Annotated in this window: 50 protein-coding genes, 1 pseudogene and 1 riboswitch (1 of these 52 only partly in view); of the genes and pseudogenes, 35 read left to right on the top strand and 16 right to left on the bottom strand. The window is 70.4% G+C overall.

Annotated elements, in window-relative coordinates; translation table 11 throughout:
- Nucleotides 1–282 precede the first annotated feature (282 nt).
- The 8 genes from ABD269_RS32605 (at nt 283) to ABD269_RS32570 (ending at nt 11,225) form a co-directional block, all read left to right on the top strand.
- On the top strand, nt 283–1,065 hold the full coding sequence (locus tag ABD269_RS32605) for an MIP/aquaporin family protein (RefSeq protein WP_301888632.1): 783 nt from the start codon (nt 283–285) through the stop codon (nt 1,063–1,065).
- A 41-nt stretch (nt 1,066–1,106) separates the two neighbouring features.
- Complete coding sequence (gene glpK, locus ABD269_RS32600; RefSeq protein WP_344123812.1) at nt 1,107–2,639, top strand: glycerol kinase GlpK; 1,533 nt, start codon at nt 1,107–1,109, stop codon at nt 2,637–2,639.
- 2 nt (nt 2,640–2,641) lie between these two features.
- Nucleotides 2,642–4,249 (top strand): glycerol-3-phosphate dehydrogenase/oxidase, encoded by a 1,608-nt coding sequence (locus ABD269_RS32595; RefSeq protein ID WP_116210892.1) that lies wholly within the window; start codon nt 2,642–2,644, stop codon nt 4,247–4,249.
- A gap of 133 nt (nt 4,250–4,382) precedes the next feature.
- Nucleotides 4,383–5,447: a glycoside hydrolase family 18 protein gene (locus ABD269_RS32590; protein WP_344123810.1), complete on the top strand. Its 1,065-nt coding sequence runs from the start codon at nt 4,383–4,385 to the stop codon at nt 5,445–5,447.
- A 210-nt stretch (nt 5,448–5,657) separates the two neighbouring features.
- On the top strand, nt 5,658–6,668 hold the full coding sequence (locus ABD269_RS32585; RefSeq protein ID WP_301888635.1) for a PAC2 family protein: 1,011 nt from the start codon (nt 5,658–5,660) through the stop codon (nt 6,666–6,668).
- Between the two features lie 163 nt (nt 6,669–6,831).
- On the top strand, nt 6,832–7,533 hold the full coding sequence (locus tag ABD269_RS32580) for an HAD family hydrolase (RefSeq protein WP_344123807.1): 702 nt from the start codon (nt 6,832–6,834) through the stop codon (nt 7,531–7,533).
- Between the two features lie 424 nt (nt 7,534–7,957).
- The gene (locus tag ABD269_RS32575) at nt 7,958–9,556 is read left to right on the top strand and encodes an ABC transporter substrate-binding protein (protein ID WP_344123805.1); all 1,599 of its coding nucleotides are present in this window, start codon (nt 7,958–7,960) and stop codon (nt 9,554–9,556) included.
- 73 nt (nt 9,557–9,629) lie between these two features.
- Nucleotides 9,630–11,225, top strand: a complete 1,596-nt coding sequence (locus tag ABD269_RS32570) for an ABC transporter substrate-binding protein (protein ID WP_301888637.1) — start codon at nt 9,630–9,632, stop codon at nt 11,223–11,225.
- Between the two features lie 71 nt (nt 11,226–11,296).
- On the opposite strand, the gene ABD269_RS32565 is transcribed toward ABD269_RS32570, so the two are convergent.
- Both ABD269_RS32565 and ABD269_RS32560 read right to left on the bottom strand, forming a co-directional pair.
- Entirely contained in the window at nt 11,297–11,968 is a 672-nt protein-coding gene (locus ABD269_RS32565) for a response regulator (RefSeq protein WP_301888638.1), read from the bottom strand.
- A 13-nt stretch (nt 11,969–11,981) separates the two neighbouring features.
- The gene (locus tag ABD269_RS32560; RefSeq protein WP_344123801.1) at nt 11,982–12,962 is read right to left on the bottom strand and encodes a RecB family exonuclease; all 981 of its coding nucleotides are present in this window, start codon (nt 12,960–12,962) and stop codon (nt 11,982–11,984) included.
- Nucleotides 12,963–13,085: 123 nt separating this feature from the next.
- On the opposite strand from ABD269_RS32560, the gene ABD269_RS32555 reads away from it, so the two are divergent.
- From ABD269_RS32555 to ABD269_RS32545, 3 genes are all read left to right on the top strand, one after another.
- Nucleotides 13,086–14,324, top strand: a complete 1,239-nt coding sequence (locus ABD269_RS32555) for a site-2 protease family protein (RefSeq protein ID WP_301888640.1) — start codon at nt 13,086–13,088, stop codon at nt 14,322–14,324.
- A gap of 56 nt (nt 14,325–14,380) precedes the next feature.
- Nucleotides 14,381–15,286, top strand: coding sequence for a tRNA (adenine-N1)-methyltransferase (locus tag ABD269_RS32550; RefSeq protein ID WP_116210884.1), 906 nt, complete (start codon nt 14,381–14,383; stop codon nt 15,284–15,286).
- Nucleotides 15,287–15,469: 183 nt separating this feature from the next.
- The gene (locus ABD269_RS32545) at nt 15,470–16,048 is read left to right on the top strand and encodes a hypothetical protein (protein WP_344123798.1); all 579 of its coding nucleotides are present in this window, start codon (nt 15,470–15,472) and stop codon (nt 16,046–16,048) included.
- Nucleotides 16,049–16,052: 4 nt separating this feature from the next.
- Here ABD269_RS32545 and ABD269_RS32540 read toward each other — a convergent pair whose 3' ends face one another.
- Nucleotides 16,053–16,355, bottom strand: a complete 303-nt coding sequence (locus tag ABD269_RS32540) for a ferredoxin (RefSeq protein ID WP_344124070.1) — start codon at nt 16,353–16,355, stop codon at nt 16,053–16,055.
- A gap of 321 nt (nt 16,356–16,676) precedes the next feature.
- Here ABD269_RS32540 and arc point away from each other — a divergent pair, with 321 nt between their 5' ends.
- The 5 genes from arc to prcA all read left to right on the top strand — a co-directional run bounded on the left by arc (nt 16,677) and on the right by prcA (nt 22,551).
- A complete protein-coding gene (gene arc, locus ABD269_RS32535; RefSeq protein ID WP_116215547.1) occupies nt 16,677–18,443 on the top strand; it encodes a proteasome ATPase in 1,767 nt (588 codons plus the stop codon).
- 339 nt (nt 18,444–18,782) lie between these two features.
- Nucleotides 18,783–20,294 carry a depupylase/deamidase Dop gene (gene dop / locus ABD269_RS32530; RefSeq protein ID WP_301888643.1) on the top strand — a complete coding sequence of 504 codons (1,512 nt, stop codon included), beginning with the start codon at nt 18,783–18,785 and terminating at the stop codon, nt 20,292–20,294.
- Between the two features lie 143 nt (nt 20,295–20,437).
- Complete coding sequence (locus tag ABD269_RS32525) at nt 20,438–20,656, top strand: ubiquitin-like protein Pup (RefSeq protein WP_058045164.1); 219 nt, start codon at nt 20,438–20,440, stop codon at nt 20,654–20,656.
- A 231-nt stretch (nt 20,657–20,887) separates the two neighbouring features.
- Nucleotides 20,888–21,730 (top strand): proteasome subunit beta, encoded by an 843-nt coding sequence (gene prcB, locus ABD269_RS32520; RefSeq protein WP_344123792.1) that lies wholly within the window; start codon nt 20,888–20,890, stop codon nt 21,728–21,730.
- Between the two features lie 47 nt (nt 21,731–21,777).
- Nucleotides 21,778–22,551: a proteasome subunit alpha gene (gene prcA, locus ABD269_RS32515; protein ID WP_344123790.1), complete on the top strand. Its 774-nt coding sequence runs from the start codon at nt 21,778–21,780 to the stop codon at nt 22,549–22,551.
- Nucleotides 22,552–22,579: 28 nt separating this feature from the next.
- Here prcA and ABD269_RS32510 read toward each other — a convergent pair whose 3' ends face one another.
- A complete protein-coding gene (locus tag ABD269_RS32510; RefSeq protein WP_344124068.1) occupies nt 22,580–23,557 on the bottom strand; it encodes a LacI family DNA-binding transcriptional regulator in 978 nt (325 codons plus the stop codon).
- A 435-nt stretch (nt 23,558–23,992) separates the two neighbouring features.
- Between ABD269_RS32510 and ABD269_RS32505 the strand changes: the two genes are divergently transcribed.
- From ABD269_RS32505 to ABD269_RS32450, 12 genes are all read left to right on the top strand, one after another.
- Nucleotides 23,993–25,252 (top strand): MFS transporter, encoded by a 1,260-nt coding sequence (locus ABD269_RS32505; protein ID WP_301888650.1) that lies wholly within the window; start codon nt 23,993–23,995, stop codon nt 25,250–25,252.
- 9 nt (nt 25,253–25,261) lie between these two features.
- On the top strand, nt 25,262–26,623 hold the full coding sequence (pafA, locus tag ABD269_RS32500) for a Pup--protein ligase (RefSeq protein ID WP_116210878.1): 1,362 nt from the start codon (nt 25,262–25,264) through the stop codon (nt 26,621–26,623).
- A 135-nt stretch (nt 26,624–26,758) separates the two neighbouring features.
- The gene (locus ABD269_RS32495; RefSeq protein ID WP_344123787.1) at nt 26,759–27,742 is read left to right on the top strand and encodes an FKBP-type peptidyl-prolyl cis-trans isomerase; all 984 of its coding nucleotides are present in this window, start codon (nt 26,759–26,761) and stop codon (nt 27,740–27,742) included.
- A 64-nt stretch (nt 27,743–27,806) separates the two neighbouring features.
- Nucleotides 27,807–28,181, top strand: a complete 375-nt coding sequence (locus tag ABD269_RS32490; RefSeq protein WP_344123785.1) for an FKBP-type peptidyl-prolyl cis-trans isomerase — start codon at nt 27,807–27,809, stop codon at nt 28,179–28,181.
- Nucleotides 28,182–28,300: 119 nt separating this feature from the next.
- Nucleotides 28,301–29,326, top strand: coding sequence for a helix-turn-helix transcriptional regulator (locus tag ABD269_RS32485; protein ID WP_344123783.1), 1,026 nt, complete (start codon nt 28,301–28,303; stop codon nt 29,324–29,326).
- A gap of 29 nt (nt 29,327–29,355) precedes the next feature.
- Nucleotides 29,356–30,318, top strand: coding sequence for a helix-turn-helix transcriptional regulator (locus ABD269_RS32480; RefSeq protein ID WP_301888654.1), 963 nt, complete (start codon nt 29,356–29,358; stop codon nt 30,316–30,318).
- 32 nt (nt 30,319–30,350) lie between these two features.
- Nucleotides 30,351–30,605 (top strand): hypothetical protein, encoded by a 255-nt coding sequence (locus ABD269_RS32475; RefSeq protein WP_344123781.1) that lies wholly within the window; start codon nt 30,351–30,353, stop codon nt 30,603–30,605.
- 68 nt (nt 30,606–30,673) lie between these two features.
- Nucleotides 30,674–30,880, top strand: a complete 207-nt coding sequence (locus tag ABD269_RS32470; protein WP_116210872.1) for a hypothetical protein — start codon at nt 30,674–30,676, stop codon at nt 30,878–30,880.
- A 258-nt stretch (nt 30,881–31,138) separates the two neighbouring features.
- Nucleotides 31,139–31,420: a Sec-independent protein translocase subunit TatA gene (gene tatA, locus ABD269_RS32465; protein WP_301888657.1), complete on the top strand. Its 282-nt coding sequence runs from the start codon at nt 31,139–31,141 to the stop codon at nt 31,418–31,420.
- 62 nt (nt 31,421–31,482) lie between these two features.
- Nucleotides 31,483–32,406, top strand: a complete 924-nt coding sequence (tatC, locus tag ABD269_RS32460) for a twin-arginine translocase subunit TatC (protein ID WP_344123777.1) — start codon at nt 31,483–31,485, stop codon at nt 32,404–32,406.
- A 97-nt stretch (nt 32,407–32,503) separates the two neighbouring features.
- Complete coding sequence (locus ABD269_RS32455) at nt 32,504–33,412, top strand: diacylglycerol kinase (protein ID WP_344123775.1); 909 nt, start codon at nt 32,504–32,506, stop codon at nt 33,410–33,412.
- A 44-nt stretch (nt 33,413–33,456) separates the two neighbouring features.
- Nucleotides 33,457–36,282 (top strand): DEAD/DEAH box helicase, encoded by a 2,826-nt coding sequence (locus ABD269_RS32450; RefSeq protein ID WP_344123773.1) that lies wholly within the window; start codon nt 33,457–33,459, stop codon nt 36,280–36,282.
- A 144-nt stretch (nt 36,283–36,426) separates the two neighbouring features.
- On the opposite strand, the gene ABD269_RS32445 is transcribed toward ABD269_RS32450, so the two are convergent.
- The 3 genes from ABD269_RS32445 to ABD269_RS32435 all read right to left on the bottom strand — a co-directional run bounded on the left by ABD269_RS32445 (nt 36,427) and on the right by ABD269_RS32435 (nt 38,934).
- Entirely contained in the window at nt 36,427–37,062 is a 636-nt protein-coding gene (locus tag ABD269_RS32445; protein ID WP_344123771.1) for a hypothetical protein, read from the bottom strand.
- 37 nt (nt 37,063–37,099) lie between these two features.
- Nucleotides 37,100–37,948, bottom strand: coding sequence for a siderophore-interacting protein (locus tag ABD269_RS32440; RefSeq protein ID WP_344123769.1), 849 nt, complete (start codon nt 37,946–37,948; stop codon nt 37,100–37,102).
- A gap of 80 nt (nt 37,949–38,028) precedes the next feature.
- On the bottom strand, nt 38,029–38,934 hold the full coding sequence (locus ABD269_RS32435; protein WP_344124066.1) for a 5'-3' exonuclease: 906 nt from the start codon (nt 38,932–38,934) through the stop codon (nt 38,029–38,031).
- Between the two features lie 237 nt (nt 38,935–39,171).
- Between ABD269_RS32435 and ABD269_RS32430 the strand changes: the two genes are divergently transcribed.
- Together ABD269_RS32430 and ABD269_RS32425 are read left to right on the top strand one after the other, a co-directional pair.
- Nucleotides 39,172–40,254 (top strand): quaternary amine ABC transporter ATP-binding protein, encoded by a 1,083-nt coding sequence (locus tag ABD269_RS32430; RefSeq protein ID WP_344123767.1) that lies wholly within the window; start codon nt 39,172–39,174, stop codon nt 40,252–40,254.
- A complete protein-coding gene (locus ABD269_RS32425) occupies nt 40,247–42,058 on the top strand; it encodes an ABC transporter permease/substrate binding protein (protein WP_301888665.1) in 1,812 nt (603 codons plus the stop codon). The genes ABD269_RS32430 and ABD269_RS32425 overlap by 8 nt, the downstream gene beginning before the upstream one ends.
- A gap of 228 nt (nt 42,059–42,286) precedes the next feature.
- Here ABD269_RS32425 and ABD269_RS32420 read toward each other — a convergent pair whose 3' ends face one another.
- Nucleotides 42,287–43,216 (bottom strand): LysR family transcriptional regulator, encoded by a 930-nt coding sequence (locus tag ABD269_RS32420; RefSeq protein WP_344123764.1) that lies wholly within the window; start codon nt 43,214–43,216, stop codon nt 42,287–42,289.
- 70 nt (nt 43,217–43,286) lie between these two features.
- Here ABD269_RS32420 and ABD269_RS32415 point away from each other — a divergent pair, with 70 nt between their 5' ends.
- On the top strand, nt 43,287–44,444 hold the full coding sequence (locus ABD269_RS32415; protein ID WP_344123762.1) for a TDT family transporter: 1,158 nt from the start codon (nt 43,287–43,289) through the stop codon (nt 44,442–44,444).
- On the opposite strand, the gene ABD269_RS32410 is transcribed toward ABD269_RS32415, so the two are convergent.
- Nucleotides 44,371–45,111, bottom strand: coding sequence for a helical backbone metal receptor (locus ABD269_RS32410; RefSeq protein WP_344123760.1), 741 nt, complete (start codon nt 45,109–45,111; stop codon nt 44,371–44,373). The two genes, ABD269_RS32415 and ABD269_RS32410, sit on opposite strands and share 74 nt — an antisense overlap.
- A 36-nt stretch (nt 45,112–45,147) precedes the next feature.
- A riboswitch (cobalamin riboswitch) is annotated at nt 45,148–45,371 on the top strand.
- Between the two features lie 38 nt (nt 45,372–45,409).
- Here ABD269_RS32410 and metE point away from each other — a divergent pair.
- The 3 genes from metE to ABD269_RS32395 all read left to right on the top strand — a co-directional run bounded on the left by metE (nt 45,410) and on the right by ABD269_RS32395 (nt 48,849).
- On the top strand, nt 45,410–47,725 hold the full coding sequence (gene metE, locus ABD269_RS32405; protein ID WP_344123758.1) for a 5-methyltetrahydropteroyltriglutamate--homocysteine S-methyltransferase: 2,316 nt from the start codon (nt 45,410–45,412) through the stop codon (nt 47,723–47,725).
- A gap of 9 nt (nt 47,726–47,734) precedes the next feature.
- Nucleotides 47,735–48,199 (top strand): acyl-CoA thioesterase, encoded by a 465-nt coding sequence (locus tag ABD269_RS32400; RefSeq protein ID WP_425573029.1) that lies wholly within the window; start codon nt 47,735–47,737, stop codon nt 48,197–48,199.
- 287 nt (nt 48,200–48,486) lie between these two features.
- A complete protein-coding gene (locus ABD269_RS32395; protein ID WP_301888674.1) occupies nt 48,487–48,849 on the top strand; it encodes a hypothetical protein in 363 nt (120 codons plus the stop codon).
- A gap of 50 nt (nt 48,850–48,899) precedes the next feature.
- On the opposite strand, the gene ABD269_RS32390 is transcribed toward ABD269_RS32395, so the two are convergent.
- The 3 genes from ABD269_RS32390 to ABD269_RS32380 form a co-directional block, all read right to left on the bottom strand.
- Nucleotides 48,900–49,649 carry a dienelactone hydrolase family protein gene (locus ABD269_RS32390; RefSeq protein WP_344123755.1) on the bottom strand — a complete coding sequence of 250 codons (750 nt, stop codon included), beginning with the start codon at nt 49,647–49,649 and terminating at the stop codon, nt 48,900–48,902.
- 70 nt (nt 49,650–49,719) lie between these two features.
- Nucleotides 49,720–51,096, bottom strand: a complete 1,377-nt coding sequence (locus ABD269_RS32385; protein ID WP_344123752.1) for an MDR family MFS transporter — start codon at nt 51,094–51,096, stop codon at nt 49,720–49,722.
- A 9-nt stretch (nt 51,097–51,105) separates the two neighbouring features.
- A complete protein-coding gene (locus ABD269_RS32380) occupies nt 51,106–52,125 on the bottom strand; it encodes a Rieske 2Fe-2S domain-containing protein (RefSeq protein ID WP_344123750.1) in 1,020 nt (339 codons plus the stop codon).
- Nucleotides 52,126–52,184: 59 nt separating this feature from the next.
- Here ABD269_RS32380 and ABD269_RS32375 point away from each other — a divergent pair.
- Nucleotides 52,185–52,412, top strand: a pseudogene (locus ABD269_RS32375) (NAD(P)-binding protein); the annotation flags it as partial.
- A gap of 125 nt (nt 52,413–52,537) precedes the next feature.
- On the opposite strand, the gene ABD269_RS32370 reads toward ABD269_RS32375, so the two are convergent.
- The 4 genes from ABD269_RS32370 to ABD269_RS32355 form a co-directional block, all read right to left on the bottom strand.
- Entirely contained in the window at nt 52,538–53,749 is a 1,212-nt protein-coding gene (locus ABD269_RS32370) for a hypothetical protein (protein WP_344123748.1), read from the bottom strand.
- Between the two features lie 632 nt (nt 53,750–54,381).
- Nucleotides 54,382–55,125: a hypothetical protein gene (locus tag ABD269_RS32365; RefSeq protein WP_344123746.1), complete on the bottom strand. Its 744-nt coding sequence runs from the start codon at nt 55,123–55,125 to the stop codon at nt 54,382–54,384.
- Nucleotides 55,122–55,574 (bottom strand): hypothetical protein, encoded by a 453-nt coding sequence (locus ABD269_RS32360; RefSeq protein WP_344123744.1) that lies wholly within the window; start codon nt 55,572–55,574, stop codon nt 55,122–55,124. Before ABD269_RS32360 ends, ABD269_RS32365 begins: the two co-directional genes overlap by 4 nt.
- Nucleotides 55,575–55,587: 13 nt before the next feature.
- Nucleotides 55,588–57,671 carry the 3' portion of a glycoside hydrolase domain-containing protein gene (locus ABD269_RS32355; protein ID WP_344123742.1) on the bottom strand. Its footprint extends 139 nt past the window's final position, so only the last 2,084 of its 2,223 coding nucleotides appear in the window; the start codon falls outside the window, past its right edge; the stop codon is at nt 55,588–55,590.

The raw sequence follows: 57,671 nt of genomic DNA, 5'->3' as shown, positions 1-57,671 counted from the left end.
ACGGGGGTGGATCACGGCCTTAGGTCGCGGTTCGGTTACCGGCGGGTATCGATCGAATGTTTTCGGCCTGTTGGCCGGGACTTTTCGGTCACGAAACCCTTGACGCGCCCTTGACCGTGCAGAAAACTGCCGTTCATCGGTCGGCATTGTCGAACACCTAACGACAATATTCGCTATGGTGGGCTCTGCCGCGGGACCGATCACCGCCCTCTCGGAGGGCGCGGACCACCGGAGGGACCCGGGGTTCGCCTTTCCCCTGGACCAAGGACAAAGGAGTCGCGGGTGTCCAGCTCCGACATCTTCGCCGGCGAGACCATCGGTACCGCCGTGCTCATCCTGCTGGGCGGTGGCGTCTGCGCCGCCGTCACTCTGAAGCGCTCCAAGGCGCTCGACGCGGGCTGGCTCGCCATCACGTTCGGCTGGGGCTTCGCGGTCCTGACGGGTGCGTACATCGCCCACCCGTCCGGCGCGCACCTCAACCCCGCCGTGACGATCGGCCTCGCCATGGACGGCGTGACCAAGTGGAGCGACGTGCCGCTCTACATCGGCTCCCAGATGCTCGGCGCGGTGATCGGCGCCACGCTGGTGTGGGTCGCGTACTACGGTCAGTTCCGGGCCCACCTCACGGACCCGGAGATCGTCGCCGAGACCACGGGCCACGAGGGGATAGTGGACAAGTCCGCCTCGCCCCAGGCCGGTCCGGTGCTCGGTGTCTTCTCGACGGGCCCCGAGGTCCGCAACGTCGTGCAGAACCTCGCCACCGAGATCATCGCCACCGCGGTGCTCGTGCTCGCGATCCTCACCCAGGGCCTCACCAAGGGTCTGGCCGTCAGCGGCACCGGCGTGCTGATGACCGCCTTCGTCGTCGTGGGTATCGGCCTCTCGCTCGGCGGCCCGACGGGTTACGCGATCAACCCGGCCCGTGACCTCGGTCCGCGTATCGTGCACGCGCTGCTGCCGCTGCCGAACAAGGGCGGCTCCGACTGGGGCTACGCCTGGATCCCGGTGGTCGGCCCGCTCGTCGGTGCCGCGCTCGCCGCAGGCATCCACAAGCTCGCGTTCTGAGCACCCGCCGAGACCTTCAGACTTCCAGGAGCACACCAGACATGACCACCACCGGCACCCACGGCCAGGGCCCGTTCATCGCGGCGATCGACCAGGGCACCACCTCCTCCCGCTGCATCGTCTTCGACCGCGACGGACGCATCGTCTCCGTCGACCAGAAGGAGCACGAGCAGATCTTCCCGAAGCCGGGCTGGGTCGAGCACGACGCCACCGAGATCTGGACCAACGTCCAGCAGGTCGTGGCCGGCGCCGTCGAGAAGGCGGGCATCACCGCCGCCGACGTCAAGGCGATCGGCATCACCAACCAGCGTGAGACCACGCTGATGTGGGACAAGAACACCGGCGAGCCCGTCCACAACGCCATCGTCTGGCAGGACACCCGCACCGACGCCCTCTGCAAGGAGCTCGGCCGCAACGTCGGCCAGGACCGCTTCCGCCGCGAGACGGGCCTCCCGCTGGCCTCCTACTTCTCCGGCCCCAAGGTCCGCTGGCTGCTGGACAACGTCGAGGGCCTGCGCGAGCGCGCCGAGCGCGGCGACATCCTCTTCGGCACCATGGACTCCTGGGTCATCTGGAACCTCACCGGCGGTGTCGACGGCGGTGTCCACGTCACGGACGTCACCAACGCCTCCCGCACGATGCTGATGAACCTGCGCACCCTGGCCTGGGACGAGCGCATCCTCTCCTCCATCGAGATCCCGGCCGCCGTGCTGCCGGAGATCCGCTCCTCCGCCGAGGTCTACGGCCACGCCAAGGGCGGCGCCCTCGCCGGCGTCCCCGTCGCCTCCGCACTCGGCGACCAGCAGGCGGCCCTCTTCGGCCAGACCTGCTTCGAGCAGGGCGAGGCCAAGTCCACCTACGGCACCGGCACCTTCATGCTGATGAACACCGGTGACGAGCCCGTCCAGTCGTACAACGGCCTGCTGACCACCGTCGGCTACCGCATCGGCGAGCAGAAGCCCGTCTACGCCCTCGAGGGCTCCATCGCCGTCACCGGCTCCCTCGTGCAGTGGATGCGCGACCAGATGGGCCTGATCAAGAGCGCGGCCGAGATCGAGACGCTCGCCAGCTCCGTCGAGGACAACGGCGGCGCCTACTTCGTGCCGGCCTTCTCCGGCCTGTTCGCCCCCTACTGGCGCTCCGACGCGCGCGGTGTCATCGCGGGCCTGACCCGCTACGTCACCAAGGCGCACATCGCCCGCGCCGTGCTCGAGGCCACCGCCTGGCAGACCCGCGAGATCACCGACGCCATGACGAAGGACTCCGGCGTCGAGCTCACCGCGCTCAAGGTCGACGGCGGCATGACCTCCAACAACTTGCTGATGCAGACGCTCTCGGACTTCCTGGACGCCCCTGTGGTGCGCCCGATGGTCGCCGAGACCACCTGCCTCGGCGCCGCCTACGCCGCCGGCCTGGCCGTCGGCTTCTGGCCGGACACCGACGCCCTGCGCGCCAACTGGCGCCGGGCCGCCGAGTGGACCCCCCGCATGGACGCGGACACGCGTGACCGCGAGTACAAGAACTGGCTCAAGGCCGTCGAGCGGACCATGGGCTGGATCGAGGACGAGGAGTAATCATGACAACCCCGCAGAGCGTTCCGACCCTGGGAACGCACCCGGCCTCCGGTGCCAACCCGGGCCGCGCAGAGACCCGGGAACGGCTGTCCAACGCGACGTACGACCTCCTGGTGATCGGCGGCGGCATCCTGGGCACCTCGGTGGCCTGGCACGCAGCGCAGGCCGGACTGCGGGTCGCCATGGTGGACGCCGGCGACTTCGCCGGCGCCACCTCCTCCGCTTCCTCCAAGCTCGTCCACGGCGGTCTGCGCTACCTGCAGACCGGCGCGGTCAAGCTGGTCGCGGAGAACCACCACGAGCGCCGGGTGCTGGCCAAGGACGTGGCCCCGCACCTGGTCAACCCGCTGACCTTCTACCTGCCGGTCTACAAGGGCGGCCCGGTCGGCGCCGCCAAGCTCGGCGCCGGTGTCTTCGCCTACTCCGCGCTGTCCGCCTTCGGCGACGGCGTCGGCAAGGTGATCTCCCCGGCCAAGGCCAAGGCCGACAACCCCGGTCTGCGCACGGACAACCTCAAGGCCGTGGCGGTCTACTACGACCACCAGATGAACGACTCGCGCGTCGCCGTCATGACGGTCCGCGCGGCGGTCGAGTCCGGTGCCGTGGTCCTCAACCACGCCGAGGTCACCGGCCTGCGCTTCACCCACGGCAAGGTCACGGGCGCCGAGCTCAAGGACCGCCAGGACGGCACCGAGTTCGGTGTCGACGCGCGCGTCGTGCTCAACGCCACCGGCCCCTGGGTCGACCACCTCCGCAAGATGGAGGACAAGGGCGCGGACCCGTCGATCCGCCTCTCCAAGGGCGCGCACATCGTGATGAAGCGCAAGTCGCCCTGGAAGGCCGCCATGGCCACCCCGATCGACAAGTACCGCATCACCTTCGCCCTGCCGTGGGAGGACCAGCTCCTCCTCGGCACCACCGACACCCAGTACGAGGGCGACCCGGCGGACGTGCGCGCCACCGAGGCCGACATCCAGCAGATCCTGGACGAGGCGGCGTTCTCCATCCAGGACGCGGACCTCGACCGCGACCTGATGACGTACGCCTTCGCGGGCCTGCGCGTGCTGCCCGGCGGCCCCGGTGACGTCTCCCAGGCCAAGCGCGAGACCGTCGTCAGCGAGGGCAAGGGCGGCATGCTCTCCGTCGCCGGCGGCAAGTGGACCACCTACCGCCACATCGGCCGTACGGTCATGGCCAAGCTCGCCAAGCTGCCCGGCAGCCCGCTGACCGAGGACATGGAGCCCATCTCCAACCTCGTCCGCCGGACCCCGCTGCCCGGTGTCGCCAACCCCAACGCGGTCGCCCACCGACTGCTGGTGGACCGCGACCCCGGCGCCCGCATGGACCCGCTGACCGCCCGCCACCTGGCCTCGCACTACGGCTCGCTGTCCTTCGACATCGCGCGCCTGGTCAACGAGAACCCGGAGCTCGGCGAGCGCATCCACCCCGACGGCCCGGAGATCTGGGCCCAGGTCGTCTACGCCCGCGACCACGAGTGGGCCGAGACGGTGGACGACGTCCTGCGCCGCCGTACGACGCTGACGATCCGCGGCCTCGACACCGAGGACGTCCGGGCGCGCGTCAAGGGCATGCTGAACGACAAGGGCTGACGCCCACTGCCCGGTGAGGCCCGCTGAGGGGAGAGACGCCATCGGCCGTCTCTCCCCTCAGCGCTGCCCCGGCGGTGCAACTGACCCGGCGGGGACCGCGTCACTGTAGGAAAAAGGGGGGGCGATCTTCTCCATGCACCGGCCGGATGCCCGTGAACCGCTCACCGCGCTGCGCCGCCTGCGTCCCCGCAGGCGGCTGGTCGCGCGCCTGGCCGTCGTCCTGGCCCTGGTGCTCCTGGTGCCGCTCGTCCTGGCGGGGAGCGCGCTGCGGGCGGCCTATGCCGGGGCGCCCGCGGGGGACGCGGTCACCCGCGGCCGCGACGCGGTCTGGCTGGGCCACGCCTGGGTCGACGGCCGCAAGGGCGACGCGGACCTGGCCGCGCTGAAGCGCCGGATCGCGGGGACGGGCCTGCGCGACCTCTATGTGCACGCCGGGCCGCTGGAGCACGACGGCACGCTGCCCGCCTCGGCGTACCCCCGCGCCCGGTGGCTGGCCGACTCCGTGCACCGCGAGCTGCCGGGGGTGCGCGTACAGGCGTGGCTCGGCGACAAGCTGGTGCGCGCGGGCGAGGGCGGCGACGGGCTCCGGCTGGACTCGGCGCCCGCGCGCGACGCCGTGGTGGAGAGCTCCCGGCAGGTGATGCGGGCCGGATTCGACGGCGTCCACCTGGACGTCGAGCCCGTGCGCTCCGGCGACGGGTCCTTCCTCGCCCTGCTGGACGCCCTCCACCCCGCCGTCACCTCCGCGGGCGGCGTGCTCTCGGTCGCCGCGCAGCAGATCGACCCGCTGCCCTCGATGCACCGGGCCGCCCGCCTGATGGGCAGCCCCAAGTGGTGGACCCAGAAGTACTTCGGGCAGGTCGCGCGCCGCACCGACCAGATCGCGGTCATGTCGTACGACACCGCCCTGCCGGTCGAGAGCCTCTACGGCGGCTATGTGGCCCGGCAGACGGCGCTCGCCCTCCAGGCCACCCCCGCCGGGGTCGACCTGCTGATGGGCCTGCCCTTCTTCCACACCGACGAGATGGGCCACCACGGCCACGCGGAGACGGCAGCGGCCGCCGTGCGCGGCGCCCGGCTGGGCCTGACCCGCGAGGGCGGGGACCGGCAGCGGTTCGGGCTGGCGCTGTACGTGGACTTCGCGGCCACCGAGGGGGACTGGCGTGCCTACCGGCGCGACTGGGGTACGAGGGGGTGAGGAAGTGCCCGCACAGGGGCTGCGAACGGGGGGCGCGGAAGTCGTAGTCTTAGGGGTCGCACGACAGGGAAAACGCTGCGGGGGGCCGCTCCGGACGACACGGCACGCCCCTGCACGACACCGCGCGACACTGAACAACCCTGAACAACACTGCACGGAACTGCAACCGGTGGTACGGACCCGTCCGCCCCGGTCGGAAGGAGGCGCTGGGTGATCGAGCTTGAGGGGGTTCCCGAGCTGATCGACCCGGTCATGATCTGTGCCTTCGAGGGCTGGAACGACGCCGGTGACGCCGCTTCCAGCGCGGTCGCGCACCTGGACCGCGAGTGGAAGGGCGAGGTCTTCGGCGCGCTCGACGCCGAGGACTACTACGACTTCCAGGTCAACCGGCCCACGATCTGGCTGGACGGAGGGGTCCGCAAGGTCACCTGGCCGACCACCCGGCTGTCCGTGGTGCGCACGGGCGGGGCCGGCGGCAAGGGCGCCCCGCGCGACCTCGTCCTGGTGCGGGGCATCGAGCCGAGCATGCGCTGGCGCTCGTTCTGCAACGAGATCCTGGGCTTCGCCCACGAGCTGGGCGTGGAGCTCGTCGTGGTGCTGGGCTCGCTGCTCGGCGACACCCCGCACACCCGGCCGGTGCCGGTCAGCGGGGTCACCTCGGACCCGGACCTGGCGCGGACCATGGATCTGGAGGAGTCCCGCTACGAGGGCCCGACCGGGATCGTCGGCATTCTCCAGGAGGCCTGCGCGCACGCGGGCGTCCCGGCGGTGAGCCTGTGGGCGGCCGTGCCGCACTACGTCTCCCAGCCGCCGAACCCGAAGGCCACCCTGGCGCTCCTGAACCGCCTGGAGGACCTGATCGACCTGCGGATCCCGCTGGGCGACCTCCCGGAGGACGCTCGCGCCTGGCAGCTGGGCGTGGACCAGCTGGCGGCCGAGGACAGCGAGGTCGCGGAGTACGTCCAGTCGCTGGAGGAGGCGCGGGACACGGCCGACCTCCCGGAGGCGTCGGGCGAGGCGATCGCTCGTGAGTTCGAACGCTATCTGCGCCGCCGGGACGGCCAGCCGGGCGGCCTCGCGGCCGAGCCCGGGCTCGCGGACGGCTCCTACCTCCGTGACACCTCCAGCGGCCGTACGCGCCCGCCGCGGCCCCCGGCCAAGGACGGCGAGAACTCCGCCGCGGCGGAGGAGGAGCCGGAGGGGCCCGAGGGCGAGGGCTGAGGCCCGGCGCCGCGACGGCCGGTATCGGGCGGGCTCCCGGATATCGAAGCGACGCGGGAGACGGTCCGCCGTACACTTGTCGGTCCGGTGAAGGCCGGTCTCATCGCGTCCCTCACGGGTGCGGCGGGGCCGGCCTTCTCGTCCCCTCAGGAGGTGTGCCCGGATGACCAGCAGCATCCCCGCAGTCGAGACCCGTCCGGCCGCCGGATCGGCCCTGCAGGCCGTCCTCCTCGACATGGACGGCACCCTGGTCGACACCGAGGGCTTCTGGTGGGACGTCGAGGTCGCCGTCTTCGCCGAGCTCGGGCACCAGCTCCTGGAGGAGTACCGCGCGGTCGTCGTCGGCGGCCCCATGGCGCGCAGCGCCTCCTTCCTCATCCAGGCCACCGGCGCCAAGATCGCCCTGGCCGAGCTGACGGCCCTGCTCAACTCGCGCTTCTCCGAGATGATCGGGCACGGGGTGCCGCTGATGCCGGGCGCCCGCAGACTGCTCGCCGAGCTCGCCGCCCACTCCGTGCCGACCGCGCTGGTCTCCGCCTCGCACCGGCAGATCATCGACCGGGTGCTGCACACGCTGGGCGCGGAGAACTTCACGCTGACCGTCGCCGGTGACGAGATGGAGCGGACGAAGCCGCACCCCGACCCCTATCTGCTGGCGGCCGCCCGGCTCGGCGCGGACCCCGCGCGGTGCGCCGTCGTCGAGGACACCATGACGGGCGTGACGGCCGCGGAGGCGGCCGGCTGCCGGGTGGTGGCGGTGCCGTCGGTGGCCCCGATCCCGCCCGCCGCCGGGCGCATGGTCGTGGGCTCCCTGGAGGAAGTCGATCTCCGTTTTCTGCGCGGGCTGATGACAGGAAAGCACTGACGCGTGCACTGAGCGTGCCCCGGGGAATGCCGGCGGAACTCAGGGCGCCGGGGCGAATGTTTTCCGTGACGAATGCCGTGGCCGAATTCCCCTGGCCGCCGCGGAGTTCGCCGGAGTGAGTTTCGTCACCGGGTCAAGGGCCGTTGTGTGGGGTGTCGATCACTCTCCCGCACTCCGAACCGGGTTGAAGCGCACCGTTGTGTCCCGATTCATTGTCCGGTGTGCGAATCGTTCCGGCGTCCGGATATCGGTGAACTGCCGGTCGTTATCCCGGCGTGATATCGCGTCAACTTCCCCGCGTTCCGCCCGCCGGGGCCCCGCGCACTAATCTCTTCGCGAGAACTTCACGGCTGCCCATGGGCCGACGCAACCGCCGTCGGTATCGTCCCGGGAACCGATCGCATCACAGGGAGAACCCCGCACAATGAATCGCAAGACGTTGGTGCTGCCGACCGTGGCAGGCCTGCTGGCCCCCGTGCTCGTCGCCTGTGGCGGGAGTGCCGGAGCCGGAAAGGGCAACGGCGCCATCGTCATCGGCACGACCGACCGTTTCGAGGAGACGACGGACGCCCCGGCGCCCTTCGACCCGGCCGCCGCGTACGACATCAGCGCGTGGAACGTCCTGCACAGCACCTTCCAGACCCTGCTGCGCCTGCCCCGCTCCGGCGCCACCCCGGTCGGCGACGCGGCGGAGCGGTGCTCCTTCGGGGACCGCAAGAACGAGCAGTTCCGCTGCACGCTGCGCAGCGGGCTGAAATTCTCCAACGGGCACGCGCTCACCGCCGAGGACGTCAAGTTCTCCATCGAGCGCGCCCGCACCATCAACTTCGACAACGGCCCGGTGGGGCTGCTCAGCAACATCGACAAGGTCGAGACGCCGAGCGAGCTGGAGATCGTCTTCTCGCTGAAGACGCCCGACGCGACCTTCCCGCAGAAGCTCGCCACCCCGGCCGCGGCCATCGTCGACAGCGAGTCCTACTCCAAGAACGAGCTCAACAACGGCTTCAAGGTGGTCGGCTCCGGCCCGTACACCGTGAAGACCGACGAGAAGGACGGCCGGGTCGTCAAGGCCGTCTTCACCAAGAACTCCAACTACCAGGGTTCGGTGGAGCTCCAGAACGACAAGTTCGAGATGCGGTTCTACGACGACTCGAAGTCGATGGAGAAGGCGCTCAAGAGCGGCGACATCGACATCATGAACCGCACCCTCTCGCCCGAGCAGCTCGCCCGGATGGCAGGCGCCTCGGGCAACGGCGTCAAGCTGCTGGAGGCGCCCGGCCAGGAGATCAGCTTCCTCGCCTTCAACACCGAGGACCCGACGGTCAAGAACAAGGCCGTGCGCCAGGCCATGGCCCAGCTGATCGACCGCCAGGCGCTGGCCCGCGACGACTACCAGCGGACCAACGACCCGCTGTACTCGCTCGTCCCCAGCGGCATCACCGGCCATCAGAACTCCTTCTCCAACAAGTACGGGGACCCGAGCGTCGACAAGGCCCGCTCGATCCTGCGGGCCGCGAACATCACCACCCCGGTGCCGCTGACCCTCACCTACACCGAGGACCACTACGGTGAGGCCACGGGCAAGGCGTTCAAGACGCTCCAGAAGCAGCTCAACGACAGCCAGCTGTTCAGCGCCAAGATCCAGGGCGTGAAGTGGGCGGACTTCCGCCCGGAGGCCGCGAAGGGCAAGTACGCCGTCTACGGCATGGGCTGGTTCCCCGACTTCCCGGACCCGGACAACTTCGTCGCGCCGTTCTTCGGCAAGGACAACTTCCTCCGCTCCCCGTACCAGAACACCAAGATCACCAGCCAGCTGATCCCGGACTCCCGCGAGACCTCGCAGCGCGAGTCCGCGGCCAAGTTCTTCCAGCAGGCCCAGGACATCGTCGCCGACGATGTGCCGGTGCTGCCGCTGTGGCAGGGGAAGCAGTACGTGGCCGCCCGTGAGAGCGTCACGGGTGCCGAGTGGGCGCTCAACTCCGCCTCCGAGATGCAGCCCTGGGAGTTGGCCCGCGGCGTGTGAGGCAACAGGCTCGTCAGACCGGTTCTGCCGAAGATCTCTTCAGACGATCAAGGAAACTGTGAGGAACGTGCACGTGAGGAAACGTGACCAGTGGCTTGCCGCCCCGCTCGGCGCGGGGCTCGCCGCCGCCCTGCTCACCGGGTGCGGTTCGGAAGACGGCAAGGCGGGCGGCACCGGTGAGTCGGTGGTCATGGGGATGTCCGACGAAGTCGTGACCACCGACCCGGCATCCGGCTACGACCCGGGTTCCTGGCTGCTGTTCAACAACGTCTTCCAGTCGCTGCTGAGCTTCCCCAAGGGGAGCACCACCCCGCAGCCGGAAGCCGCCGACAGCTGCAAGTTCCAGGACGACACGAGCAAGACCTTCCAGTGCAAGCTGAAGGACGGTCTGAAGTTCAGCAACGGCCACGACCTCACCTCCGAGGACGTCGCCTTCTCCTTCCGCCGCACCCTGAAGATCCACGACAAGAAGGGTCCGGCGGACTCGCTGCTGTCCTCGATCCAGGACATCAAGACCCCGGACAAGTCCACGGTCGTCTTCAACCTGAACCGGTCCGACGCCACCTTCCCGCAGAAGATCGCCTCCGGTGCCGGCTCCATCGTCGACCACCAGGAATACCCGGCGGACCGGCTGCGGACCGACGGCAAGGCCGTCGGCTCGGGCGTCTACAAGCTCGACTCCTTCGACAAGAAGCAGGCCGTCTTCTCGGTCAACTCCTCGTACAAGGGCTCGGCCGGCACCGTGCAGAACCGCGGCGTCACGATGAAGTTCTTCCACGGCGACCAGGCGGAGCTGAAGACCGCCGTCCAGAAGGGCAGCATCGACCTCGCCTACCGAGGTCTGGCCATGAAGGACATCGCCGACCTGGACGCCGACGGCGGCGGCAAGCAGAAGCTCAAGGTCGTCGAGGGCACCAGTGCCGAGGTCCAGCACCTGGTCTTCAACACCAAGGACCCGGTGGTCGGCAAGCCCGGCGTCCGCAAGGCCATCGCCTACCTGATCGACCGCAGCGCGCTCGTGCGCGACGTCTACAAGCGCACGGCCGAGCCGCTGTACTCGATCGTTCCCACCGGCATCACCGGCCACAAGACCCCGTTCTTCGACACCTACGGCGACCGGCCGCAGCCCGACAAGGCCGCCGCCGCCCTCAGCGCCGCCGACATCAAGGGCAAGGTCAAGCTCACCCTCTGGGCCACGCCGATCCGCTACGGACCGGGCACCGTGCCGGAGTTCGAGGAGATCGCCAAGCAGCTCAACAAGAGCGGCCTCTTCGAGGCGGACGTGAAGAGCGTCCCGCAGGAGGAGTACGACAAGGGCATCGAGGCCGGCCAGTACGGCGTCTACGTCAAGGGCTGGGTCCCCGACTACCCGGACCCCGACAACTTCACCGCGCCGTTCTTCGGCGAGAACAACGTCCTGTCCAACAACTACGACTCCAAGGACATCAACAGCCGCATCCTGGCCACCGCCGCCGAGGGCAGCCGCACGGCGACCGTCGGGGACTTCGCCAAGGTGCAGACCGCCGTGGCCCAGGACCTGCCGATCCTGCCGCTGTGGCAGGGCAAGCAGTACGCGGTCGCGAGCGACCGGATCTCCGGCCTCCAGTGGACCCTCGACGCCTCCACCGTCTTCCGCTTCTGGGAGATCGCCAAGGCCGCCAAGGAATAACCGCCAAGGAGTAATCCGGGAGCGTCAACGAAACGCCGGACGGGCCGAACCCAGCCCGTCCGGCGTTCTGCCTACTGCGCTCCGGGGCGCACCAGACCGCTCTCGTACGCGTAGACCGCCGCCTGCACCCGGTCGCGCAGGCCCAGCTTCGTCAGCACGTGCCCCACATGCGTCTTGACCGTCGTCTCGCTGACGAACAGATCCGCCGCGATCTCCGCGTTCGACAGCCCCCGCGCCACCAGCTTGAGCACCTCGACCTCACGGTCGGTCAGCGTGTGCAGGGTGTCCGGCAGCGGCTCCTCGCCCGACGGCAGATGGCCCGCGTACTTGTCGAGCAGCCGCCGGGTGATGCTCGGCGCGAGCATCGCCTCGCCGCCCGCCACCACCCGGATCGCCTGCACCAGCTCATTGGCGGGCGCGTCCTTCAGCAGGAACCCGCTGGCCCCCGCCCGCAGCGCCTCCACCACATACTCGTCGAGGTCGAAGGTCGTCAGCACCAGCACCTTCGCCGGGCCGTTCCGCTCCGGGCCCGTGATCTGCCGGGTCGCCTCGACACCGTCCATCCGCGGCATCCGGATGTCCATCAGCACCACGTCGGGCTGCAGCGCCCGCACCTGGTCGAGAGCCTGAAGACCGTCCCCGGCCTCGCCGACGACCGCGAGGTCCGCCTCCGCCTCGAGGATCATCCGGAAGCCGGTGCGCAGCAGCGGCTGGTCATCGACCAGCAGGACGCGGATCGCCACGTGAACTCCTTCGTTAGACCGCGTCCATTCTGCCCTGAGCCGCCCCGGCGGGGGTCACCTGCCCGGCGCGCTGCGCCACGACCGGCAGCGGATACGGCGGGGGAGTGCCCCCGAACTCGGGGCAGACGGCCTGGTGATCGCACCAGCCGCACAGCTTGGTGGGCCGCGGCCGCCAGTCCCCGGTGTCCGTCGCCAGCTCGATGGCCTCCCACAGGGCGCGCAGCTTGCGCTCCACGGCCAGCAGCTCCGCCTCGGCCGGGTCGTACGTCAGGACGTCACCGCTGCCGAGGTAGACCAGCTGGAGCCGGCGCGGCATCCGGCCCCGCAGCCGCCACATCACCAGGGCGTAGAACGTCATCTGGAACAGGGCGCCGTCGCGGTACTGCGGGGCCGGGGCCTTGCCCGTCTTGTAGTCCACGATGCGGATGTCGCCGGTGGGCGCCACGTCGACCCGGTCGATGAAGCCCCGCAGCGTCAGCCCCGCGCCGTCGCCGCCCGCGCCCTCGATCACCGTCTCCACATAGAGCTCGCGGTCCGCGGGCTCCAGCCGCGTCGGGTCCTCCAGCGTGAACCAGCGCTCCACCAGCCGCTCGGCATCGGCCAGCCAGGTCGCCAGGCGGTCGCCGTCGTGCGAGCCGTCCTCCCGGCGGAACAGCTCCGCCAGCTGCGGCCGGGCCGCCAGCAGCTTCTCCCACTCGCCCGGCACCAGGCCCTTGGCCCGCGGCGCGGTGCGCTCGGCGGCCGGGGCGTCGAAGAGCCGCTCCAGCACGGAGTGCACCACCGTGCCGCGCGTCGCCGCGGCGCTCGGCTTCTCCGGCAGTTTGTCGATCACGCGGAAGCGGTAGAGCAGCGGACACTGCATGAAGTCGCCCGCGCGCGACGGCGACAGCGCGGCCGGACGCACGGCGCCGGACGGCCGCTCCGCGGCACCTTCCGGCGCCCGCGCGACCGGCCCGTCCGCACCGGCGGCGTTTTCCTCAGAGGCGATTCCCATGACAGGAACCCTACGGCCCGTGACTGACAGTCGGCCGCATACCATCGACTCAGAAGCCCTCGTACATGCATGATCGTGAGAACGCACCGCGGGTGCGGGGGCCGCATCCGACGAGGGGACACCGTGGACAACAGCGGGCAGGGCCGGTCCGGCAGCGGGGGCGCCGGGGCCGAGGGCGAGCCCGGGGACCGCACTCCCAAGCGCCCCCGCGAGAGCGGCGGCGGCATCCTCATGGGCCGCCCCTTCGGCGTGCCCGTCTACGTCGCCCCCAGCTGGTTCCTCGTCGCCGCCCTCATCACCTGGGTCTTCGGCGGCCAGCTCGACCGCGTCCTGCCCGAGCTCGGCCGGATCCGCTACCTCGTCTCGCTGTTCTTCGCCGTCGCCTTCTACGCCTCCGTGCTGGTGCACGAACTGGCGCACACGGTCGCGGCCCTGCGCTTCAAGCTCCCCGTGCGCCGGATCCAGCTCCAGTTCTTCGGCGGCGTCTCCGAGATCGAGAAGGAGACCGAGACCCCTGGCCGCGAATTCGTCCTCGCCTTCGTCGGGCCGCTGCTGTCCCTGGTCCTGGCCGGGCTGTTCTACCTCGGCATGCTGGCCGTCGAACCGGGCACCGTGCCCGGCGTCCTGCTGGCCGGCCTGATGATCTCCAACCTCCTGGTGGCGATCTTCAACCTGCTGCCCGGCCTCCCCCTCGACGGCGGGCGCATGCTCCGCGCCGTCGTCTGGAAGATCAGCGGCAAGCCCATGACCGGCACCATCGCCGCCGCGTGGATCGGCCGCGCCCTCGCCGTCGCCGTCCTCATCGGCCTCCCGCTGCTCACCCAGGCCGGACTCGGCGACGGGGCGACCGGCTTCGGCGGCGTCGACTCCCTCACCGACGCCCTGCTCGCCGCAATCCTCGCCGCCATCATCTGGACCGGCGCCGGGAACAGCCTGCGCATGGCCCGCCTCCGCGAGCGCCTCCCCGGCCTGCGGGCCCGCACCCTCACCCGCCGCGCCGTCCCCGTCGAGGCCGCCACCCCGCTCTCCGAGGCCCTCCGCCGCGCCAACGAGGCGGGTGCCCGCGCCCTCGTCGTCGTGGACGGCCAGGGCACCCCCACCGCCCTCGTCCGCGAGGCGGCCATCGTCTCCGTCCCCGAGCACCGCCGTCCCTGGGTCGCCGTCAGCACCCTCGCCCAGGACCTCAAGGACGGCATGCGCGTCGCCGCCGACCTCTCGGGCGAGGACCTCCTCGACATCCTGCGCGCCACCCCCGCCACCGAGTACCTGGTGGTCGAGGAGACCGGCGAGGTCTACGGCGTCCTCGCGACCTCCGACGTCGAACGCGCCTTCGTCGCCGCGATGGCCCGCACGCCCTCCTGACCCCTCCCGAGGCGGCCGTGTCCGTACCGCCGCCCGATCACGGGTAGGCTGGTCACATGTCCGAACCGACCGGTGCCGCCCGCCGTCGCGGGCCCTTCCAGGTCGGGGACCAGGTCCAGCTCACCGACCCCAAGGGACGCCACTACACCTTCACGCTCGAAGCCGGGAAGCAGTTCCACACCCACAAGGGTGCCTTCCCGCACGACGAGCTGATCGGTGCTCCCGAGGGCAGTGTTGTCCGTACCACGGGAAACGTCGCCTACCTCGCGCTGCGCCCCCTGCTCCCCGACTACGTCCTGTCCATGCCGCGCGGAGCCGCCGTGGTCTACCCGAAGGACGCGGGGCAGATCCTGGCCATGGCCGACATCTTCCCCGGCGCCCGCGTCGTGGAGGCCGGTGTCGGCTCCGGCTCCCTGAGCAGCTTCCTGCTGCGCGCCATCGGCGACCAGGGCATGCTGCACTCCTACGAGCGCCGCGCCGACTTCGCCGAGATCGCCACGCAGAACGTGGAGCGCTACTTCGGCGGTCCGCACCCCGCGTGGCAGCTGACCGTCGGCGACCTCCAGGACAACCTGTCCGACACGGACGTCGACCGCGTCATCCTCGACATGCTCGCCCCCTGGGAGTGCCTGGAGGCCGTGCGCAAGGCGCTCGTCCCCGGCGGCATCCTGTGCTGCTACGTGGCGACCACCACCCAGCTCGCGCGGACCGTCGAGTCCATCCGCGAGATCGGCTGCTTCGCCGAGCCGTCCGCCTGGGAGACCATGGTCCGCACCTGGCACGTGGAGGGTCTGGCCGTGCGCCCCGACCACCGCATGATCGGGCACACCGGATTCCTGCTCACCGCCCGCCGCCTCGCGGACGGCGTCGAGCCGCCGCTGCGCCGCCGTCGCCCCGCCAAGGGCGCGTACGGCGAGGACTACGCGGGCCCGGGCAGCCAGAGCGGCTCCGCCGAGCGCTGACCCGCGACTTCAACCACCACGGCGCCGCCGCCGGGAACCGCCTCACGCGGAACTCGGCGGCGGCGTCCGTTCGTTGGGCCCCCGCGAGCGCGGCACGGGCCCGAACCCCCTGTTCCCCGGCGCCCGGCGGTATGGCACGATGCGGATCATCCCCCGCAGCCCAGCTCACAGGAGTCGTCGCGCGTGCAGCCACCGGCAGGGCCCACCCCGTCCACGGCCTTCGAACCGCTCCCGCACCGCCGGTCGCGCCCCGCGCACTGGATGATCACCGCGGCGGCGCTGGCCGCCGTGGTCGCCTGCGCCTCCCTCGTGGGCCCGCGTGACGAGACCGCCGCCGCCTCCGTGCCGCGCACCACCGTCCCGGACGCCCGCGCCGCGCACTTCCCGCTCGACTGCGGCGGCCGGCCCGTCGACATCGTGCGCCAGGCCACCGCCGACCTCGACCACGACGGACGGCCCGAGACCGCCGTCGTCGTGCGCTGCGACTCCGGCGGCGGCACCCCGCCCAACGGGGTCTACGTCCTCGCCCCGCCGCCCGCCGAGGGCCGGCCGCCGCGCGTCCTGGCCACCTTGGTCGACCCCGCGGAGAAGATGAGCGTCGCGGGCCTGCGCGTGACGGGGGAGACCGTTTCGGCCACTCTGCTCGGCTACTCCACCGCGAGAGTGCCGCGTTGCTGCCCCGATCTGAGCCGCAATGTCGAATGGCGGTGGCGGGACGGCAAGTTCGCGCTCACCGCCCTGCCGGTCGCGGGGAGTGTCTGAGCCGTCACTCCGCGTCGGGGCCGTAGACCTCGACCTTGTCGGAGACGCGGCGGACGTGGATGCAGTCGCCCGGGCAGTCCTTCGCGGAGTCCCGCACGTCGGTCAGCAGCGGCAGCGGCACCGGCGTCGCCGCCCCCGGGTCCTGCAGCAGTCCGTCGTCGGCGCTCTTCACATACGCCAGGCCGTCGATGTCGAGCTCGAAGACGTCGGGGGCGTACTGCGCGCAGATGCCGTCCCCCGTACAGAGATCCTGGTCGATCCAGACCTCCAGCGGCTCCGCGCCCGCGGCCTGTGCCGTGGCGGCCACGGGCTCCCCGGGCAAGGTGGCTTCGGCGACCCCGGAGCCTCCGGGGGCACCGGCGCGGTCTTCGTTCTGCACGGTCATCTCGCCCTGCCGTTTCCTGCGTGTGTGAATCAATTGGAGCCAGCCCTGACGGGTGTTGACCGACTCGACGATACAACCGCCCGCTTTCCGATGTTGATGGGTGGGTATTCCCCTGCTGTGGGGACGTGCGCAAGGGTGAAGATCGGACACACTCCGACCGGGTTTGTGATCTAGGGGTTTCAACCTGCACCTGCCCAGGTAGGGTCAGGAAGCGTCCAGCTCCCCTTGGAGGAGGTGAGGACCGTGGCAGCCCACGACGACGACATGAACCGCGGCATCCGGCCGGGACGAGGGTCTGATGACCTCGCGAGCCAGGTTGCCTATTTCGAGCAGGAGATCGCCGTCCTGCGGCGCAAGCTCGCCGACTCTCCGCGTCACACGAGGATTCTCGAAGAGCGGATCGTCGAGCTCCAGACGAACCTGGCCGGGGTGTCCGCTCAGAACGAGCGGCTCGCCAATACCCTCCGCGAGGCCCGCGACCAGATCGTCGCGCTCAAGGAGGAAGTCGACCGGCTCGCACAGCCGCCGGCCGGCTTCGGGGTCTTTCTGCAGGCGAACGAGGACGGCACGGCGGACATCTTCACCGGAGGCCGCAAACTCCGGGTCAATGTCAGCCCCACCCTCGAGCTCGAGGACCTCCGGCGAGGCCAGGAGGTCATGCTCAACGAAGCGCTCAACGTGGTCGAGGCCATGGAGTACGAGCGGGCCGGGGACATCGTCACCCTCAAGGAGATCCTCGAGGACGGCGAGCGGGCCCTGGTCATCGGGCACACCGACGAGGAGCGGGTGGTGAGGCTCGCCGAGCCGCTGCTGGACATCACCATCCGCCCCGGCGACGCCCTGCTGCTCGAACCCCGGTCCGGCTACGTCTACGAGGTCATCCCGAAGAGCGAGGTCGAGGAGCTCGTCCTCGAAGAGGTCCCGGACATCGACTACACGAAGATCGGCGGACTGGGCAACCAGATCGAGCTGATCCGCGACGCGGTCGAGCTCCCCTACCTCTACCCCGACCTCTTCAAGGAGCACGAACTGCGGCCGCCCAAGGGCGTGCTGCTGTACGGCCCGCCCGGCTGCGGCAAGACGCTCATCGCCAAGGCCGTCGCCAACTCCCTTGCCAAGAAGGTCGCGGAGGTCACCGGCCAGCCCGCGGGGAAGAGCTTCTTCCTCAACATCAAGGGCCCCGAGCTGCTCAACAAGTACGTCGGCGAGACCGAGCGGCACATCCGGCTGATCTTCCAGCGGGCCCGGGAGAAGGCGAGCGAGGGCACGCCCGTCATCGTCTTCTTCGACGAGATGGACTCCCTCTTCCGCACCCGCGGCTCCGGGGTCAGCTCGGACGTGGAGAACACCATCGTCCCGCAGCTGCTCTCCGAGATCGACGGTGTGGAGGGCCTGGAGAACGTCATCGTCATCGGCGCCTCCAACCGCGAGGACATGATCGACCCCGCGATCCTGCGCCCCGGCCGCCTCGATGTGAAGATCAAGATCGAGCGCCCGGACGCGGAGGCCGCCAAGGACATCTTCTCGAAGTACCTGACCGCCACCCTGCCCATCCACACGGACGACCTCGCCGAGCACGGCGGCGACGCCAAGGCGGCCGTGGCCGGGATGATCCAGTCGGTGGTCGAGCAGATGTACGCGGAATCCGAGGAGAACCGCTTCCTGGAGGTCACCTACGCCAACGGCGACAAGGAAGTCCTCTACTTCAAGGACTTCAACTCCGGCGCCATGATCCAGAACATTGTGGACCGGGCCAAGAAAATGGCGATCAAGGCCTTCCTGGACCACAACCAGAAGGGTCTGCGCGTCTCCCACCTGCTCGCCGCCTGTGTGGACGAGTTCAAGGAGAACGAGGACCTGCCCAACACCACCAACCCGGACGACTGGGCCCGCATCTCCGGAAAGAAGGGCGAGCGGATCGTGTTCATCCGCACCCTCGTCACCGGAAAGCAGGGCGCCGACACCGGTCGCTCCATCGACACGGTGGCCAACACCGGTCAGTATCTGTAAAACCGTCGTCCGGCTGCGGATGTCCTTCCCCCCCCGCTTTTGGCGGGGGGACACCCAGGGCGTCCGTGGCCGGACGCGTTTTCCGCCGCAATTCCGGCGGGCCCCCGGTCTCCGCGAGATTTTCCGCCAGGTCTGCACCAGGTTTCCGCCACGACGGCGCCGATCGACCGGGTACGGCACGAACACGGGCAATGACTGTAATGATCTCCCCACCGCCGCAAAGCCGTTCTAGGCTCTTCGGTACCACCGCTCAGCGCGTGGGGGAGCACACGGACCGGAAGCGCAGCGGTACTTGAGCGCCGACCCCATTCCGGGGCGCCGCCGGGCAAGGAGGGCCGCATGACCGTACGGCGAGTAATGGGCATTGAGACGGAGTACGGGATCTCCGTCCCCGGTCACCCGAACGCCAATGCCATGCTCACCTCGTCCCAGATCGTCAACGCGTACGCGGCGGCGATGCACCGGGCGCGACGAGCCCGCTGGGACTTCGAGGAGGAGAATCCGCTGCGGGACGCACGAGGCTTCGACCTCGCCCGCGAGGCCGCCGACTCCAGCCAGCTCACGGACGAGGACATCGGCCTGGCCAATGTCATCCTCACCAACGGCGCGCGGCTGTACGTGGACCACGCGCACCCCGAGTACAGCTCCCCGGAGATCACCAACCCGCGTGACGCCGTCCTGTGGGACAAGGCGGGGGAGCGGATCATGGCCGAGGCCGCCGAGCGCGCCGCCCAGCTGCCCGGAGCCCAGCCGATCCACCTCTACAAGAACAACACCGACAACAAGGGCGCGTCCTACGGCACCCACGAGAACTACCTGATGAAGCGGGAGACCCCCTTCTCGGACATCGTGCGCCACCTGACGCCCTTCTTCGTCTCCCGGCAGGTGGTCACCGGAGCGGGCCGGGTGGGCATCGGGCAGGACGGCCGGGAGCACGGCTTCCAGCTCAGCCAGCGCGCGGACTACTTCGAGGTCGAGGTCGGCCTGGAGACCACGCTCAAGCGGCCCATCATCAACACCCGCGACGAGCCGCACGCCGACGCCGAGAAGTACCGCCGGCTGCATGTGATCATCGGCGACGCCAACCTCTCGGAGATCTCCACCTACCTCAAGCTCGGCACCACCGCCCTGGTGCTGTCGATGATCGAGGACCGGTTCATCACCTCCGACCTCGCCGTCGAGCAGCCCGTCCGCACCCTCCACCAGGTCAGCCACGACCCCACCCTGAAGCGCCTCGTCACGCTCCGTAGCGGTCGCACGCTCACGGCCGTCCAGCTCCAGATGGAGTACTTCGAGCTGGCCCGCAAGTATGTGGAGGACCGCTTCGGCGCCGACGCGGACGAGCAGACCAAGGACGTACTCGGCCGCTGGGAGGACGTGCTCGGCAGGCTGGAGCACGACCCGATGAGCCTCGCCGGAGAGCTGGACTGGGTGGCCAAGCGCGAGCTCCTGGAGGGCTACCGGCGCCGGGACGGCCTGGACTGGGACGCGGCCCGGCTGCACCTGGTGGACCTCCAGTACGCGGACGTACGGGCCGACAAGGGGCTCTACAACCGCCTCGCGGCCCGCGGCAGGATGAAGCGCCTGCTGGACGAGACCGAGGTCGAGCGCGCCCGCACGGCGCCGCCGGAGGACACCCGCGCGTACTTCCGCGGCCGCTGCCTAGAGCAGTACGCCGACGACGTGGCGGCCGCCTCCTGGGACTCGGTGATCTTCGATCTGCCGGGCCGTGACTCCCTCCAGCGGGTGCCCACCCTGGAGCCGCTGCGCGGCACGCGCAACCACGTCAAGGAGCTCCTCGACCGCTGTCGCACGGCCGAGGAGCTGGTGCGGGTGCTTTCGGGCGGCTGAGGGGTCTGAGAAGCAGGCGAACCGGGAATCATCACGGTGGTTCCGGGACGTTGTAGCAAGTACAGGGCCGATGTCGGACCCTGCTTGTAGGGTCTGAACGAGAACGTCCGATCTTGTACGTCGAACCGAGCGGGGTGAGGGATATGGCGACCAAGGACACCGGCGGCGGGCAGCAGAAGGCCACGCGATCCACTGAGGACGTGGAGGAGCAGGCGCAGGACGCGCAGGTCTCGGAGGATCTCAAGGAGCGGCAGGAGAAGCTGTCCGACGACGTCGACTCCGTGCTCGACGAGATCGACGACGTCCTCGAGGAGAACGCGGAGGACTTCGTGCGGTCCTTCGTCCAAAAGGGCGGCGAGTAGCCCGCCCTTCCCATCGCGAGTACGGCCTGGACCAGGCCGAGTTGCCCGCCCCGGCGGGGTCGCGGAGAGGCTGCCTGTGCGGCCTCTGCCGCTGCTCCGTCCGGGCGGGTGGATCGCGATCAAGGGACGGTAAGGTCCCATGCGTACTGTGCTTCAGCTGCAAGCGGTCCTGGGGCATCACGATAGGGCGGACGCCATGGGGCGGGCCGCCGCATATGTGGAAGGAAACGTGTGGAAGCCAACACTCGTAGCACCGGGCGTCTGCCGGCCGCCTTCCTGACACCCGGCTCCTCGTCGTTCATGGACTTCCTCGGCGCGCACTCGCCGGACCTGCTGCCGGGCAACCGCCCGCTGCCTCCGGCGGGCGCCATCGAGGCCCCGCACGGGACGACCATCGTCGCGGCGTCGTTCCCCGGCGGCGTGGTGCTGGCCGGTGACCGCAGGGCGACGATGGGCAATGTCATCGCGCAGCGCGACATCGAGAAGGTCTTCCCGGCCGACGAGTACTCCGCCGTCGGGATCGCGGGCACGGCGGGGCTGGCCGTGGAGATGGTCAAGCTCTTCCAGCTCGAACTGGAGCACTTCGAGAAGGTCGAGGGCGTCCAGCTCTCCCTGGAGGGCAAGGCCAACCGGCTGTCCACGATGATCCGCGGCAACCTCGGCATGGCCATGCAGGGCCTCGCCGTGGTTCCGCTCTTCGCCGGCTGGGACGTCGACCGGCAGAAGGGCCGCATCTTCTCCTACGACGTGACCGGCGGCCGCTCCGAGGAGCACGGTTTCGCCGCCACCGGCTCCGGTTCGGTCTTCGCGCGCGGCTCGCTGAAGAAGCTTTTCCGCGAGAATTTGACGGAGAGTCAGACCACCACGCTCGTCGTCCAGGCGCTGTACGACGCCGCCGACGACGACTCCGCGACGGGCGGGCCCGACCTCGCGCGCCGCATCTATCCGATCGTCACCGTCATCACCGACGAGGGCTTCCGGAAGCTGACCGAGGCGCAGTGTTCCGAGATCGTCCGTGCGATCCACGACCGGCGGCTCGAAGAGCCGGACGGGCCGCGCGCCGCACTGCTCTGAGGCCCCACGGAATGTACTCGTCATTGACAGAAAGGGACGGATAGCCGGTGTCGACGCCGTTCTATGTCTCACCCCAGCAGGCCATGGCCGACCGCGCCGAGTACGCCCGCAAGGGCATCGCGCGCGGCCGCAGCGTCGTCGTACTCCAGTACACCGACGGCGTCGTCTTCGTGGCCGAGAACCCGTCCCGCGCGCTGCACAAGGTCAGCGAGATCTACGACCGGATCGCCTTCGCGGCGGTGGGGAAGTACAACGAATTCGAGAACCTGCGGATCGGCGGGGTCCGCTACGCCGACCTGCGGGGCTATACCTACGACCGTGACGATGTCACCGCCCGTGGTCTCGCCAATGTCTACGCCCAGACGCTGGGCACCATCTTCTCCAGCGCCGCGGAGAAGCCGTACGAGGTCGAGCTGATCGTCGCCGAGGTCGGCGCGGGCCCCGAGGACGACCAGATCTACCGGCTGCCGCACGACGGTTCCATCGTCGACGAGCACGGCTCGGTCGCGGTCGGCGGCAACGCCGACCAGATCAGCAGCTATCTCGACCAGCGGCACCGGGACGGGATGACCCTGGCCGAGGCGCTCAAGCTCGCGGTCGAGTCCCTGACCCGGGACAACAACGGCGGGGAGCGCACGCTCACCGCCGAGCAGCTGGAGGTCGCGGTCCTGGACCGGACGCGGCCGCAGCAGCGCAAGTTCAAGCGGCTGTTGGGCCGTCAGCTGTCCCGCCTGCTCGACGGCGGGACGGTGCCGGCCGACTCCGAGGAGGACGCGGCGGGAGCCGACGCCGCCGACGAGACGGACTCCACGGAGAGCTAGCGGTCCCGTCGTCGAACTCCCCCGGCTGTCAGCCGGGGGAGTTCGACGTACTGCCCCGCACCACCAGCTCGACCGGCAGGGCGTGCGCGGCGGCGGGGCGGTCGTCCAGCACCGCCAGCAGCGCCCGCATGCCCGCCTCGCCGACGGCCTCCGCGGGCAGCCGGACGGTGGTCAGTTCGGGCTCGACGGCCGTGGCCAGGGAGAGGTCGTCGAAGCCGGTCACCGAGACGTCGTCGGGCACCCGCAGCCCGAGCCGCCGGGCGGCCTTGCACGCGCCCGCCGCCAGGATGTCGTCGTCGCAGATCAGCGCGGTCGGGCGGGCGCCGGGCCGGGTCAGGGCCCGCTCCGCGGCCCGCAGCCCGTCGGCGACGGCGAGCGCGGCGGGCTCGGTGTGCAGCTCGGTGCCGGGCACCCGGCGCAGCGCGTCGGCCAGCGCCCGGGCCCGCACGTGGAAGGTCCACGAATCCACGTCGGCCGCGAGGTGGGTGAAACGGCGGTGGCCGAGTGCGAGCAGGTGCTCGGTCACCTGGCGCATCCCCTCGGCGACATCGAAGTTGACGGTCGCCGCCGTCTCGGCGCGCTGCGGATCGCTGTCGAGCATGACCAGCGGCAGCCCGCCCTCGCGGATGGCGGCCAGGGCGTCCGCCGCCATGGAGGAGGCGATGATGCCGTCGAGCGTGGCGCGGGCCGAGGCGAAGGGGTCGCGCGCGGGGCCGACGCCCTCGGGGGAGGGGTAGAGGAGCACGCCGACGCCGTGTTCGGCGGCGACGCGGGCCGCGCCCGTGTGGACGCGGGCGAAGAACTCGTTGGTGAGCGCCGGGACGACCAGCAGTGCCGTCCGCGCCCGGCCGAGCCTCAGGTTGCGCGCGGCGAGGTTGGGGCGGTAGCCCAGGCTCCGGGCGGCGGACCGTACGGCCTCGGCGGTCCGCTCCGAGACCCGGCCGCGCCACTTCTCGCCCATGACGAGCGAAACGGTCGCCTGCGACACCCCGGCGACCCGCGCCACGTCCCGACTGGTGGCCCGCGCGCCGGTACGGGGGCCCCGGATGCTCGGCCAACGGCCGGTGGTGTGATCCCTGGACCCACCACCGGGGCCGTCTGCCGCCGCGTCGGCTTGTGGGACTGTGCCGGTACCGTTGTTGTTCCGCGCACGCGCGCGTTCCGCGCCCTGCCGGCCGGCGGTGGCCTCGTCGGGCGGGGTGCGGTCGGGATCGCCGTCGCGCTGCCGGGGCGCCCCGGAGTCGTCGTCCTGCGCACCCACGCGCCCCGCGGAGCGCCTCCGTAGGTCGTCCGTCCGTCGAGACTCACTCGACACTGGCAGCCTCCCCGATCGCTCGCCCGCCGCAGTCGGCCCGGTGGACCGGCGGACCGTCATCATGGTACGTATAACGTCAACAGTTATACGTAAAACCCGACGCTCGGGAAGAGAGTGGAGTCATCGATGGCGGCCGGTTACGGCGACATGCTCAGGACGCGGCACGCCGCGCGGCTGCTGACCGGCACCCTCGTGGGACGGCTGCCCAACGCGACTGCCGCCCTGGCGATCGTGCTGTTCGTGCGCGCCGAGGGCGGCAGCCTCGCGCTCGCCAGCGCCCTCTCGGCCGTCTACGGCGTGGCCAACGCCGTCGGCCAGCCGCTGCTCGGCCGGGCCGTCGACCTGTACGGCCAGCCCAGGGTGATGCTGCCCGCGGCCGTCCTGTCCGCGCTGGGCATGACCCTCTTCGCCGTCGTGGGCCTGGACCCGCTGCCGCTGCCCTATATCGGCATGGTCGTGTCCGGCTTCTTCACGCCGCCGCTGGAGGGCGGGCTGCGGGCCCTGTGGCCGTCCGTCCTCAAGGACGAGGGGCGCATCCACGCCGCGTACTCCCTCGACGCCATCGCGCAGGAGGTGATGTACGTCGTCGGGCCGCTGATCATCACCGGCTTCGTCGCCTTCTGGTCCCCGGCAGGCGCGCTGTACGTCATCAACCTGCTGGGCGTCATCGGTGCCCTCGCGGTCGTCACCTCGCCGCCGTCGCGGCAGTGGCGCAGCGAGCCGCGCGAGGCGCACTGGCTGGGCGCGCTGCGCTCGCGCGGGCTGCTGGTGCTGCTCGGGACGTTCTTCTGCATCGGCACGGCGCTGGGCTCGATCGCCCTGGCGGCGGTCGCCTACGGTGGCGATCACGGCGGCGACGGGGTCGCCGGCTACCTGCTCTCCGCCCTCGGCGTGGGCGCCCTCATCGGCGGCACGATCTACGGCGCCCGCCAGTGGCCCGGCACCCCGGAGCAGCGGCTTCGGGTGCTCGTGGCCGGGCTCGCGCTCTGCTACGTGCCGCTGCTGCTGGTCCCCGGCGTCGTCATGATGACCGTGCTCGCCGGTGTGGCCGGCATCTTCCTGGCTCCTTCGCTGGCCTGCGCGTTCGTCGTCGTCGACCGGCACGCGCTGCGCGGCACGGTCACCGAGGCCTTCTCCTGGCTGGTCACGTCCTTCGGCGTGGGCGCGGCCATGGGCACCGCCCTCGCGGGCCCGGCGGTCGAGGGCGGCGGTGTCGCGGCGGGATTCGTGGTCGCGGTCTGCGGCGGATTCGCGGCGCTGCTCGTGCTGGTCCTGGCCCGGCGCTCCCTGCGGGCCCCGGAGGCCGCGTCGACCGTCGTGGCGCGGTCGGAAAATGATCGGAACGGTGCGGTCGAACCCGGTTTCAGCACAGGGGTTCAGGCGTAATGTTCAGGCATGGACCGCCGCATTTTCGGGCTGGAGAACGAGTACGGCGTCACGTGCACCTTCAGGGGACAGCGTCGGCTGTCGCCTGACGAAGTGGCGCGCTACCTCTTCCGCCGTGTCGTTTCCTGGGGGCGCAGCAGCAATGTCTTCCTGCGCAACGGTGCTCGTCTCTACCTGGATGTGGGTTCGCACCCCGAGTACGCAACTCCGGAGTGCGACAGTGTGATCGAGCTGGTCACCCACGACAAGGCGGGCGAGCGCATTCTCGAAGGACTTCTCGTCGATGCAGAACGGCGCCTGCACGAGGAGGGGATCGCGGGCGACGTCTATCTCTTCAAGAACAACACCGACTCGGCCGGGAACTCCTACGGCTGTCACGAGAACTATCTCGTGGCCCGGCACGGGGAGTTCTCCCGGCTCGCGGACATCCTCATCCCCTTCCTCGTCACGCGGCAGCTGCTGTGCGGCGCGGGGAAGGTGCTCCAGACCCCGCGGGGCGCGGTCTACTGCGTGAGCCAGCGCGCGGAGCACATCTGGGAGGGCGTCAGCTCCGCGACGACGAGATCCCGCCCGATCATCAACACCCGGGACGAGCCGCACGCGGACGCGGAGCGCTACCGCCGCCTCCATGTGATCGTCGGCGACTCGAACATGTCCGAGACGACCATGCTGCTGAAGGTCGGCGCCACCGATCTCGTCCTGCGGATGATCGAGGCGGGGACGGTGATGCGCGACCTCACCCTGGAGAACCCGATCCGGGCGATCCGCGAGGTCAGCCACGACATCACCGGCCGTCGCAAGGTGCGGCTGGCCAGCGGCCGCGAGGCGTCCGCCCTGGAGGTCCAGCAGGAGTACTACGAGAAGGCCGTCGACTTCTGCGAGCGCCGCGGCATCCGCACGGGCACGGTCGAGCGGGTCCTGGAGCTGTGGGGCCGCACCCTGGAGGCGATCCGCGACGAGGACCTCGACCGGATCGACACCGAGATCGACTGGGTGATGAAGTACCGCCTCATCGAGCGCTACCGCGCGAAGAACAACATCACCATGTCGCACCCGCGGATCGCCCAGATAGATCTGGCGTACCACGACATCCACCGCCGCCGCGGGCTCTACTACCTCCTGGAGAAGCGCGGCCAGGCCGCCCGGGTGTGCAACGACCTGAAGATCTTCGAGGGCAAGTCGGTGCCCCCGCAGACCACGCGCGCCCGGCTGCGCGGTGACTTCATCCGGCGGGCCCAGGAGCAGCGCCGTGACTTCACCGTCGACTGGGTGCATCTGAAGCTCAATGACCAGGCGCAGCGCACGGTGTTGTGCAAGGACCCGTTCCGTTCGGTGGACGACCGGGTGGAGAAGCTGATCGCCGGGATGTAGGTGTTCCGTCGTTCGGGTGGGCGCGCGCCGGGGGTCCCTCCCGGCGCGTTGCCGTGTCGGGCAGCGGTTGATCCAGGTGGCTCAGGCCGTAGAGTGGCGGGCACTGCCCAGACCCCCCTAGCCCGAGTTGGACTGATGAACCTCACGAAGAACACGCGTCGCCTCGCTGCGGCGTTGGCCGTGCCTGTCCTGCTGTTCACTGCCGCGGCGTGCGGGTCCGACAGCGGCGGCGGCTCGTCCGACTCCAAGGTCAAGGTGGAGGGGAAGTTCGGGGACAAGCCCGACATCTCCGCACCGAAGGATGCCAAGGCCGGTGACAAGGTCGCCACGAAGACCCTGATCGAGGGCAAGGGCGACACGGTGGAGAAGGGCGCGTTCGTCCGGCTCGACTATGTCGGGCAGGCGATGAAGGCGGACAAGCCGCTCGTCAGCAGCTGGATGTCGCCGACCGGCGGCGCCGAGAAGGGCCCGCGCCGCCAGGCGGTGGCGCAGACCGGCCAGCCGGGCCGCGAGCTGCCCACGAAGGTGCTGGACGAGGTCGTCGGCAAGAAGGCCGGCAGCCGGATCGAGGTCGAGGGCACCGCCAAGGCGCTGGTCGGCGAGGAGCTCAACCCGCAGGCCGGGGTCACCCCGGAGGACGGCCTGGTGTGGGTCATCGACATCGTCGGGACGCAGAAGGTCGACCCGAAGAGCGAGGCCAAGGGCGAGCAGGCCAAGCCGGATGCGGGCATGCCCGAGGTGAAGGCCCCGTCGCAGAAGGCCGCGGAGATCACCATCCCCAAGGACGAGAAGGCGCCGACCGACCTCAAGCAGCAGCTGCTGATCAAGGGCAGCGGCCCGGAGATCAAGGCCGGTGACGGCCTGATCGCCCAGTACACCGGCGTGAAGTGGGAGGACGGCAAGAAGTTCGACTCCTCCTGGGACCACGGTGGCGCCATCGCCTTCCAGATCGGCACCGGCTCGGTCGTCCAGGGCTGGGACAAGGGCCTGGTCGGCAAGCACGTCGGCGACCGCGTCGAGCTGGTCATCCCGCCGAAGCTGGGTTACGAGGGCCAGGCGCAGAGCGGCCTCGACAAGAACACCCTCGTCTTCGTCGTGGACATCGTGGGCAAGGTCTGACCTCCGGTCGGCATCTGCCAGACTTGCCCGGTTGTCTGCACGATTCATCCGTAGGAGCACCCTCGTGAGCATCGACAAGCCTGAGATCGACTTCCCCGAAGGCCCGGTCCCGACCGACCTGGAGATCACCGAGGTCTGGGAGGGCGACGGCAAGGTCGCCAAGGCCGGCGACTTCGTCAAGGTCCACTACGTGGGCGTGGCGTTCTCCACCGGCGAGGAGTTCGACGCCAGCTGGAACCGCGGCAACCCGCTGGAGTTCAAGCTGGGCGCCGGCCAGGTCATCCAGGGCTGGGACCAGGGCATCCAGGGCATGAAGGTCGGTGGCCGCCGCAAGCTGGTCATCCCCGCCCACCTCGCCTACGGCGACCGCGGCGCCGGTGGCGGCGTGATCGCCCCGGGCGAGACGCTGATCTTCGTCTGTGACCTGATCGCGGTCTGACGCCGACCCGTCGGCGGGCCGAGGGCCCATGCTCCTTGGGGGCATGGGCCCTCGGCTTTTGTCGTACGACCGCTGGGCGGTACGGTCAACGGTTGAGAGCACAAGCAGAGAGGGCGTCGATGGCGATTGCCAAGGCCGAGCGGCTGATGAACCTGGCGCTGTGCCTGCTGGGCACGCGCCGCCCGCTCAGCAAGCGGGAGCTGCGGGCCTCGATCGAGGCCTACCTGGAGGCCTTCGGGCCGGGCCACGGTACGGGCTCCGGTCCCGGGCGGACCGCGGCCCCGGGCGGCGACGGCACCGGCAACGGCGGCGATGACGCCTTCAACCGCATGTTCGAGCGCGACAAGGACGACCTCCGCGAGCTCGGGCTGATCATCGAGACCGTGGAGAGCGTCGACGGCGAGACCGGCTACCTCGCCCGCCGCGACAGCAACCGGCTCCCTCCCGTCACCCTCGACGTCGAGGAGGCCGCCGCCCTGGGCCTGGCCGCCAAGGTCTGGCAGCAGGCCCGCCTCGCCGGTGCCGCCAGCGGCGCGCTCCAGAAGCTGCGCGCCGCGGGGATGCCGCTCGCGGAGGATCCGTACGAGGGCCACATGGCGCTCGAACCGCGCATCCCCGTCCACGAGGCCGCCTTCGAACCGCTGATGCTCGCCGCCCGCGACCGCCGCCCCGTCGTCTTCGACTACCGCAAGGCGAACGCCGCGCACCCCGAGCAGCGGCACGTCGAGCCCTGGACCCTGGAGTGCTGGCGCGGCCACTGGTATCTGGCGGGCTGGGACCGCGACCGGGGCGCCGAGCGGGTCTTCCGGCTCTCCCGGATCACCGGCCGGGTGCGCTCGCGCGGCATCCCCTTCACCGCCCCCGTGCCCGACCACGTGACGGTCCGCGGGACGGTCGAGAGCTGGGCGGGCGAGACCGCGACCGGCACCGCCCGGATCAAGGTGCGGGCGGGCCACGGCTATCCGCTGCGCGCCCGGGCGCTCTCCGCCCTGGACCTGGGCGACGGCTGGGACGAGCTGGAGATTCCGTACGGCCACGGGCTGGACGCCTGGCTGGTCGAGTTCGGCCCGGATGTGATCGTGCTGGAACCCGCCGAGCTGCGGGCCGACGTGCTCGACCGGTTGCGTGCCGTGGCCAAGGGCTGAGGCAGGAAAGGGAACGGGACCGACTTCTTATGGCCGGAAACGCCATTGACCAGACCCGGCGGATGCTGTCGCTGGTCACCTACCTGAGGGAGCGCCCCGGCGCCCGGGTCGCCGATGTCGCGCGCGCCTTCGGGATCACCGAGGACGAGCTGATCGGCGACCTCGACGTGCTGCCGATGTGCGGCACCAGCTTCCGCGGCGGTGACCTCCTCGACATCGACACCGACGGCGACCGCATCTGGTGGCACAACCCGGACGCCTCCGGCACGAGCACGGGCGAGCCGCTGCGGCTCGCCGCCGACGAGGCCACCGCGCTGCTGGTGGCCGCGCGCGCCGTCGCGACCCTGCCCGGTCTGCGCGAGGGCGACCGGCAGGCGCTGGTGCGCGCCACCGCCAAGATCGAGGCCGCGGCGGGCGAGGCGGCTGGCGCCAGCTCCCGTCTCTCGGTCACCTTCGAGTCCGAGGGCGGCGTCTTCGCCGATGTCGACCGGGCCATCGCAGGGCGCCGCAGGGTCTGGCTGCGCTACTACTCTCCCGCGCGGGACGAGCTCACCGAGCGCGAGGTCGACCCGATCCGGCTGTTCGCCGTGGGCCACACCTATATGGAGGCGTGGTGCCGGCTGTCGGAGGCGCGGCGCACGTTCCGCCTCGACCGGGTGGCCGAGATCAGGATCCTCGACGAGCCGTCCGACCCGCCGCCCGTGGAGCTGCGCGACCTCTCCGAGGGCCTGGTGCAGCCGGCGGCCGAGGACCCGGAGGTCGTCATCGAGGTCGGGCCGGGCGGCCGCTGGGTCGCCGAGTACTACCCGCACGACAGCGCCGAGGAGCTGCCCGAGGGCGGCCTGCGGATCACGCTGCGCACCCCCGACCCCGCGTCGCTGCGCCGGCTGGCGTTGCGGCTCGGCCGCGACGGGCGGATCGTCACCCCGCCGGAGCTGGCGGAGAGTGCCCGCGACGCGGCCCGCGAGGCCCTCGCGGTGTACGGCGAGTGACCACGGTGGCTTCGGGGAGAGGGGCGGGACGCATGGGCGGGGACGTTCGGGAGGCCGGAAGGGCTGTGGCCGCGATGTTCAGAGCGGCCTGCCCCGACTGCCGGGGGCGCTTCGAGCTGGCCGCCGAAGCGCTGCGGCTGGCGATCGGCGCGAGCCACCGTACGACCTTCTACTCCTTCACCTGCCCCGACTGCGGCGCCGCCGTCCGCAAGCCGGCGGGGGAGCGGATCATCGAGCTGCTCACGGGTGGCGGAGTGCGTACGCTCCGGTTGCACTCTTCGGTGTGACCCCCTGTGCGGCCCCGCCGCGACCGTCATTTTCGGCCATTCCGTACACCCCCGATAGGCTCGCTCCCATGTTCTGGCCCATGCTCGCCATCGCCCTCGCCTTCTGCGGCATCGCCGTGCTCGGCGTGCTCGCCGCCAAGGTTCTCGTCGAGGTGCGGCGCCTGGCCCGGCAGGTGTCCGAGAGCTCGGTCCGGATCACCCGCGCCGCCGAGGATCTCGAACGGGCGGCGACCCCGCTGGCCGGCCACGCGGCGCACACCTTCCGGCAGGACTGACCGGACCGGGCGGAAGCGTGACCGCGATGCCACAGTGACAGGGTCGGCCGCAGGGCCCTCCTGTGGCCCGGAAGCTGGCGGTACGCTGTTTCGGGTGACCCTGCTGACGAGGCGGAGGGTCGCAACCGGGCGTACGTGCGGGGATTGCCCAGCGTTTACCCCTGCGCGTTACGATCGCTGCCGTACCGCTGGTGGACAAATGTCCGATCGGTCGGCAGTACCCACCCCCATGCCGCTTCGGTGAGAAGGTAAACGCATATGTTCGGAAGGCTCGGCGCCCCCGAGATCATCCTCATCCTCGTCGTCGTTGTCCTGCTGTTCGGTGCGAAGAAGCTCCCGGACATGGCGCGCTCCCTCGGCAAGTCCGCCCGGATCCTCAAGAGCGAGGCCAAGGCGATGCGGTCGGAGGGCCAGGACAACGCCTCCGCCCCCGCCGACCCGCCCGCCGACACCCAGGCCCCCCGTACGATCAAGGCCGCACCCGGCGACGTCAGCGCCCGCCCGGTGAGCGAGCCCAGCGACCGTACGACGCAGCACTGATCCAGGGACGACTGGGACGGCCGCCCGTGGCGACCGTCTGCCGCACGAGATAGGGACGTGGGTTGCCCAAGCCTGCCCGCAAGAAGGAGAAGGACCCCGAGGGGCGGATGCCACTCGCGGACCACCTGCGTGAACTGCGCAACCGCCTGGCGAAGGCGGTGCTGGCCATCGTCGTGGTGGCCATCGTCGCCGCGTTCTACAACAAGCAGATCATGGACTTCCTGTCCAGTCCTGTGCCCAAGTGCCCCGGCCGCGACCTGGCCCAGAGCCATGGCGGCAACTGCGCGGTGCTGACGTTCAACACCCTGGCGTCGCCGTTCACGACCGTGGTGAAGGTGTGCCTGCTCGCGGGCGTCACCATCTCCTCCCCGGTCTGGCTCTACCAGCTGTGGGCGTTCCTCGCGCCCGGCCTGCACAAGAACGAGAAGAAGTACACGATCGCCTTCGTGGCGACCGCCGCACCGCTCTTCGTCGCCGGTGCCTACCTGGCCTACCTGATCATGCCCGCCAGCATGAGGGTGCTGCTCAGCGTCACCCCGGAGACCGCGGCCAACACACTCGGACTGAACGACATCCTGGACTTCACCGTCCGGATGATCCTCGTCTTCGGCCTCTCCTTCGAACTGCCGCTGATCCTGGTCATGATGAACCTGGTCGGCCTGGTCACGGGCAGGACCATGCTGAAGTGGTGGCGCGGTGTCGTCATGGGCACCTTCGTCTTCGGCGCCGTCGCGACCCCCAGCACCGACCCGTTCGGCATGTGCGTCCTCGCCATCCCGATCAGCATCCTCTACTTCGGTGCCGTCGGATTCGCGATCCTCAACGACAAGCGCCGGGCCCGCAGGAACCCCGACGCGCTCCTCGACGACGACGAGGCCGCGCCGCTGGACCTGACCCCGCAGCCCCTCGGCGACTCCGAGGCGATGCCCTCGCTGCCGGCGCACTCGGAGCCCGTCCGCCGCAACGGCTACGACGACGTCACCTGACGTCCCGCACCGGGCACGACAGACGCACGCACCCGAGGGGCGGCCGCTGACCCAGCGGCCGCCCCTCGGCGCACCCCGACCCGATAGGGTCCGGCGGGTGACCAGCGACATCACCCTTTTCGTGAACCCCACGGCGGGACGCGGGCGAGGCGCCAGGGCCACCCAGCCCGCGGCCCGGGTGCTCCGCGACGCCGGGTTCTCCGTCCGCACGGTGCTGGGCGAGGACGCCGCCGACGCCCTGACCCGGGCCCGGGCCGCGGTCGCCGGGGGCACCGGGGCGCTGATAGCCGTCGGCGGCGACGGAATCTGCTCCCTCGCGCTCCAGGCGGTCGCCGGGACCGCCACCCCGCTCGGCGTCGTCGCCGTCGGCACCGGCAACGACTTCGCCCGCGCGGCCGGCCTGCCTGTACGCGACCCGGCCGCCGCCGCCCGGGCCATCGCCGACTCCCTCAAGGGGGACGGCGGCGTCCCCGTGGACCTCGGGCGCGCCGGGGACACCTGGTTCGGCACCGTCCTCGCCTCCGGCTTCGACTCCCGCGTCAACGACCGCGGCAACCGGCTGCGGTTCCCCACCGGACGCCTGCGCTACGACGTCGCGCTCCTCGCGGAACTCGCCGCCCTGCGCCCCGTCCCCTACCGGATCACCCTCGACGACGGGCCCGCGCGGCAGGTCGACGCGACGCTCGTCGCGGTCGGCAACGGCGGCTCCTACGGCGGCGGGATGCGCATCTGCGCCGGCGCGCGGCTGGACGACGGGCTCTTCGACATCACGGTCGTCGGCCCGTGCAGCCGCTCCACGCTCCTGACCGTCTTCCCCAAGGTCTACAAGGGCACCCACCTCGGCCACCCCGAGGTCACCGTCCACCGCGCGGCCAAGGTGACCCTGGAGGCGCCCGGCACCACCGGGTACGCCGACGGCGAGCCGCTGGGCCCGCTGCCGCTCACCGCCACCACGGTGCGCGGCGCCGTCCGCCTCCTCGGAGCCCGTATCAGCGGCGCTCGATAAAGATCGGGTGGCTGTCAGGGGTCCCCGGTAGGCTCGTACACAAGATGACCGACGACATGTCCCCTGCTGAGCGCTACGCCCTGTCCCGGGTGCGCGCCGCCGAGCAGGCCACCGCGCTCGCCCCTTTCCGCGAGATGTACGAATTCGAGCTCGACCCCTTCCAGATAGAGGCGTGCAAGGCCCTGGAAGCGGGGAAGGGCGTGCTGGTCGCGGCCCCGACCGGCTCGGGCAAGACCATCGTGGGCGAGTTCGCCGTCCACCTGGCCCTCACCCAGGGCCGCAAGTGCTTCTACACCACGCCGATCAAGGCGCTCTCCAACCAGAAGTACAGCGACCTCGTCAAGCGCTACGGCGCCGCCAAGGTCGGCCTGCTGACCGGCGACAACAGCGTCAACGCCGACGCCCCGGTGCTCGTCATGACCACCGAAGTGCTGCGCAACATGCTCTACGCGGGCTCCCAGGCCCTGGACGGCCTCGGCTATGTCGTCATGGACGAGGTGCACTACCTCTCCGACCGCTTCCGCGGCGCCGTCTGGGAGGAGGTCATCATCCACCTGCCGGACTCGGTGACGCTGGTGTCCCTGTCGGCCACGGTCTCCAACGCCGAGGAGTTCGGCGACTGGCTGGACACCGTCCGCGGTGACACCGAAGTGATCGTCTCCGAGCACCGGCCCGTGCCGCTGTGGCAGCACGTGCTCGCCGGGCGGCGGATGTACGACCTCTTCGAGGAGAAGAACGGCCCCGGGGGCACCCCGGGCACCGGGCGCCGCGAGGTCAACCCCGACCTGGTGCGCCTGGCCCGGATGGAGAACAGCCGCCCCTTCGGCGGCCGCGACCGGCGCCGCGGGAACCTCCGCGAGGCCGACCGCGAGCGCGAGCGCCGCCAGCGCAGCCGCATCTGGACCCCCAGCCGCGTCGAGGTCATCGAGCGGCTCGACGCCGAGGGCCTGCTGCCCGCCATCACCTTCATCTTCAGCCGGGCCGGCTGCGAGGCCGCCGTGCAGCAGTGCATGTACGCCGGGCTGCGGCTCAACGACACCGAGGCGCGCGCCAGGGTCCGGGAGATCGTCGAGGAGCGCACCGCCTCGATCCCCGACGAGGACCTCCACGTCCTGGGCTACTTCGAGTGGCTGGAGGGCCTGGAGCGGGGCATCGCCGCGCACCACGCCGGAATGCTGCCCACATTCAAGGAGGTGGTGGAGGAGCTCTTCGTCAAGGGCCTGGTCAAGGCCGTCTTCGCCACCGAGACCCTCGCGCTGGGCATCAACATGCCCGCCCGCTCGGTCGTCCTGGAGAAGCTCGTCAAGTGGAACGGCGAGCAGCACGCCGACATCACCCCCGGTGAGTACACCCAGCTGACCGGCCGCGCGGGCCGGCGCGGCATCGACGTCGAGGGGCACGCGGTCGTCCTGTGGCAGCGGGCCATGGACCCCGGCGCGCTCGCCGGCCTGGCCGGCACCCGTACGTATCCGCTGCGGTCCAGCTTCAAGCCGTCGTACAACATGGCGGTCAACCTCGTCTCGCAGTTCGGCAGGCACCGCTCGCGGGAGCTCCTGGAGACCTCCTTCGCGCAGTTCCAGGCGGACAAGTCGGTCGTCGGCATCTCCCGCCAGGTGCAGAAGAACGAGGAGGGTCTCGCGGGCTACCGCGAGGCCGTCAACTGCCACCTCGGCGACTTCGAGGAGTACGCGCGGCTGCGCCGCGAGCTCAAGGACCGCGAGACCGAGCTGGCCAAGCAGGGCGCGACGCAGCGCCGGGCGGCCGCCGCCGCGGCGCTGGAGCGGCTCAAGCCCGGCGACGTCATCCACGTGCCCACCGGGAAGTACGCAGGTCTCGCCCTGGTCCTCGACCCCGGCCTGCCCGCGGGCCGCACCGACCGGCACCGCGGCCCCGACCCCTACGACGGGCCCCGCCCGCTGGTGCTCACCGCGGAGCGGCAGGTCAAGCGGCTGGCGCCGATCGACTTCCCGGTGCCCGTCGAGGCCTTGGAGCGGATGCGCATCCCCAAGTCCTTCAACGCCCGCAGCCCGCAGTCGCGGCGTGACCTCGCCTCGGCGCTGCGCACCAAGGCCGGGCACATCGTGCCCGACCGGCACCGCAAGCAGCGGGCCGCGGCCGCCGACGACACCGAGATCACCCGGCTGCGCACGGCCATCCGCGCGCACCCCTGCCACGGCTGCGACGAGCGCGAGGACCACGCCCGCTGGGCCGAGCGCTACCACCGGCTGCTGCGGGACACCCGCCAGCTGGAGCGGCGCATCGAGGGCCGGACGAACACCATCGCCCGCACCTTCGACCGCATCTGCGCGCTCCTGACCGACCTCGGCTATCTGCGCGCCGACGAGGTGACCGAGGACGGCCGGCGGCTGGCCCGGCTCTACGGCGAGCTGGACCTGCTGGCCTCCGAGTGCCTGCGCGACGGCGTCTGGGACGACCTGGGTCCCGCGGAGCTCGCGGCGTGCGCGTCGGCGCTGGTCTACGAGGCGCGGATGGCTGACGACGCGGCGCCGCCGAAGCTGCCCGCGGGCCCGGCACAGGCCGCGCTCGGCGAGATGATCCGCATCTGGGGCCGGCTGGACGCGCTGGAGGAGGCACACCGCATCAACCAGGCCGAGGGCGTCGGCCAGCGCGAACCGGACCTGGGCTTCGCCTGGGCCGCGTACCGCTGGGCGCAGGGCCACGGCCTGGACGAGGTGCTCCGCGACATCGAGATGCCGGCGGGCGACTTCGTCCGCTGGTGCAAGCAGCTGATCGACGTCCTCGGCCAGATCGCTGCGGCGGCACCGCAGGGCAGCCCTGTCGCGCGCAACGCGCGCAAGGCGGTTGATGGTTTGCTGCGGGGTGTGGTGGCGTACTCGTCGGTGGGCTGACATTCAGCCCGTCCGGCGTTTGAGGACAAGCGGCGCAGCCGCTTCAGGGGGTCCGGGGTCTCCCCGGTTTCGGGAAGGGGCGGGGCTGGGGAACAAGCCCGCCGGGCCGCACCCGACCGGGGTCCGGGGCGAAGCCCCGGTGGGTCACCAGGAGCCGTCCGGATCCTCCCGCTTCGCCAAGCGCGAGCGCCGCCGCACCAGCGCATACGTCCCCAGCGCCGTCAAAGCCGCCGCCACCACGGCGCTGCCCACGCTCACGGCGACGAGAGCGCCGGTGCTCATCCCGGAGGAGTCGGAGTCCTCGTCGTCCTGGAGCGCGGCCTCGCTCGTCTTGTCGACCGCGTCCTCGTAACTCTTCGGCCCCGCGCAGAAGTCACGGTTGCCGGGGTCCATCTCGGGCACCACGGTCAGCTCGACGGTCCGGACCGCCTTGCCCTCGCCGTGGTCCTTGAGGGCCACCGGATACGTACCGGGAGTGATGTCGCACAGCACCATGGCCGCGGCCATGGCGTAGTGCCTGGCGTCCTTGCCCTCCCGGAAGCGCTTCGCCTTGATCTTGACCGTCTTGGCGAAGGCGGGGGATTCCAGCGTCACATAGCCGTTGTTGTCGTCGAGCGTGCCGTCGTCCACCGTCACGGTGAACGTGGCCTCGCGGCCCCGCTGCGTGGGCTGCTGGCCGGTGACCGTCCAGGACGGGTCGGCGAAGGCGCCGGGGGCGGCTATGAGAACGAGCGCGGCCGCGGCCGCGCTCGTGAGGGCCATGCGGCCACGGGTCGTCATGGGGCGAGGATATCCAGGGCCGTTCGACCCGCAGGGGTCAGGCGGCCGGGGCGCCGTCCTGTTCGCGCTCCACCTGCTGGTTCCACTCCCGCTTGGACGCCTGCCAGCCGTCCTCGTCGTGGCCGCGGCGCCAGTAACCGGATATAGACAGCCGCTCGCGCGGCACCTCGCGCTCCACCCGCAGGAAGCGCCGGAGCTCCTTCACGAAGCCCGCCTCGCCGTGGACGAACGCCTGGACGTCCCCGGGCGGGAAGTCCAGCGAGCACACCGCCTTGACCAGCGCCTCGCCGACCGGAGCGCCGTCGCGGTGCAGCCAGACGACCTCGACGCCCTCGGGCAGCTCCAGCGGCTGCACCTCACGGGCGTCCGCGACCTCGACGAAGGCGTGCACGGGCACCCCGGCGGGGATCCGCTCCAGGGACGCGGCGATCGCGGGCAGCGCGCTCTCGTCGCCGGCCAGGAGGTGCCAGTCGGCGGCCGGGTCGGGGGAGTAGCCGCCACCGGGGCCGAGGAAGCGGATCTCCTCGCCCGGCTGCACGGAGGCCGCCCAGGGGCCGGCCAGCCCCTCGTCGCCGTGGACGACGAAGTCGATCACCAGCTCGCGCTTCTCGCGGTCGAAGGCACGCACGGTGTACGTCCGCGTGCTGGGCCACTGCTCGCGCGGCAGGTCCCGGCGGACGACCTCCATGTCGAACGGCTCCGGATAGACGGCACCGGGCACCGGGAAGAGCAGCTTGACGTAGTGGTCGGAGTGCTCGCCGGCCCCGAAGTCCGCGAGCCCCTCGCCGCCCAGGACCACCCGCACCATGTGCGGCGTCAGCCGCTCGGTGCGCAGCACGCGGGCGTGGCTGAGCTGCGGCTTCTTCCGGACGGGACGGTCTGCCATGGCTGTCTCCCCTGTACGCGCTGACGAGGACGCACGGAAAACGGGCATCCTTCTAAGTAAGGCACACCTAACTTAACAGCTCAGGCGGCGAGAACGGTCAGAAGTCGCTGGAGCGAACCGCCCAGCCCCCACTGCTCCGCGAGCGCCTCCAGCGCCATCGGGTCGTGCGGTTCACGAGGCAGCGCCGCGTCGAAGGTGGGCAGCGGGACGTCCGAGGCGACCCGCACCACCTTGGGCGCCACCGCCAGATACGGGCGGGCCTCCAGCAGTCGCTTGCGCTGCGTCGGGGTGAGCTTGGCCGCCGGATCCTCCGCCGCGGCCATGATCCCGGCGAGGTCGCCGTGGGCGGTCAGCAGCTTCGCCGCTGTCTTCTCGCCGATGCCCGGCACGCCCGGCAGGCCGTCGCTCGGGTCGCCCCGCAGCAGCGCCAGGTCGGCGTACCCGGCGCCGTCCACCCCGTACTTCTCGCGCAGCAGCGCCTCGTCGACCGTCTGGAGGGTGCCGACGCCCTTGAGCGGATACAGCACCCGCACCCCGCGCCGGTCGTCCACCAGCTGATAGAGGTCGCGGTCGCCGGTGACGATGTCGACCGGGCCCGGCGCCCGGACGGCGAGGGTGCCGATCACATCGTCCGCCTCGTACCCCGCGGCGCCGATCCGGGCGATGCCGACGGCGTCCAGCACGCTCTCGATCACCGGCACCTGCGGGGAGAGGGTGTCCGGGGTCTCCTCCTCGTCGGGGCCGCCCTCGACCTCCTCCGCGACCCGGTGCGCCTTGTACGAGGGGATCAGGTCGACCCGCCACTGCGGCCGCCAGTCGAAGTCCATGCAGGCCACCAGGTCGTCCGGCTGGTGGTCCTGGACCAGCCGGGCGATGAAGTCGAGCAGGCCGCGCACCGCGTTCACCGGGGTGCCGTCCGGGGCCCGCACGGTGTCCGGCACACCGAAATAGGCACGGAAATACAGGGAAGCGGTGTCGAGGAGCATCAGGCGTCGCGTCACGCCCCCGATCATGCCGCATCCCACTGACAGGACCCGGCGGACATGTGAAGTGGATCACTGTTCCGTTTGCCCCGAATGATCGAGGGCAGGCGCGGCACCGGAGCGGACCCCGCCACCGCGCACACGCGCCGCGGCGGGCACGCGGACCGAATCCGCACCGCTCCACGTCCCGGCCCGAAGGGGAGTGCCGGGGCAGCGCTGAGTTCGACCCGAGAGGTTTATGTGTCCAGGCTCCAGGCCGAGCACTTGTACAAAGTGTTCGGCACCCGACCCGAAGCCGCCGTCAAACGACTCGAAGGCGGCGCGGGCCGCGACGAGCTGCGCGCGGACGGCACCACCGCCGCGGTCATCGACGCCTCCTTCGAGGTCGAGGCCGGCCAGATCTTCGTGGTGATGGGTCTGTCCGGATCCGGCAAGTCCACGTTGCTGCGCATGCTCAACGGCCTGCTGGAACCCACCGCCGGACGCGTCCTCTACGACGGTCAGGACCTGACCGCCCTCTCCCCGCGCGAGCTGCGCGCCGTGCGCTCGCGCGGCATCAGCATGGTCTTCCAGCACTTCGCGCTGTTCCCGCACCGCAGCGTGCTGGAGAACGCCGGCTACGGCCTCGAAGTGCAGGGCGTACCGCGCGAGGAGCGCGAGCAGCGCGCCGCCGAGGCCCTGGAACTCGCCGGCCTGAAGGGCTGGGAGACCTCCTGGCCCGACGAGCTGTCCGGCGGCATGCAGCAGCGCGTCGGGCTCGCCCGCGCGCTCGCCACCGACGCCGACCTGCTGCTGATGGACGAGTCCTTCAGCGCGCTGGACCCGCTGATCCGCCGCGACATGCAGGACCAGCTGCTCGACCTCCAGACGCGGCTGAAGAAGACCATCGTCTTCATCACCCACGACCTCAACGAGGCCATGCGCCTCGGCGACCGCATCGCCGTCATGCGCGACGGCCGCATCGTGCAGAACGGCACCGCCGAGGACATCCTCCTGCGGCCCGCCAACGACTACGTCGCCTCCTTCATCCAGGACGTGGACCGCTCCCGGGTCCTCACCGCCGGATCGATCATGGTCGCGCCGGGCGGCGGCGACAGCGCGCGCGAGGTCCTCGCCGCCGCGCCCGCCACCGTCGGCGCCGCGACGCCCGTCGCCGAGCTGTTCGGCCCCTTCGCCCGCAGCGGCGCCCCCGTCGCCGTCGTCGACGAGCGCGGCGAGCTCGCCGGGATCGTCACCCGCGACCGCATGCTGGCCGCGCTGGGCGACGAGCCCGCCGCAGCGACCGCCGCCGAGCCCAAGGAAGCGGTGATCGCCGGTGCCTAGGATCCACTTCGGCCAGTGGGTCGAGTCGGCCGTCAACTGGCTCCAGACCCACCTCAACTGGCTGTTCGACGCCATCAGCGCCGTACTCACCGGTGCCTACGACGGTGTGAACGCCGTGCTCGGCGCCCCCAACCCGCTGCTGATGGCCGGCATCCTCGCCGTCGTCGCCTGGTGGCTGCGCGGCCTGGCGGCCGCCGTCGTCACCTACGCGGGCCTCGCGCTCATCGACTCCTTCGGCCTGTGGGACGCGGCGATGGCGACGCTGTCGCTCGTCCTCGTGGCCAGCGTGCTCACGCTCGCGATGGCCGTGCCCCTGGGCATCTGGGCGGCGCGCAGCCGCACCGTCAGCGGCGCGCTGCGGCCCGTACTGGACGTCATGCAGACGATGCCGGCCTTCGTCTACCTGATCCCCGGCGTGATGTTCTTCTCGATCGGGCCCATGCCCGGTCTGATCGCCACCGTCGTCTTCTCGATGCCGCCGGGCGTCCGGATGACCGAGCTGGGCATCCGCCAGGTCGACGGCGAACTCGTCGAGGCCGCGCGCGCCTTCGGCACCACGCCGCGCGACACCCTGGTCCGCGTCCAGCTGCCGCTGGCGCTGCCCACCATCATGGCGGGCGTCAACCAGGTCATCATGCTGGCCCTGTCCATGGTCGTCATCGCGGGCATGGCGGGCGCGGGCGGCCTCGGCGAGGCCGTGTACGCGGCCGTCACCCAGGTCGACATCGGCGGCGGCGTCGAGAGCGGCCTGGCCGTCGTCATCCTCGCCATCTACCTGGACCGGATGACCGGTTCCCTCAACGAGCGGGTCTCCCCGCTCGGCCGGCGCGCCCTGGCCAAGGCCGCGGCCACCGCCCGCGGCACCGCCTACGCCACCTTCCTGCGCTACCGCCCCGGCACGGCGGTCGCCACCGTCGGCGTCGTCGTCCTCGCGCTGATCGCGGGCGGCATGAACCTCACCGGGGGCGGCGGCAAGGAGACCGTGGCCGCCGGCAAGAACGTCGGCCAGGGCAAGCGGATCAAGCTCGGCTACTTCCCCTGGGACGAGGCCGTCGCCACCACCTACCTCTGGCAGAACATCCTGGAGGACCGCGGCTTCAAGCCCGACGTCAAGCAGCTCGACCCCGGGCCGCTGTACACCGCGCTCGCCCAGGGGCAGATGGACGTGCAGTTCGACTCCTGGCTGCCCACGACCCACAAGCGTTACTGGGAGCTCTACCGCGACCGGCTCACCGACCTGGGCACCTGGTACGGGCCCACGTCGCTGGAGCTGACCGTGCCCTCCTACATGAAGGACGTCAACTCCATCGACGACCTCAAGGGCAAGGGCGGGGAGTTCGGCGGCAAGGTCGTCGGCATCGAGTCGAGCGCCGGCAACATGGGCATCCTCAACAACAAGGTGCTCAAGGAGTACGGACTGGACGGCGAGTACAAGGTCGTCTCCTCCACCACCTCCACGATGCTCGCCGAGCTGGACCGCGCCTACAACAAGAAGGAACCGATCGTGGTTCCGCTGTGGTCGCCGCACTGGGCGTACGCCAAGTACGACCTGAAGAAGCTCAAGGACCCCAAGGGCGTCTGGGGCACCGGTGAGCAGATCCACACCATCGGCAAGAAGGACTTCGCCAAGGACTTCCCCAAGGTCGCCGGCTGGATGAAGGACTTCAAGATGTCCGAGCAGGAGCTCGCCTCCCTGGAGGCCGAACTCCAGAACGGCGGCAAGGGCAAGGAGAAGGAATCCGCCCGCCGCTGGCTGGACGCCCACCCGGGCGTGGAGGACAAGCTGGCGCCGGTGGCGTCGTAAGCGACGCGGTACGCCGGGCCGCGCTTTGCGCGGTGTCCTCACGCCGGACGGGCTGGTTTTTCCAGCCCGTGGGGGCACCTCCCAGCGGTAGCTGGGGGAGTTTGAGGACGTGCCCGCAGGGCACTCCCGCCGCAGGCGGCAACGGCGGGACAGCCGGGGGCCCGGGGCGGAGCCCCGGTTCGGGAAGGGGCGGGGTTGGGGAACGCCCCCCCCGAGCCACCCGCACGCTCACCCCCGCGTCAGCGACAGCAACTCACGTGCCGGGCCCGTCGGTCGTTGCCCCATCGGCCACACCGCCCGCAGATCGCGCCGCAGCCGCACCGCCACCGGAATCTCCACGAGCCGCCGGGCCGCGAGCTCCTCGCCCACGGCGAGCTCGCTCAGGACGGAGGGGCCCGCGCCGCTGACGACGGCCGCCTTCACCGCCGTCGTCGAGGAGAGTTCGAGCAGCGGGGCCGCCAGGCCGCCGTGGCCCGCCAGGGCCGCGTCGAGGACCTGCCGGGTGCCGGAGCCGCGCTCGCGGAGGATCAGCGGGGCGGCCGCCAGCTCCGCGGGGGAGAGCGGGGCGCGGCGGCGGGCCCACGCGTGGCCCGGGGCGACCACGACGGCCAGCCGGTCGTGGCCGATGACCGCGCCGTCCAGCCCCGCGGGCACGTCGAGGCCCTCGACGAAGCCGAGGTCGGCCTCGCCCGCGCGCAGCCGGTCCGCGACGGCCGCGGAGTTCCCGGCGAGCAGCGAGACGGCCGTACCGGGCAGCAGCCCGCGCAGCGCGATCAGCCAGCCCGGCAGCAGATACTCGGCGATGGTCATGCTCGCGGCCACCCGCAGCCGGGAGTCCCGGCGGCCGCGCAGCGCCTGCGTGCCCGCGTCGAACGCCTCGGCGGCCTCGACGACCCGCCGCGCCCAGTCGGTGACGAGCGCCCCCGCGTCGGTGAGCCGGGAACCGCGCGGTGAGCGCTCGACCAGGGCCACGCCGAGCATGCGCTCCATGCTGCGGATCCGGCTGCTGGCGGCGGGCTGGGTGATGCCCACCTCGCGGGCCGCCCGCCCCAGGCTGCCCAGCCGGGCCACGGCGAGCAGCAGCTCCAGCGCCCCGAGATCGGGCACCCGGTGCGCGAGCGGGCTCCTCGGCTCGTCGGAACTCCTCGGATCGCTCATAAACCCAGCTTATGCCCTCATAGACCGATGGCCTCTGGTCGCGCGGAGCGTCACGGGCGATCGTGGAGACATGACCACGCTCGTCCATCCCAGCCCCACCCCCCTCACGCGTCACCACTCGCGGCCCGGTGTCCGTCACCTCGGCCCGAACTGGTACGCCGCCGTGATGGGCACCGCCATCGTCGCGGGCGCAGGCAGCGCCCTCCCGCTGCGGGCGCCCGGGCTGCGCGGCGCGTACGAGGTCGTGTGGGCGCTGGCCGCCCTCGGGCTGCTCACCCTGCTGACCGCCCGCGCCGCGCACTGGCTGCGCCACCCCGACCAGGCCCGCCGCCACCTCGCCGACCCGATGGTCGCGCCGTTCTACGGCTGCCTGGCCATGGCCCTGCTGGCCGTCGGCAGCGTCACGCTCGGCGTGGGCTCGGACGTCATCGGCAAGGACACGGCCGTCGCCGCCGACGCCGTCCTCTGGGTGGCGGGCACGGTGATCGGTCTCGCGGCGGCCGCGGGCATCCCGTACCTGATGGTCACCCGGCACAGGATCGGGGTGGACGGCGCCTCGCCCGTCTGGCTCCTCCCGGTCGTCGCGCCCATGGTGTCCGCCGCGACCGGCCCGGCGCTGGTGGCGCACCTGCCGCACGGCCAGTGGCAGGAGGCCATGCTGCTCGGCTGCTACGCGCTGTTCGGCATGAGCCTGCTGGCCACGCTGGTCATCCTGCCGCTGGTGTTCGCCCGGCTGATCCACCACGGTGCGCTGCCCCTCGCGCTGACCCCGGCCCTCTTCCTCGTCCTCGGCCCGCTCGGGCAGTCGACCACGGCCGTCAACAACGTCGCCGACGCCGCGCACGGCACCGCCGCCGCCTCCTACACCCAGGCGATGACCGCCTTCGGCGTGCTCTACGGCACCCCCGTGATGGGCTTCGCGCTGCTGTGGCTGGCGCTGGCCACCGCCATGGTGGTGCGGGCCTTCCGGCGCGGCATGGGCTTCGCGATGACGTGGTGGGCCTTCACCTTCCCCATCGGCACCTGCGTCACCGGCGCCGCCGGGCTCGCCCGCCACACCGGTCTGCACGCCTTCAACGGCCTGGCCTACGGGCTCTACGCGCTGCTCGTCGCGGCCTGGCTGGTCGCCGCCGTGTGCACCCTGCGCGGCCTGGTCAGCGGCCGGCTGCTCGCAGCGCCGCGGCCAGCACCCGGGGCGCCTGCGTCAGCGAAGGCCCGTACCACGTGAGGTGACGGCCGCTGACGAGCGCGGACGGCAGCCCGGGGAACGCCTCCGGGCCGTCGTCCGCGGTGAAGCGGTACGGCTCGTCGGGCAGGACGACCAGTTCGGCGCCGCACGAGGTCAGCTCGTCGAGGGGCACGCGGGGATAGCGCTCCGCGTGCCCCGCGTGCGTATGGGCGACACCGAGCCGGGCGAGGACGTCCCCCGCGAAGGTGTCCCGGCCCAGGACCATCCACGGCCGCCGCCACACCGGCACCACCGCCCGCACGGCCGGGCCCGTCGGCCGCACCTCCCGCCACGCGTCCTCGGCCTCCGCCAGCCACCCGGGCCGCTCCAGCCCGCACCCCTCCACCAGCACCCGCTCCAGCTCCCCGAACGCCTGCTCCAGGGTGCGCACTTCGGTGACCAGCACCCGCAGGCCCGCCGCACGCAGCGCGGCGAGGTCGGGGGCGCGGTTCTCCTCCTCGTTGGCGAGGACGAGGTCGGGCGCGAGGGCGGCGATCCGGGCCACGTCGGGGTTCTTGGTGCCACCGATCCGGGTCACGTCGAGCCCGGCGGGGTGGTCGCACCAGTCGGTGGCGCCGACGAGCAGCCCGGGCGCGGTGACGGCCACGGCCTCGGTGAGCGAGGGGACGAGCGACACCACGCGCCGTACGGCAGTGCGAATGGCCATGATCACAGAGTACGCCCGGCCCGCAACTCCTGTGACTATGCTGGCCGGTGCAGCTGGTTCGCCCCGTCCGCCAGGCGGGAGCGTCGCAAGAGGGAATCCGGTGCGAATCCGGAACTGCCCCGCAGCGGTGAGTGGGAACGACCGCGGTCATGAGCACTGGACGACGTCCGGGAAGCGACCGCCAGTAGGTGCCCGGCCCTTCGACGAGGGACCGGAGCGCGCCCACGAGTCCGAAGACCTGCCACTGCCCGTACACCCGCACGGGGTACGGACCCACCGAACTCCGGAGGAGAGTTCCGTGAAGCAGACGCATGTCGCACGCGTACGCCCCACCCTGCACGGCTATCCGCGGCAAGGGCCGCGCCGCGAGCTGAAGAAGGCCACCGAGAGCTATTGGGCCGGCCACCTGGACGCCGGTCAGCTGCTGGAAACCGCCGCCGCGCTGCGGGCCGCGGCCCGCGAGGAGCTGCGCGAGGCGGGCATCACCGAGGTGGCCACCGGCGACTTCTCGCTCTACGACCACGTCCTGGACACGGCCTGGGCGGTCGGCGCGGTGCCGGAGCGGCACCGGGCGGCGGCCGGCACCGAGCTGGACGTCTACTTCGCCATGGCCCGCGGCACGGCACAGGTGCCGCCGCTGGAGATGACGAAGTGGTTCGACACCAATTACCACTATCTCGTACCCGAGTTGGGGCCGGACGCTGTGTTCGCCCCGGATTCCCGCAAGCAGGTCACCGAGTTCCGTGAGGCGCGAGAGGCGGGCTTCACGGCCCGGCCCGTGCTGCTGGGGCCGGTCAGCTTCCTGCTGCTGGCCAAGCCCGCGCCCGGCGCCGGGGCGGACTTCGAGCCGCTGACGCTCCTGGACCGGCTGCTGCCGGTGTACGCGTCGCTGCTCGCGGACCTGCGGGCGGCGGGGGCGGACTGGGTGCAGCTCGACGAGCCCGTGCTCGTGCAGGACCGGCCCCGGTCGGTGCTCGGCGCCACCGCCCGCGCCTACCGCGAGCTCGGCGCCGCGACCGACCGGCCGAAGCTGCTGGTCGCCTCCTACTTCGACCGGCTCGGCGACGCCCTGCCCGTGCTCGCACAGTCCCCCGTCGAGGGGCTCGCGATGGACTTCACCGGGCCCGCGGCCGCCAACCTCGACGCGCTCGCCGCCCTCGGCGGGCTGCCCGGCAAGCGGCTGATCGCGGGCGTCGTCGACGGCCGCAACGTCTGGGCCGCCGACCTGGAGCGGGCCCTGTCCACCCTGGCCACCCTGCTCGGCCTGGTCGAACGGCTCGACGTGGCGCCGTCCTGCTCCCTGCTGCACGTGCCGCTCGACGTCGCCGCGGAACGCGACCTCGACCCGCAGGTCGCCCGCTGGCTGTCCTTCGCCCGGCAGAAGACCGCCGAAGTCGCCACCCTGGCAAGGGCGCTGAGCGAGGGCCGCGAGGCGGTGGCACCGCAGCTCGCCGCCAACCGGGCCGCCCTCACGGCCCGCGCGGGCTCGGCGCTGACCCGCGACGCGGCCGTACGGGAGCGCTGTGCCGCCGTCACCGCCGCGGACGCGCGCCGACCGCAGCCGTACGCGGAGCGGACCGCCGCCCAGCGCGCCCGGCTCGGCCTGCCGCCGCTGCCGACCACCACCATCGGCTCCTTCCCGCAGACCGCCGAGCTGCGCCGCGCGCGGGCCGAGCTGCGCGCCGGGAAGCTGACCGCCGACGGCTACCGCGAGCGGATCGCCGCGGAGATCCGCGAGGTGATCGCCTTCCAGGAGAAGGCGGGCCTCGACGTGCTGGTGCACGGCGAACCCGAACGCAACGACATGGTCCAGCACTTCGCCGAGCGGCTGAACGGCTACCTCGCCACCCGGCACGGCTGGGTGCAGTCCTACGGCACGCGCTACGTCCGCCCGCCGATCCTCGCCGGTGACGTCTCGCGGCCCGCGCCCATGACCGTCGAATGGACGGGCTACGCCCAGTCGTTGACCCGGCGCCCCGTGAAGGGCATGCTCACCGGCCCCGTCACCATGCTGTCCTGGTCCTTCGTCCGGGACGACCAGCCGCTCGCCGAGACCGCCCGCCAAGTCGCGCTCGCGCTGCGCGACGAGGTCGCGGACCTGGAGGCGGCGGGCACCGCCGTGATCCAGGTGGACGAACCCGCCCTGCGCGAGCTGCTGCCGCTGCGCGCGCCCGCCCGGCCCGGTTATCTGGAGTGGGCGACCGAGGCGTTCCGCCTGGCGACGAGCGGGGTCCGCGCGGACACCCAGATCCACACGCACATGTGCTACGCCGAGTTCGGCGAGATCCTGCCCGGCATCGAGGCGCTGGACGCGGACGTCATCAGCCTGGAGGCGGCGCGCTCCCGGATGGCCGTCGCGGACGAACTCGCCACCGCCGGCTATCCGCGCGAGGCGGGCCCGGGGGTCTACGACATCCACTCGCCGCGCGTCCCCTCCGTCGAGGAGGTCGCTGCGCTGCTGCGGCACGCGCTGCGGGCCGTACCGGCGGAACGGCTGTGGGTGAACCCCGACTGCGGCCTGAAGACGAGGTCCCCGGAGGAAGCGGGGCCGGCGCTGGAGAACCTGGTCACCGCGGCCCGGCAGGTCCGCTCGACCCTGCCGCACTCCGGCTGAGGAGCCACCGTGGAAGCACCGCCCATCGACAAGGTCCCGGCCGACTCGTCCGTCACCCTTGCCCACATCATGAGCGAGCACGACACCAATCTGTACGGCACGGTGCACGGTGGCGCCGTGATGCGCCTCGTCGACGACGCCGCAGCGGCCGCGGCGGGCCGCCACGCGGGCTGCCCCGCCGTCACCGTCTCCGTGGACGCCATGTCCTTCCTCGCACCCGTACGCGCCGGGGACCTGCTCTCCGTACGGGCCCGCGTGGAGTGGGCGGGCCGCACGTCCATGGCCGTGGGCGTCGACGTCACGGCCGAACGCTGGAACTCCTCCGGCCCCACGGCCCAAGTGGCCACCGCCCGGCTGACGTTCGTGGCCATCGACGCGGACGGCGCGCCGCGGGTGGTTCCGGGGCTTTGTCCGGAAACCCCGGAGGAGCGGCGGCGCTTCGAGGAGGTGGCGGCGAAGCGGCTCCGCCGGTAGCCGCTGTACGACTCCCCGCCGCTCTTGAGGGAGAGCGGCGGGGTCCGGCGGGGCGAGCTGTGCGTTGCCTGCCTGCTCACCGTGCCCATGATCTACTGAAGGCCGGAGTGCCCCGCCGATCGGTGACCGTCATCCCTCCGACCTGCGGCGTAACGGGTGCTCGGACTTCCATGAGACTGCTCAAGGTTCGGTGCGACAGGACACCTGTGCCTGTGGTGTGGGCATCCGGGTCGGCCGGAACCGGCTGACCGGGAACCAAGCGACCGAACCTGACGGGGACATCCATCATGACCAGCAGTACTCAGCAGACGGCCGCGCCGACAGCCGGGGCACGCAACACTCCTGCCCGGATCGCCTTCTGGTCGGCTGCCTGTGGTGTCGGCCTGATCGTCGCGATCTTCGCGACACCGATGCTCTGGCTGCTGTACGCCCAGTACTACACGTTCTTCACGTTCGTGTTCGGTGCCGTCGCCATCCCGGCCGGACACCTCGGTCGGTTCCGGAGCAAGCGTCTGGGCGGTCGCGACCGCGGCCTGGCGCTGCTGGCCATCGTGACCGGCTGGCTGTTGCTCTTCTACGTACTGCTCGCGGTTCTGGCGTACGGCGGCCTGATCGTCGGACTCACGTTCCTGTTCGGTTCCGCGAAATGACGGCTGTGACTCCCCGCCGCTCTTGAGGGAGAGCGGCGGGGGCCGGCGCCTCAGCTGTTGGTCAGAGTGCGGCCGAGGAGGGGGAGCAGGCGGTCCCAGTGGTGCTGGAGTGCGGCGGGGTCGAAGGCCTCGGTGTCGGACATGGTGAAGCCGTGGACGGTGCCGGGGTAGACCTCGGTGGTGTAGTCGACACCCGCGGCGTCCAGGGCCCGGTTGAACTCGGCGAGTGTCTCGGGCGACATGTCGCCTTCGGCGAGGCCGAGGTGGACCTCGGCGGTGAGCCGGGGGACGAGGCGGTGCGGGCTGTCCGGCGCGTCGGTGACCAGGAAGCCGGGGTGGAATCCGGCGACGGCGGCCACCCGGTCGGGGTGCGCCGTCGCGGTGCGCACCGCCAAGGGCGCGCCCATGCAGTAGCCGATCGCCGCGACCGGCCCGGCGCCGACCTCGGGCTGAGCGGTGAGGAACTCGAGGTAAGCGTCGGCGTCGCTCAGGGCACGCTCGGTGGTGTGCTCCTTGATCAAGGGCATCAGCTTGGCGAAGACCGCGGGCCGGGCCTCTTCCCCGATGTGCTCGGGAAGCTCGACCACCGGCGCCGGCCCGTTCCGGTAGAGGACGTTGGGCACGAGCACGTAGTACCCGTGCCCGGCCAGCTCGCGGGCCATCTCCTCCAGCACGGGCCGCAGGCCGAAGGCGTCCATGTACAGCAGCACCCCGGGGTGCTGCTCGCCGTCGTCGGGGAAGGCGGCGAAGGCGTCGGCCTGGCCGTCCGGTGTGGGGATCTGCAATGTCTTGGTGGGCATGGAGGATCTTCCTTCCGTTGCTTCATAGTTGATCACCAAAGCAGGTCGGAAGTCATCCAACACGATGGCCTCAGGCCGAGCGGCCGATCCTCGCGGGCTCCACGGCGTCGGGCAGGGGATGTTCCCTGATCAGGAGGGCGAGTGCGAGGGCCAGCGCCATGAAGGGGATGGTCCAGGAAAAGACGGCTTGGAACGCCGCGATGCTCCCATGCGTGCCGGCCGTGAGGATCGCGCCGAACAGCGCGGCGCCGAATGCTCCGCCGAGGGAGCGGAAGAAGTTCAGCACGCCGGTTGCGGTACCGATGTGGTCCTGGCCCACGGCGTATTGGCCGACGAGGAGGCAGACCTGGACGAAGAAGCCGAGGCCGATGCCCGCGACGGCCAGCGGGACGATCAGGGCGACCGCGCCGGTGCCTTCGTCGGCACGGCCCAGCACCGCCATGGAGGCCGCGACGAGGATCGCGCCGGCGACGGGGTACGCCTTGTAGCGACCGGTGCGGGTGATGAGGAGCCCGGAGAGCACCGCGGCGGCGACCAGGCCGAGGAGCAGAGGGATGACGTACAGCCCGGCCGTGAAGGCGGACTTGCGCTGTACGGTCTGGAGGAACATCGGTACGTACAGCATGGCCGCCATCAGCACCAGGGACGCGAGCAGGAACTGGGCGGCGGCCAGGGCGAAGTCGGCGGAGCGGAACAGATGCGGCGGGGTGATCGGCTCGGCCGCCCGGTGCTCGACGACGAGGTAGCAGACCAGGGCGACCGCGCCGAGGGCGGCCAGGCCGAGGACGACCGGCGAGGACCAGGGGTGTTCGTGCCCGCCCCAGGTGGTCACGAGCACCACGGCGGTGGTGAACGTGGTGACGGTCACGGCGCCGAGGAGGTCGATCCGGCCTTCGACTGCGGCGGGGCCCGGCAGGTGGAGCTTCACGGCGACCGCGAGGAGGGCGAGGACGCCGATGGGCAGGTTGACGAAGAAGATCCAGCGCCAGGAAAGCCCGTCGGAGAACGCGCCGCCGCACAGCGGACCGGCGATGAGGGCGACGGCCGCGACCGCACCCAGGGCGGCCTGGAGCCGGGCGCGCCGGCGCGGGGACGCCAGGTCACCGGTGATGGCCATGACCAGGGACGTGATCGCGCCGCCGCCCACGCCCTGCAGGGCACGGGAGAAGGCCAGCACGGACAGGGTGCCGGCGAAGCCGCTGAGCAGCGAGCCCACCAGGAAGACGGTGACGGAGAGTTGGAGGATCCGCTTGCGGCCGTAGAGGTCGCCGAGTTTGCCGGAGAGGAGGGTGGAGACCGAGCCGGTGAGCAGATAGGCGCTCGCGATCCAGGAGACGCCGGTGCCGGCGTGGAGGTCCTTGCCGATGCTGGGGAGGGCGGTGGAGACGATCGTCTGGTCCAGGTTCGCCATGAACAGCGACAGCATCAGGGGGATCAGCAGCACCATGGGGCCACCTCATGACGGTGGGTAGAACTGGCGGACCCAGTGGCGGTAGAGGCCGATGGCCTCGTCGCCGACGGTGAGGCGAGGGCGGGGTTCATAACGCTTGGCGTTCCAGATCCGTACGTCGTCCTGGACCTTGCGGACCGAGATCCCCAGCATTCCCCGGGCCACGGCGCGGTGCAGGGAGCGGCGCATGAGCGGCGTTCCCGTGGCTCCCGGCCGGTGGATGTCCGCGCAGGCGACGGCGAGTTGCAGACGAGTGCCCGCCGGACCGGTCGGGGTGTGCAGGGCCCACAGGTAGATGACGAGGCCGATGTGGGGCAGAGGCTGCTCGATGCGCAGACAGCCCATCCCCGCCACCAGGAACGAGTGGTCCACCTGGAACCGTGTCAGCGGCCCGGGCCCGGCCGGTCCGAGCCTGAGCCTGCTGCGGATGTAGGGGCCTTTGGCGCGCGGTGGTTCGAGTTCTCGCAGCGTCACATGGTGCACGACCGACAGGTGTCGGTAGTCGAGGGTGTTCTCGGTGAGTTCCTGGACGTGGGCGCGGACCTCGGTGCCCCAGGAGGCGGTCGCCAAGACCCCCGCCGGAGCGGTTTCGGGGGCGTCCCAGGTGGGCGGTGAGCCGTCGGGCGCGTACCAGACGAAGACGAATCCATTGCGCTCGCGGACGGTGTGGTGCTCCAGCCGCGCCCGCGGAGGCCGGCCGTGGGGGACGGCGACGCAGGTGCCGTCGGGGGCGAAGGCGAAGTGGTGGAAGGGGCACACCAGATTCCGGCCCTCGACGGTGCCGCCGGAGCCGAGGTGGGCGCCGAGGTGCGGGCAGTAGGGACGCACTGCGTAGGGCTGTCCGTCGCCGGTGCGGTAGACGACCACGTCCTCGCCCGCCAGCCGCCGGGTCAGAACGCGCCCGGGCACCAGCTCGCGGGACAGCGCCAGGAAGAACCAGCTGCTCGGATAGGGGAGTTCCCGTTTCGGCTCGTCGCTCGTGCGGCGTCGGTCGCGCGATCCCGGCAGATCCGCCCCCATGGTCATGCCCGTAGGCAACCACGAGGAAGGCGTCGTTGCGGCCTCTGTTGGGAGTAATCACTCATATGAGTTGTGTTCTTGTTGTACCCCTTGTCGGGGTATCGCCCGTTGGTGCATTCACCGCCTCGGTACGGCAGCCAAGGGGGCGAGCCATGGCGGAGGTCATCGTCATCGGGGCCGGACTGTCCGGGGTGGCAGCCGTGATCGCCCTGCGGCGGGCCGGTATCGACGATGTCGTGGTCCTGGAGAAGTCCTCCGTGATCGGCGGGACATGGCGTGACAACAGTTACCGCTCCGAGCGGTTTGTCCGCCGGATCGCCGCTCGCCCCCACACCAGGGCACCGTCCACCGAGCTGCGCTCGACCGGACCGGCGAGGGTCGCGGTCGTCGGCGCCGGTGGCGGACAGGCTGCTCACGCTCACGTGCGGGTGACCCTCCCGCAGCGGTCGCTGGACCCCGCCTTACCGGATGTGCCTTCACCGGTTTCCAGATCGCGGCTGCGGTCGTACGGGTCGACGGCAGGGCCGGTCGGCTCCGTTGCTTCGGGACGGCTGGAGGGGAATTCGGGATGCAGGAAACCGTCGTGGGTGCTGCAAGCCGAGTTCGCGATGTCCACGTTGTAGGAGCGAAGGGTCAGTTTGTCCGGGGTGGCTTTGAAGCGGGCGGGATCGAGGACGCTGATATCCAGTACACGGCGCACGATGGTGCGGGCCACCTCTCGCGATCCTTGGGCTCGCTTTGTGAGCGGGTAGACGAAGGTGTAGTCCGTGTGAATGATCACGGAGCCGTCCGCGTCCCCCTTGAACGTCATGCGGCCCCGTGTCCTGACTGTCTCTCCCACCATGCGCACCTCGTTCTTGTCGAAGCGGCTGAAGAGCTTGAGGGGGTCGTGTTCCCGGTCGGGCTTGTCCAGGGCCGTCGTGACCATGGTGGATACGTCGTCCTGCTGTGGATCGAGCAGGGCCAGTGCCGCAGCAGGACGTTCGCCGCGGATGGTCGCCGGTTCGAGATTCGCCGCGACGAGGAAGTCCTTGGTCAGCTTCAGGGTGGTGGCGACCCGCTCCTTCGACATGGCGCCGGCGGCAGCGGCCTCGGGCACGACAATGCCGTTCGCACCGTCGGCGTACTGTTCTGCCGGCGATCCGGCGAAGGGACGGCTGAGGGACGGAGTGTCCGCGGGCGCTTCTCCGGGCGCTCCGCTGGGCCGCCCGGTCTCCGGAGGCAGGGGTGTCGGGCCTCCGCCGGAGGCTGCTTCCCCTCCGCCCGAGCGGCCAGGAAGCCAGGACAGAGCCTTGTCGGGGTTGAGCGCGATCAGCGCCATCGCTAAAGCGATCAAGACGCCGATACCGCCGAGGAACTGACGTCTACGGGTGGCCCGCCGTCCCGTCTCCTGCCAATCAGGGCCGGTGCGCCAGCCCTCAGGCCGGCGAGGATCGGCCTGTTCCCGGCGCCCTTTCGCACCTTTTAATCGGCGCTTGCCGTTCCGGCGGGCTGCTGCGGCAGCGCTCTCCTCCTCACGCCGCAGTCGCTCGGCCACCATGCGCGCCCGCGCCGACGGCTCCTTGGGAGCGGAGTCGCGGATCGCCCCCTCATGGTCCCGGGCAAACCGCTCCCAGACCTCGTCAGGCACGGAGGGGCCTCCTCCGTCATCGCCTGAGGAACTGCCGGGCTGAGGTCGTTCGACTGTCACTGAACCCTCGCTCGCATCAGCGGACTTTCCGCATCGGAGCGACAACTTTAGGGCCGCGTCGGTCTGGTCTCCACCGGCATCGGCAGCTCGGCCCGGACCACAGAGCCGATCCCCGGCGATGCGTGTGGGGACCCGCCCCGGGCCGGTCCCCACACCTGCGCCTGTGACCGGACACGTCAGCCGTTGTGCTCCACCCACGGATGGTCCGGATCGGGATGGGGGGCGCCCCCACACCAGGACGCCGCCCACAAGACCTGGCCTGGAGTCAGTGACAAGGCCCGGCGCTTCCAGGGCGTCGGGTGTCTCTTCCAGGTAGGTGGTCAGCGAGACGTACTTGATCCAGCGTTCCGCGTACCGGCTGAAATAGCCCAGTTCACCGGTAGCACCATCCAGATGCAAGCCGGAGCTACGGTCGTCGACCCCAGCTGTTAAAGATCAAGTTTGAGTCCCGTCGATGATCATGATCCGATTTGGCCGAGGCCTCGGCCAAATCGGGGATATGCCCGGCAAGGGCTGCCTCCATGACCAGTAAAAACCTCGTGAATAGGCCTCCGCAGCTCTCCACGCCGACGTCAAGGTCGCTGTCTGCGCAGGAGATCCTGGGCGGCCTTCCTTCGCCCCGGCTGATGCGGATCGATGAGAACACCGGCCCTACCGGGTGTGTAGTTCCAACTCCTGAACTTGTCTGCGACCTTGGCGAGTTGTGGGTTTCCAGGTGGTACATCGATGTAGAAGAGCGCTTCGTGCGGCGTCTTATCGTCCCCGCCCCACCGGATAACCCCCTCGCACTCTGCGAGGATGTCCCGAACAACTGCCTCCTGGTGGGGGAAGAACCCGCCCCGTACTCCGAGCGGGTACCCGCCGGAGCGGATAGCTACGGCTGTTCCGGAAGCCAGGTTGCTCTCCGGCAGCCCTTTCCGTACAGATCCCGGCGAACGCCAGCCGACGACGTCGCCCTTTCGAAGTTCGTCGATCTCGTAGTGGAAACGGCAGACGAGATGAACGAGAACGGTCTCGATATCTCCCATGCGCATTGCCACACCGTCCAGCGGTGTGCCGGGCACGGGGCGGGTATAGATGTTGCCGTGGTCATCCACGACCTTCTCCATCTCCCAGCCGTTCTTGGACGGGATGCCGGTCAGAACACGTTCGCTGCGATTCTGTGCCTTCTGGATTGCCTCACGGACCACGTTTGGGTCAGGGTTCTTACTTGCCGCATATCCGGGTGTGCCGAGTAATTGTGATCCGACAGCGGCACCTGCGGTTATGAAAGCAGTACGACGCAGAATGTCGCGCCGTGAAATGATCCTCGTCACTTCTTGGCCTCCTGATATTTCCTGATCGCGAATCCGGTGAGTATTACTGCACACGCTCCCAGCGCGGTCACCGCCGGATTGATATATTCAGGGATGATTGCTTCGACAATGCGACCCCCTTTGGTGCGGCACCCAAAATGCAGAGGGATGAATGTTGCTACGTAACCACTGAGTTGCCTCTTGCCGATCGCCGCATTGCATGCTTGAGCTTGATCCGTCTCGTTGAAGAAGAAAAGATGCAATATCCCCCAGGTGTACATACCAATCGCTGCGGCCCAGGCTAGGGTGGCAGTGGCCTTAAATGCGGCACCTGTTGTTCTTTCAGCCCGAGCGCGGACCAGCAGCACCACCCCGTAGGTGACGAGCCCTAGAACTGTGATGATGCCTGCGATGGACAGCAAGAGCACGGCGGCAGGATCGTGACCTGCATACGGTTCGTCTCCGGACACCGGTTGGCTCCTGTCAGAGGTTCCGGGAGATTGAGTTGTATTTCTCCATCACGTAATATAGTCCCAGCCGCTTCTTTGCTTCAGAGAATGCAGGCTCGGCAGGGCCTTGGTAGCGGCGCAGGATGTCATAGATCTCAGCTTCGGTGTAGTCCAGGCGTGGAGATCTCATAGCGGGAGAGTCATCGTCTCCGCCGGGCTTTCCGTCGATGTCCCACATGTGGACCACGCAGACGCTGGTGATGTCGAACTCCTCATCGTCATGCGCCTTTTTCCATATCGAGTACTTGTCATCGTCCTTGGAAACATCGAGGATCGGTCTACCTGAGACGTATCCTTTTCTGAGGCCGTTATTCCACGCGCCGACGAGGGTGACAGCGCGTTGCTTGGCGATTCCTGTGGACGTGTCCCTGATGTATTTGCCCGTCGTGTTGTATGCGGCGATCACGGCTACCCAGGCTGCTTCATCCAAAGGGTCAATATGCCGCATCTCCCAGTACGCCGATGTCTGGATCAGCGCCTTGCGCATGTTGTATTTGTTGGACAGGCTGGTGATTAGTTCGTCGTGGTCTACGATGGTTGACTGGAAGCACTTCCAGTGCTGATAGGTTCTCGTGCCGCCGTCTGATGGGTAGCCGAGGGACTCCATATACTTGCCGACGTCATCCATCATTGCTTTGAGGAACGAGGAGTCGAGGCGGGTGTCGGGCTTGGTGCCTCGCGGCCTGTCGAAGGAGCCCTGGCCTGTATCACGACCGGAGGCGACGTTGTTGTCGATCTCAATCTTGCCGTCTGCAGAGCCGATGGTGCGGGTGACTATCTGGTCGTACGCCCAGTCCTCGGGCAGTGGATAGCCGTAGTTGCCGGAGAAGCCGGAAGACATATCGGATACGAAACTTGCCGATGAATGCCCGGCTTCGGCGACCCGGGTACACACATTGCGTGGGCCGTACACGCCGATCTTGTACCGGTTCCCGTCGTCGGCAATCGCGTCCTGGATTCCCTTGAAGTGGGGCAGGACGTTGGAGGTGACCTCATGGTCGAGCGCGTCGAAGTCGACAGCGAAGAAGATCCGCGTCCCACTCTTGAACCCATGGTCCAGTGCCGCGTTGACCGCCGCCTGCCCGGCGGCCCGCCCGGCTATGTAATTGAAACCGTCGGCGTCCCGGCCGAATGTCTGGTAGATGGGAAAGCAGCGTAGGCCGGCGTCAGCTATGGTCTGGAGTTCGCCCGGCTGAATAGCCTTCTCCGGCAATGAGGTCGTGCTGGGGTTGATCAGGTAGCGGCCGACATACGTGATGCCTTCCGCCTTCAGCGCCGCTGCCCTCGCTGGCGTAATTCTCGTAACTCCGTCACACGCCTCGCCCTTCCGTGACTGGTCTCCGTAGGAGACGAGGAGGGACGCCCAGGTCGAGAAGTCGCCATTGCCGGTCACCGGGAGGTTGGCGAACCTCTGGAATTCGCGGACGACATTGCCGAGGGGGCCGTCGAATACTCCGTCAAAGGCAACTGGTCGCTTGTTCAGGGTCATGGCGGCCTGGAACAAGGACACCCAGGTGCCCTGTGATGGTGCAGACAGAGTATGGTCCCGCAGGCCCGCTTGGGTTCCCGAACCGAACACGCCGTTAGCGACACCGTCCGCCATACCCAACTCATATTGGACCGCGAACAGCATGGATTTCGATACATCGCGGGAGTTGTGGCCGTCGCACGGGATGATGAAGAAGTCCTTGCGCTTCACGTACCGGCCATTTAGCCATTGCTGTACACCACGGATCGCGTCGGACCCGGAATTGACGGTTACATAGGCATCCATGTTCAGCATAGCCTTGAGGGCTTTAGCGTCGATTACTGAACCGGTGCCGTAATAGTCAGTTACACCCATGTCCCCTTTAATCTTGCCTAGCGATGTCTGGGTGCGAGTGTTGAATTTCCCGTCGATATCCCCGCCGTCGTAGCCCTTGCAGTACAACGCCGACTGGATGATCTTGATCACGTTCTCAGGTAAGGAGATGGCATGGCTGATAGCAGGCCACTTCGCCGTGATTGCGGCCATGGTCCCAGGGCCAAACGTGTCGGACAGCGTGCTGATGCCCACCT

The sequence above is a fragment of the Streptomyces blastmyceticus genome, from assembly GCF_039521185.1.
Classification (GTDB): domain Bacteria; phylum Actinomycetota; class Actinomycetes; order Streptomycetales; family Streptomycetaceae; genus Streptomyces; species Streptomyces blastmyceticus.
This window is presented reverse-complemented; position numbering and strand designations above follow the sequence as displayed.

What these genes read in the sequence shown, in the direction of transcription:
- glpK (WP_344123812.1), top strand. Translation starts at nt 1,107, where the DNA reads ATGACCACCACCGGCACCCACGGCCAGGGCCCGTTCATCGCGGCGATC.
- ABD269_RS32595 (WP_116210892.1), top strand. Translation starts at nt 2,642, where the DNA reads ATGACAACCCCGCAGAGCGTTCCGACCCTGGGAACGCACCCGGCCTCC.
- ABD269_RS32590 (WP_344123810.1), top strand. Translation starts at nt 4,383, where the DNA reads ATGCACCGGCCGGATGCCCGTGAACCGCTCACCGCGCTGCGCCGCCTG.
- ABD269_RS32580 (WP_344123807.1), top strand. Translation starts at nt 6,832, where the DNA reads ATGACCAGCAGCATCCCCGCAGTCGAGACCCGTCCGGCCGCCGGATCG.
- ABD269_RS32575 (WP_344123805.1), top strand. Translation starts at nt 7,958, where the DNA reads ATGAATCGCAAGACGTTGGTGCTGCCGACCGTGGCAGGCCTGCTGGCC.
- ABD269_RS32560 (WP_344123801.1), bottom strand. Translation starts at nt 12,962, where the DNA reads ATGGGAATCGCCTCTGAGGAAAACGCCGCCGGTGCGGACGGGCCGGTC.
- ABD269_RS32550 (WP_116210884.1), top strand. Translation starts at nt 14,381, where the DNA reads ATGTCCGAACCGACCGGTGCCGCCCGCCGTCGCGGGCCCTTCCAGGTC.
- dop (WP_301888643.1), top strand. Translation starts at nt 18,783, where the DNA reads ATGACCGTACGGCGAGTAATGGGCATTGAGACGGAGTACGGGATCTCC.
- ABD269_RS32525 (WP_058045164.1), top strand. Translation starts at nt 20,438, where the DNA reads ATGGCGACCAAGGACACCGGCGGCGGGCAGCAGAAGGCCACGCGATCC.
- ABD269_RS32505 (WP_301888650.1), top strand. Translation starts at nt 23,993, where the DNA reads ATGGCGGCCGGTTACGGCGACATGCTCAGGACGCGGCACGCCGCGCGG.
- pafA (WP_116210878.1), top strand. Translation starts at nt 25,262, where the DNA reads ATGGACCGCCGCATTTTCGGGCTGGAGAACGAGTACGGCGTCACGTGC.
- ABD269_RS32495 (WP_344123787.1), top strand. Translation starts at nt 26,759, where the DNA reads ATGAACCTCACGAAGAACACGCGTCGCCTCGCTGCGGCGTTGGCCGTG.
- ABD269_RS32485 (WP_344123783.1), top strand. Translation starts at nt 28,301, where the DNA reads ATGGCGATTGCCAAGGCCGAGCGGCTGATGAACCTGGCGCTGTGCCTG.
- ABD269_RS32480 (WP_301888654.1), top strand. Translation starts at nt 29,356, where the DNA reads ATGGCCGGAAACGCCATTGACCAGACCCGGCGGATGCTGTCGCTGGTC.
- ABD269_RS32475 (WP_344123781.1), top strand. Translation starts at nt 30,351, where the DNA reads ATGGGCGGGGACGTTCGGGAGGCCGGAAGGGCTGTGGCCGCGATGTTC.
- ABD269_RS32470 (WP_116210872.1), top strand. Translation starts at nt 30,674, where the DNA reads ATGTTCTGGCCCATGCTCGCCATCGCCCTCGCCTTCTGCGGCATCGCC.
- tatA (WP_301888657.1), top strand. Translation starts at nt 31,139, where the DNA reads ATGTTCGGAAGGCTCGGCGCCCCCGAGATCATCCTCATCCTCGTCGTC.
- ABD269_RS32450 (WP_344123773.1), top strand. Translation starts at nt 33,457, where the DNA reads ATGACCGACGACATGTCCCCTGCTGAGCGCTACGCCCTGTCCCGGGTG.
- ABD269_RS32445 (WP_344123771.1), bottom strand. Translation starts at nt 37,062, where the DNA reads ATGACGACCCGTGGCCGCATGGCCCTCACGAGCGCGGCCGCGGCCGCG.
- ABD269_RS32440 (WP_344123769.1), bottom strand. Translation starts at nt 37,948, where the DNA reads ATGGCAGACCGTCCCGTCCGGAAGAAGCCGCAGCTCAGCCACGCCCGC.
- ABD269_RS32435 (WP_344124066.1), bottom strand. Translation starts at nt 38,934, where the DNA reads ATGCTCCTCGACACCGCTTCCCTGTATTTCCGTGCCTATTTCGGTGTG.
- ABD269_RS32420 (WP_344123764.1), bottom strand. Translation starts at nt 43,216, where the DNA reads ATGAGCGATCCGAGGAGTTCCGACGAGCCGAGGAGCCCGCTCGCGCAC.
- ABD269_RS32415 (WP_344123762.1), top strand. Translation starts at nt 43,287, where the DNA reads ATGACCACGCTCGTCCATCCCAGCCCCACCCCCCTCACGCGTCACCAC.
- ABD269_RS32410 (WP_344123760.1), bottom strand. Translation starts at nt 45,111, where the DNA reads ATGGCCATTCGCACTGCCGTACGGCGCGTGGTGTCGCTCGTCCCCTCG.
- ABD269_RS32395 (WP_301888674.1), top strand. Translation starts at nt 48,487, where the DNA reads ATGACCAGCAGTACTCAGCAGACGGCCGCGCCGACAGCCGGGGCACGC.
- ABD269_RS32390 (WP_344123755.1), bottom strand. Translation starts at nt 49,649, where the DNA reads ATGCCCACCAAGACATTGCAGATCCCCACACCGGACGGCCAGGCCGAC.
- ABD269_RS32385 (WP_344123752.1), bottom strand. Translation starts at nt 51,096, where the DNA reads ATGGTGCTGCTGATCCCCCTGATGCTGTCGCTGTTCATGGCGAACCTG.
- ABD269_RS32380 (WP_344123750.1), bottom strand. Translation starts at nt 52,125, where the DNA reads ATGACCATGGGGGCGGATCTGCCGGGATCGCGCGACCGACGCCGCACG.